The sequence below is a fragment of the Pseudalkalibacillus decolorationis genome, from assembly GCF_024609785.1.
Classification (GTDB): domain Bacteria; phylum Bacillota; class Bacilli; order Bacillales; family Fictibacillaceae; genus Pseudalkalibacillus; species Pseudalkalibacillus decolorationis.
Map to the genome: position 1 here is coordinate 1 of NZ_JANHJQ010000009.1, position 57,671 is coordinate 57,671.

The following is a 57,671-nucleotide window of genomic DNA, read 5'->3' on the forward strand; positions in this document are numbered from 1 at the left end:
TCCGTATAAGAACTTAATGGAAGAGATAGTTGTTTCCGTATCATCGTATCCACCCACTAAAATTTGATACTTAAATTATACAGTAAAAAAGGTATAATTCCCTCGATACATACAAGGAATTATACCTTTTCATCATTTATGGAACTTTTTCAGTGACCTCCATTAAATCGGAGGGGTTTTTACTTAAAATGGATAATTAAAGCTTTCTATCCCGTATTTTTCCTAGGACATGATCCACAAACACTTTTACGCCAATAGCAATCAGAATGTAAAACGGAACTGAGTAGATGTGTTTCCAGACTATCATCTTATAAATACCGATATGAACGAAGGTCTGTTCTACGATAAATGCGCCAAAAAGTGATGCTATAACAGAGACTATGAGAAAATGTTTCCACTTAGGGAAAAATTGATAAACGAGCATATACCCAACAGGTAACACGGAATGATCAATAGGGATTAACTGCGGAAAACCCGGTACTATATCCATTTTATAAACCCAAAGACCCCAGCTGATCCCGAGTGTATCTAAGAGGTTTGCAATAATACTGACCATCAAGCCCAACGTTAAAATTTTAAATAACCGAGATCTGTCTACTAAAAACCACCAAAGGATCCAAGGAAGTGTTAAAAGAACAAGTAATAACCACCAGTTTGCGGAAAATAAGCCATGTTCTGACCAATGATCAACCTTGAGATCCAACAATTTTCCTTGGATATCCGTTACGTTTTCAAGTTTTGTCCCGTCTATATCCTTCATAGCCGTTCCCCTATCCTGCCGTCAAGCGGTACGTTAAATAAGCTTAATAAAAGAATGATGATTACAACCGATATTACATAAGCCAGAAATGGTCGTTTATAGTGAAGTCGGATCATTGGGAACATAAATAATAAGAAACCGAACGACCAGCCTATATTCCATCCATTTGAATAACCAATCCGATCAAAAGATGACCCAATCCACTCCAGACATATGTAGATGAAGATCCACTTTAAATAGTGAAATAGTTTGTTTACTTGACCTTCCGGATAATTGGACAAGAAAAGAAGAACCGTTGTTGGGAAAATAATAAACGTATACAAAATCTCAATGAATGTATAGGTGAGACCAAATTCGGGTTTGATCTTCCAGAGCAAATAATCGTTACAGAAAAACAAATATAGCAGATTCATCAACGGCATATAAAGCATCGTCGTATGGTATTCTCTCCAATTATTCCAATCAGCCCATCGCCATGCTGCAAGTAAAGCCCAGATTGTATAAGCAATATGCATACTCATTTTCCTCTTTTTTATTTACTAAATGTACCATTATTCACCTTATAGTGCGTGTTCAAATGGAGGACACCGGTTAAAAGCATCACGTCCAATGACAACACCGGTACTAGCCGTCCGGACTTTTCGAACAACCTTTTATATTGTCTTACAAAGAGCTTGAAGTATACATTTCAATGCATACTAGAGAATTTCTACTTTCAATATATATTTTTACGCCCACAACATATATAGTTGTAGTGTAGAATATTCACCATGATTCAGTATCAGTAATGTTTTAATAGGAGGTTCACATGAGGAAAATCGTATTGACTGGCGGTGGAACAACAGGACATGTCGCCGTTAACCTTGCACTGATTCCTGTTCTTAAAGAAAATGGATGGCAAATCTATTATATCGGCTCACATGAAGGGATTGAGCGTGAATTAATCGAGAAAATCCCTGATGTTACCTACTTCCCTATCTCCACTGGGAAGCTCCGTCGTTATTTTGATATAAAAAATTTCAAAGACCCATTTAAAGTATTGAAGGGAATTGCACAAGCATCTAAGATATTACGAAAGATCAAACCGAACATCGTCTTTTCGAAAGGTGGCTTCGTTTCAGTCCCAGTCATTCTTTCAGCCCGAATGAAACGGATTCCGATTATTTCACATGAATCCGATATGAGTCCTGGACTTGCAAACAAAATATCGATGCCATTTGCCTCAAAGGTGTGTGTGACGTTCCCCGAGACACTCAATCATCTACCAGAGGACAAAGGGATCATGCTGGGGGCAATCATACGCAATGAATTGAAAAATGGTTCAAAGCAAGCCGGACTAGATTTTTGTCGTTTTACTAAAACAAAGCCCGTAATTCTAATCATGGGGGGAAGTCAGGGAGCAAAACAGGTAAATGAAACCGTTCGAAATCTCCTGCCGACGCTCACACAAAACTATCAAATCGTACATCTCTGTGGTAAAGGAAAAATTGACGAGTCAATCTCAATACCAGGATACCGACAATATGAATACGTGAATGAAGAACTACCTGACGTCTTAGCTATGACGGATCTGGTCATTTCTCGCGCAGGCTCCAATTCGATATATGAATTTTTGAGTCTTCATATCCCAATGATTTTAGTCCCACTCTCTCTTCAACAAAGCCGAGGGGATCAAATCCAAAATGCAAGTTCCTTTAAAAAGCAAGGGTTTGCGGAAGTGATTCAAGAGGTCGATCTGACAGAAAATAAGTTAGAAAATAAAATTAACGACATCTTTGCGAACCGAGAACAATACAAGGTAAATATGGCACGGAACGACATCGGTAATCCACTCGCTAAACTTTATGAACTCATTGAAACGTATTGTAAAAAGTAACAGGTTTGGGCATACAAACAATGTTGTTAGCGAAACCTTTACCAGAGCTTATATTTCTGGTGATCTCGTTTTAGGAACTACAAGCGTTATCGCCTAGTAAATGGTGGTGACGTTTTTTATTTTTATCAAGAGCTGGGTACACTATAAGTAATTTCTAATACTCTATTCATTGTTAAATTAATTGTTTTAAAGAAAGGAGCACTTATCAATGGCCATCAAAAAAATCGTGAAAGCTTTAATCTTAAAAAAAGGTTATAGTTTTGCTAAGAAATACATCATTCCGAGAGCTAAAGAGGAATTTAGAAAACGACGCAATAAGAAACAAAAATAAAGAAACCAAATCAAGTTTAAAACGTATGTAATGGGAAGTCTTTTGAGTTATCTAATACGAAAGGGGTAAATAAATGAAAAAGTGGATAATAGCCGTTGCGCTGGTTTCAATAGCAGTATTAAGTGGCTGTTCTTTATTACAAGGAGTAAATGATTCACTCGAATACGTGAATGACGCAACCGATTATGTAAATGAAGCAACAACCTTTGCTGAAGAAATTCCTTCTCTTGCGGAACAAGCTGTTTCCGATAAAGATGCACGCGTCCAACTAGAAGAACGGCTTAAAGAAATGAAAACAAGTATTCAGGATTTCAATGAATTAGAGCCACCAGGAGTTGCAGAAGATGTACATCAAACAATTGTCGATAACAATGCGAAACTAGAACAAGGGATCGATACTTATTTGCAAAACATTGAGAATGGTGAGGTTAATCCACAGCTACTTGAGGAATACGGTATTCTACAAACTGCTAATGAACTTTCAAAAACAATCGACCTGCTCAATCAAATTGGTTCATAGAATATTGTGATAAGCCTGAATGGAGACATTTTAGCTCTATTCAGGTTTTGTCTTTCAAAACCAAAAAAGCCTTTATACTCAGGCTTTTTTGGTTTACTCTATAATCTTTTAGGCACTTCTTCTTTTCTTAACATACCAGATAATCACCAGAACAAATAGGACAACTAGGATGGCATAAATTACGTTAGAGTATAGATCCATATAATGTGTAATATCTGTCCATGATTCACCGAGTGCGGCACCAATTCCGATAAGAATGGCATTCCAAATCAGTGTTCCTAGTGTTGTAAAAATCAAAAAGAGTACAAACCCCATATTGGTCATACCAGCTGGAATCGAAATTAAACTTCGAATTAACGGAATCATCCGCCCAAAAAATATGGTCCAAATCCCATATTTATCAAACCAGTGATCCGCACGGTGGATATCTGCCTTTTTTATACGAAGAATATGTCCCCAACGATCAATTATTTTTTCTAGTCTCTCAACATCGATTAATAGACCAACTCCATAGAGCAAAATTGCCCCGAGCAGAGAACCTCCTGTTGCTGCTAACAGAACACCGAAGTAACCTAAACCTGTTGCCGTTGTCATAAATCCGCTAAAGGGCAACACAATTTCGGATGGGATTGGAGGAAATAAGTTTTCTACTGCCATGATTATAAAAATACCCAAATAACCATATTGCTCAATAAAATCTGTAATCCAACTCTCCATATAGCTCTCCTCTGCTACTAGATTAATAAACTCCTATCCATTGTAACAAAAGTAGAGGGGTCAGGCATTAAGAAAAGCGGAAGCGCCTTGACCAGGTGCGGTAAAGAAAACTTTTCGGGGTCAAGTACTCTGAAATCTGTTGTATTACCACTGTTTCCAAATGGTTCCTGACCCCTTTCATTATTCTTTCAACAGTGTGAAGGTGAGGTCCTTGGTATTTTTGGCAATGGCCCCATTGTCGTTATTAAAAATGGTAGATTTATTCTCTTCACTCGGTTCGATATGAATATCAAACTTGTTTTCACCCACAGATGGATTCACTTCATGGCTCCAAGTCATATCATCATTAACCGGGACTCGTTCTCCATTGATTGTCAGTACCCCTTCTTTTATCGCGTTACCTGTTAATGTTACGGTATCACCTGTGGCGGTTTGTCCGTCTGTATGAGAGGTGATCACGACAGGCTGATTAATCCAGCGAAAAATTGTATCCTGCACAACCATTTTATTATTTCCTTGATTTTCTACAATCACTTTTAAATCGGTACCTGTAGCACCATAGCCATAGTAGCTAATGTCATCATCAGTTGTGTCATATGGTGTATGATCGGCTAATCCTTCCCGATCCCACGAGCCGTCCCGGACATACTTGTACGTAAGGACCTCGCCAACCTGCATCTCAACTTTGTATTCCCAATCCGTTGTCACCGCCCCGTTCCGACTCATTTCCCATGCACCTGTATTCCATCCATTCATACTGTTCGGCATCGTAATTTTAGAATCGAGCTGTGTATAGTCTGGAGCATGAACCTTAAACGTCACCTCTACCATGACAATGTCTGGCATAATGGTAACCGCATTCGAATCCACGGAGTTTCCAAACTGATCATACACCCTCACAAGATAAGAATAGGAAGTTCCATTCTCGACACTCAAATCCTGATAACTTGCTGTTTCAGGATCCCAGATCTTCTCAATCACTTCCCCATCCCGAACGATTGCAATCATATATGGATCGACAGGGTTTTCAAAGCTCCACTCCAAATTCACCTGGCCGGATTCCTGAACGGGTTGCTCTAACAATACAGCATCGACAGGCGGCGTTTCGTCCTCACCATCCGTAATTGAAGCCGTTTTCGTATCAGAGTATACCCAATTTCGTCCAAGATCCGTAGAAAACGCGTAACGGTATTCATAGTCCCCTGTTTCTAATGGTAAAAATTCTGCAGAGAATACGTTCGATTGGTCTCCCTGGCGCACATAACCCGCGTCAACCATTGACCAATCGTCTTCACCTTCTTCTCTATATTGAAGCTTCGCCTTCAGTCCTTCTGCTAAATCTTCGCTTGTATACTCTCCTATTAAAATATCAGATTCCACTATTTTAGGCTTTGATAGATCAAGGACAGATGGCTCAAATTCAGTTACGTTTTTAATCGTATAGGTACCTTCTGCCATAGGTATATGTGGAACCACTGTTTCAGTCGTAGATTTCGTTGATTCATTCCCAAGCTCATCTACAGCTGTCACCGCAAAATAGTAACCCCGACCGTTATCTAGTCCGTCGATTGTGATGAATGTATCACTTGTCGTCTTCACCTTTTTAAATAAGGCACCTTCTATCGTTGACACATACACATTGTAAGTTGTTGCGTCTCCAGACCATGAAAGCTTGACTTCCCCAACGCCTTCTTCAACATTTATTTCCTCAACTTCAGACGGCGCTTTAACTTTCACTTTATCTGTCATAAGCATACGACCACTCATTGCTGGAATGGTCAGCGTTACAACACCATCCTTGATTTCAACATTGTAACTTTTATCTAATTCATCGGTAAAAGTAACCCCATTGAATACAAAGTCAGCCACATCAAGTTGGACTGTTTTTTCTACTGTACCCCGGTTGATTGCAACTAAACCATATTGATCATCTATACTTCGACCGTAAACAAACACATCATCTTTCGCATGCAAATTCAACAAATCACCGTGCGCAAAAAGGTCTTTGTGCTGTTCACGAACTTCACCGAGCTTTCGATAATGGTCGACGAGCTGTTCGTTTTCCTCACCCCATGGGTACGTCCTTCGATCATCCGGATCCTTTGAGCCAGTCACACCTGCTTCATCACCATAATAAACAGTCGGTGCTCCTGGATAACCAAATTGGAAAATCGCTGCAAGCTTTAATCGTTTCACACCAAGCTCGTGATCGTAGTTGGCGTCGAATTCTGCACGCTCTGCACTATCGGATCCGTTTCCAAGAATAAAAACGGCACGAGCAGTATCATGCGAGCCCATCAAATTCATTAAATTATAAAACGCTTCCTTTGGATAATCTTCCTGGATCGCAGTGAGTTGATCCGCAGCACCATCGGCATCGCCATTTTTCAAGAAATCAATGACCGCTCCACGGAAACGATAATTCATAACAGAATCGTAAAGGTCACCAAGGAAGTATTTTGAAGCATCATCCCAAATTTCACCTAAAATCAATGGATCATCTTTTGTTTTCGTTTTCGTGTTTTTGATTTCATCACGGAATTCTCTCCAAAATTCGGGATCTACCTCATTGGCTACGTCTAACCGCCAACCGGAACCGCCACGCTTTAGCCACGATTTTGCAACTGAATCCTTATCGTACATAATGTAATTGGCAAACTGCTCATTGTTCAATTCAGAATCGTAGGGAACAGCTTCACCTGGTATTGATGCGATTTCAGGCAAGCTATCAAATCCCCACCAAGCCTGATACGAATAGCGTTCAGTCTCTGTACCGACATCCACTTTCTTATTTTCAATGTTAAACCAGTTGTGAAAGCCATAGTTACTGAACACCTGGCCTTCAGCAATGAACGCTTCTTCGGCTTGTGTTTTCGACTCTTCTTCAGAAAGCCCTTTTTCATTCATCAGATCGTAAATACGTGCCCAGTACTCATAAGCTCCAACGGTTTCGTACTTGCCATAACGGTCAAAATAAATCGAGTCATCCCCGACATGGTTGAATACGCCGTCTAAAATAAGGTGCATGTCCCGCTTTTTCAACTCGTGCGTAAACTTTTTGAATTCCTTCGGAGAACCGAACATCGGATCAATGCTTTTGAAATTTGTCGCGTCGTATTTATGGTTCGATGCCGCATGAGCAATAGGATTCAAATAAATTGTGTTCACACCGAGAGATTGAATATAATCAAGCTTTTCATGAACACCTTTTACATCTCCACCGAAAAAGTCATTACTCCAAATCCCATCACCATTATAGTTTCCAGAACCTTTAAGGCGTGGATTGTCAGGTAGCTCTTCCCACTCCTGATGCTCAATCGGTTCGTCCCCTCGAGCATGTTCTTTTGCATCGTCATTGTCAGGATTTCCATTGTGAAAACGATCCGGGAAAATCTGATAGACAACTGCTTCTTTCATCCAATCTGGTGTCTTATATTCTGGGTCAAACACAGTCATCTGGAACATATCGATAACTGTATTACCTGCACGACCCGTCTTTCCTTGAGACGTATCTTCACCGTATTCCTTTACCGTTTTCCCATCGTATGCAATAAATTTATAACCATAAACACCTTTTTCCTCAGGGATAAACGATGCCTCCCAATATTCGATTTCTCCTTTTTCTTCCTCTTTTATCCAACCTGCTTGATGCATTTTAAAAAGCTCTGAGTTACCAGTCGTGTAGTTTTTCAAAATTAAATTGGCGTTCGTCAAATCACCCTTCGCCGCTTCCATGCGGATCTTGACCTCTTCCCCTGCCTCAATCGCACCAAAAGGTTTACGATAAAGCTCTTCCCAGCTATTATGATAGAGTTTCTCTGTATTGATCAGTCCATCAGATCCCGATACGTTATAATCCGTACTCACTTGCTTCGTTTCATGATTGTAAAAAAACGTTATTTCCTGATCCTTTTTGACATTTAACTGAACGTTATTCAAAGGGTATTCCTCACCCCAAGTCCCCCCTAACACAACCTTAAATTCATAATTACCTTTCGGAACGTTAGCTGTATATTCATAGACATTATCATAATCTTCATCTGTAAAAATGGCCGTCGAGGTTCCCGGTGACCATTCATCACCAGCATCAATCACCGGCTGAATAGAACCTGCGAGACGCGGTAACTTGTTTTTTGTCATTGTAGTAACAATGTGAGAATGGTCATTGTAAACGAAAAGAACTTCGGTTTCAGCATCTAATGTAAACGTGATGTTTTGCCCCCCTTGTTCCCCATTTGCTCCATAGTTTTCATCCCAACTTCCATTGATTGCGATTTTATATTCGTATGTACCTGCAGAAAGATTCTTTTTCAAATAATACATCCCGTTGTCTGTCGCAGTCATTTTAAAATCATCTGACGCTGGGTTCCAGAAGGTTGGATCACCATCTACTCCAAAGCCCCCAACGACCCTAACGACTCTTTCCTCTGCCTTAACGTCGGTATGATTCGGTAGAAATCCAGCGATCATCTGAAACACCAACAAAAACGTCAGCAACCCTACAACCTCTTTTGATCTTAAAATCTTCACAATTATTACTCCTCCTCTTATTTAAACATTGCGAAAACGTTTGCACAACTCGCAAAAAGAAAGGTTGCATAAGAATCGAAATATATGCAACCGTTTTCATTAATTATACTAAATATTCTGATTGTTGACACGGGACTTTTCTCACATATAGTTCAATTTATTGGCAGCAGAAATGAATCATTATCCAACAGAAAACTTTCTTAATGTGCAAAAAAGGACTAAAAAGGAGAGTAACCCTTTCAGTCCTTTTCTCTTCATCCGACTGTTGCATCAATTTAAGGCCTTGATTACTTGTAGAATTCTGTCTCTAATGATTTTAACAGCATTCATTTTGACCGAGAAAAACCAATCCTTGTCCCTGTGAGGTAGTTTGATAATCGATCGTCGTGTCTTTCGTATAATCTACAACCCGTTCATCTATTGAAACTCGAATTCCGTTGATCTTTTCTACTACGTCTTTGTCTTGAGGCTCATCCAGAGCCAATCCCAATTTGGGACCGCCTCAGCCCATGCCAGCAAAATAAAGACGAATACCCTTTGCACCATGATGCTCAATAACCTCTTCAATGGTTTCTTTCGCTTTATTCGTAATTTGCATCCTACTCTTCCTTTCAATTGTGTATCTTCCACATTTAATAGGGCCATTTTTGTAAAATGACCCTGACTATAATAGTAGTAACTATACCATCAATGTTCAACTATTTTGTTGCGTTTACTTTTTAAATGAAGATATATCAATCTGAACTGTCTAGGGCTCGTACTTCTTCTGTATTATTTACTTGAAATCCTAAATGATTCAGAATCCCATCCTTGTTAAATGGACGTACGTTTAACGAAAAGTGCAATGCTGGTTCTTCTAATTCAAACTTCGCATAATTTTCCTTTACTTTCGTCGGTTCCTGACCAAAAAAGCTCGTATAAATTTTTAGAGATTTTTCTAAATCACTGAGTTGACTGCAACATGCATCCGATTAATCATTTTCATCGCTCTTATCTTTTAAAATAGAGTTATCTTCCCTCATCAGCAAATTTCTTGATTCGATCACTAATCTCGTCACGAACACGTTGGAAGAACGCCGGGAAAAGAAGTTCGAAACGATCATTCGCGACGCATACTCAATAAATCCGATATCAAACACATCTGCTGAAACGATATTGACAAGGTTACTTACAATCAGCGGAAGCGAGGTCGTGTCTGCGATAAATCCACTGGCCATAATAAATGGAAGAATCATTTTAAAATTTTATGGTAAAGTTAGCATAGTGAATGCTAGTAAATAGTTGAGGTGGATATATGCTAAATGTTTTATTAGTAATGGTGGGTGGATTTGTTGGAGCCATATGTCGCTTTTCAATTGGAGAATGGATTTCCGTTGTAGAGGGATTTCCGATTGGAACATTATCAGTTAATTTAGCCGGTTGCTTTGTGCTCGGTTGGTTTTTAACAATGGTTCGTCTTCGGAAACGGAAAATGGCCGGTGTTACTTTATTGATTGGAACTGGATTTATCGGATCCTTTACCACTTTTTCGACCTTTTCAGTAGAAACAATCAAACTTTTCCAGGATGGGAATTTTCTAATCGCTCTTATTTACATATTGGTCAGTGTATTCGTTGGGTTGCTGTTTACTTTCTTCGGTTATAAATTAGCTTCCACATTCGGAAAAACGGATGAGGGTGAGACAATATGATTACATTAATCGGTCTCGGAGGAGCATTTGGTGCCTATGCCAGGTATTCAACCGGTATTCTCATAAAAAAATACGGATCAGGATCTTTCCCGTATGGAACCTGGATTGTAAATATTGCTGGTTCATTGATTCTTGGAGTCCTCACAAGCCTTTTTCTTTCAGGGGAAATTTCTGATGGGACTTGGTATTTTAGTGGTGTTGGGTTCTGCGGTGCATTTACAACCTTTTCAACATTCAGCTATGAAACGATTCAACTTTTACAAGAGGAAAAGTACCGAATTGCACTAACCTATGTAATGAGCTCAGTCATCATAGGAGGGCTAGCTACAGTAGTTGGACTGTTTTTGCCAACTTGGATTTAATAATGAGTTGTGGTGGAAATTTTTTAATTGTTGTGTATAATAGACACAACTTTAGATAGAAATTAAAGAAAACTTGGCTAGCGCCAAGCTTTAGCGCAGGCGATCGCCTTAGTTGCGCTTATACTATAGAAAGTATTTTTATACTTTCTTAACGTGGAACAAAGACGGACTTTGTTAATTGTTAGTCGGTCTTTGTTCATTGTTGAGGTTGATGTGTAACTTTACCCTAATAGTGTGAATAGGATACAATTCGATAATCGATTTCAGAAAACAAATTCAATGATTTAACACACTATTTCACCTTTTTGATCTCAAATTGGTCTTCCAAAAGAGTCCAGTTCTGTGGAAACTCCTGGCCAAGAACCCAATAAGCGATGCCTCTTAGCTTATAATCCTTTGCAAGGTTAAATTTCGCTTGCATACTTTGTTCATTTTCGAACCAAACCTCATGCTCTTTCCCTTTATCATCTTTATAATTAAAGTGTGGTGCCTGTGATTTATTATCAAATTCCACTTCTACCTTTTCCTTAACAGCCAGATCAGCTGCTTCTTGCGGTGATACACGTTTAGCAAATTCTCCGCCTTTTTTATAGGGCAATGTCCAATCATAGCCATAAAGAGGTGCCCCCATCACAATTTTTTCTGAAGGGATAACGGATGTCGCATAGTCAAGCACTTCTCGAACTTCAGGAATCGGTGAAACAGCCCTAGGTGGACCTCCTGACCAGCCCCATTCATAGGTCATTAAAACAACAAAATCGGCTAGTTCTCCGTGTCGTTTATAATCATGAGCTCCGTGCCAAGGTCCAGACTGTTCGTCGCTCGTTTTTGGTGCCAGAGCTGTCGAGACTGTGTAGCCTGCATCTCGAACCTTAGGTAAAATCGTTTCCAAAAAACCATTGTAAAGCTCGCGATCCTCTGCACGGATATGTTCGAAATCTATGTTCAATGCTTTATACCCTTTTGATTTCATCGTATCCAGAACACTTTGGATTAGCTTTTTTGAAGTTGCTTTATCTGTGAAAATCTTATGGGCAATGTCTGCTGAGAAATTTCCTTCTGTGAAATTGGTAAGCACCATCATCGGAGTTGCACCAGATTTCCGTGTCTGTTCTAGAGCAGCTTCATCTTTAATAGGGTGCAAGCTTCCATCTTCCTTGACCCGGTAACTAAAAAATGCAACGTATGACAGGTGCTTCCCAACATTTTTGACCTCCTCAGCAGCCTTCTTTTCATCAATCGGCTCCAAGAATCCAATCGTTTCAATTTGGGTCTTTCCATGCTTCGTTTCAGATGGGTTCACATCTTGAATTTTTGGCTGGCCCGGCTCTGACTCTCTTTGTTCTAATCGTTGATTCGGACTCGCCTCTTCCTGTGGGGATTTCGCTTCATTTTGGTTGTTCCCACCGCAGGCTGAAAGGAAAAGCGAGAAAAAGAATACCATGATGATTATACCTTTTTTCATTCATACCACTCCTCTTTTAGTTCATGAACCTATTTTCTGTCATAAAGAGGAGAGTTATACGAAATGATATGAATACTCCCGCCACTTACTCTGCCATAGGGCTTCCTTGAAGTGGGGGTTTCTAACGTATCGACCTAAAGGGAAGCTTAACGTTAGTGGAGCTGACACATTGGCAACCTTGTTACGCCCAGCCCCTCTATGCCATTGGTCTTGCCTTTGGCACTTCTTTTTTTAGAAGACAATGGGTTGCCACACATTCACCGACCGGAGGGAAGCGGCTCGCTCTCTGAAAAACTGGAGAATCGCCTTTTTTAAAATATTGGCTGCTCCGTTGAGGTCTGCATTCACGTGTATACCCGTAGATGCTCGATACAACCCCCGTTTCACCCGTCTTCCTGAAAATACAGGTGGAGGCTTCCCTTCATCCCAAACAGGAATAGGATCATCATCTAAAAAACTGGCTTTCGACGTGTACGACTCTTCCGTTGTGATGACGTTAACCCCATACTGTTGAGCTTTGTAGGTGATCATGGTGATAAGCAAGGAATGGGGAATACTGACAAAGGCTTGATTTTGACGTTTTCCCATGTTTACTTCCTGTTTCCAATCTTTATTTTGGCCAATGATGATGGTGTCTACCTTTTCGTTGAAGGCAAGATTCACAATCGTATGGCTCGCTTTATGAAACAAATCTTTGAGTTTTCGGTATCGGATTTGGTGTAAGCGTTCCAATCGTCTTGAGGTGTGGACTCCTTCTTTCGGGGCTTTTCCATGGCGAAGAATGGCTCTGTAATGAGCTACTCGCTTATTGTAATAGTGGTTGATCGATTTGATCCGATTCCCCTTTATGAGGAATGGTGTTGCACCTGTATTGGTCACCGCGGAAACGAGATTGGTGATCCCCAGGTCAAGTGCCATGATGTTACCAGTTGGGGATTGCTTGGACTGGTTCACTTCTTCTCTTCTGAACACGAGTTCCACCACATATTGACCATACTTCGGGATCACCCGAACCTGCATCCGTTTTCCAGATCCACCTAGCTTCCCGATATTCAATCGGTCTTTGGTTTTCGGGAACTTTAAGTATTTGGACGCTTTAATGACACAATCTTGGTTGGTAAAAAGGACTTCTTTTTCTGAAGAACGACAGTAGTTGGGAATGCGTGGCCTCGCCTTGTACTTTTCAGGATGAAGTTTGTAGTCTTTCAAACTGGCATAAAAACTTTTCCAGTTTTGAAACACCGTTTTCATGACCCATTGGCTGCTTTGAGTGGGTAAGGAAACATAATCCGGCTGTTTAATGATAAGAAATAGGCTATTTAAGAAGTTATAATGGACATAGGGGCGTTCCCTAGTAGGAGCTTGAAACAGATGACAGGTTACCTTTTTTTGCTGATCAACAGGTTTTGTCTTTTCTTTTGCAAGTCTTCCCTGATAGGCCTTTCGTTGTTGGTTATTCATCTTGTTCAAATTTCGATGAATGATTTCCAGTACTTCTGTTTGGAGTGGATGCAACGCTTTTTCACTTGTTAGGCCGGTATACACTTGGCGGATAAAGAAAACTCGGCGATTGCCGAGCCTTTAGGCGAAGTCAGAGCCATAGTTGAACTTATACTATAGAAAGTATTTATACTTTCTTAACGTGTAAAAAAATGTACCACATTATGCATGTTCTTGGCGTTTTGGCAGGACGCTTGAAAGTAGCGATACAACCGATGCCTTGGCTTGATCCAGATTTGTTGCGTGGTGTATGCCACTGTGGGACATTGTATTGCCATATGATTCACCTCCTTTTCGGATAAGAACATTTGTTCCCCTCAATTGTATCACAGAATCGAGAACAGTGGAAGTCGGATTTAAGGATGGTATACACGAACTCTGGTCGAAGTCGATTCACCCCCACCCTACTCATTGGGCATTGTCTTTTCATTCCTTGAGGATGGGGTACTCTCGACTTTATTGATAGACAACTAAAATAAAGTGAGAAGATATTGATCCATAAAGAAAAGCGCAAGCGCCCTGTTCAGGTACGACAAGCGCTGGAGATTCTGCAGCACAACACGCTTTTTGTGTTTGTGGAAGAATCGAAGCGACCTCGAGTACCTGGGCGTTGGAGCTAGACATTACATCCATGCCGCGAACTTTTATACTTTCTTTACTCTCAAAAAAAAGGATCTAGTTCCTCCAAGTAGGAACAGACCCTCTTATACTTACGACATCAGCTTTTTTTACATGTTAACCGCTTATATATTTCTTTAAAGTCGCTGCAACAATTCTGGATAGAAGGTTTTGTACTTCGGTTTACTAGTTACAAACTTCCTCTTTTCACCCGAAATGGGGCGTACAATTTTTTATAAAATAATGCTACTAGTTGAATTACGTATTTAGGAATCTTCCTATTCGATAACCGTTTACCATAATAAAACTTTTGATGGGCGTCCTTTAAATCGTCCCATTGAAAGCATTGTTTTTGTTGAGTGAAACGAACAACATCAATAACCTTCACCTCACCATCAGTCGTTAAAATTAAATTTTGCAAATGAATATCTGATGGATTCAACCCTCTCGAACGTGCATGATCCAATGCTTCGTCCACTCGCTCAATCATGTCTTTTGTTATGGGGATTCCGTTAATTAAACACTCATAAAAGGTATGTCCTTCAATGTAATCCATTATAATAAAATTTGGTCCTGTTTCATATATCGTCGGGAAGTATGTTGAATTACCTAGCTGTTTATAAATCTTTGCTTCCTGGTCTGCAAGGTGTTCGAATTCAGGAAAGAAAACTTTGATGACCTTAGCTTCGGACTCTATTTTAAAAACAAACGCACTTCTCCCTTTTCCAATAAGTTTAAGCTGATGAGGTTTCTTAAGAAGATGATTGGATTGTAATGTTACCTGTTCAGCTAATTGAATAGCATTCGCCATAATAGAGCCCCCACGATCATTTATTAAAAGAGGTTTTTGAACCCAGACTAAAACTTATACCACTTCTATACTAAGTATACCATTCGTAGGCTTATTTCCTTTTTTAAACGTATTGAAGTCACACGCTTTTTGTGTTTGTGGAAGAATCAAAGTGACCTCGAACACCTGGGCGCTATAGCTATAGCTAGAGATCGTATCTATGTAATTTACCTTCAAAAATAAAAGACTAACTCTTAATAAGAATGGATTCCGTTGTTGTGAACGAAGTATCTATTCCTGAGAGCTAATCTAGCCTTTTAATATGTGCATGTAGTACATGGACTTACGGTTTTAAAACAACCTTTATACAATTATCCTTTTTGCCACTAAAAATGTCATAACCATGCTCTGCTTTTTCAATTGGTAGTTTGTGGGTTATAATTTCTTTCGGATCCAAATCATTATTCACAATCATTTGATACAATTCCGGCATGAGATGTCGTACAGGTGCTTGGCCCATTTTCAATGTAATATTACGGGTGAAAAATGCTCCAAGTGGAAACACGTTATAATTCCCACCGTATACACCCGTTAATTGCACTGTACCGTACTTCCTGACCGCTTTTGTCGCAATTTGAATTGGACCAAGTGTACCGCCTTGAAGTTTCAGGTTTTGTTCCACCTTTTCTAGCGGAGACTTCTTTCCATCCATACCAACACAGTCAATAACAATATCGGCTCCACCCTTTGTAATTCCTTTTAACGTTTCCCCCATATCTTTATCTGTTGTAAAATCAAATACTTCAACCTTATTGTTTTTCTTAGCAAAATCAAGGCGATAATTCACATAATCAACTGCAATTACTCGTTCGGCTCCCTCTAACCATGCGAATTTTTGTGCCATAAGTCCGACCGGTCCACAACCAAGGACGATGACTGTATCCCCTTTTTTTACACCTGCATGAAGAACGCTCCAATAGGCAGTCGGTAACACATCCGATAAAAATAAGAGAGCTTCATCCTCTAGTTCGCAATTTTCAGGGATAACAAAAGGGGTTGCGTTTCCAAATGGTACACGTAAATAGTCAGCTTGACCACCTGGATGATCTCCGAATTTCTCTGAGTAACCAAAGTATCCACCTGAATCATAATGAGGGTTAGCATTGTCACATTGACTCTCAAGATCATGGGTGCAATAATGACACGTTCCACAGGTTACCGTAAAAGGGATAACAACACGATCCCCTTTCTTAACCTTAGTCACACCCTTACCCACTTCTTCAATGATTCCCATCGGTTCATGGCCAATACTATAACCTTTTGGCAATGGAAAGTTCCCCTCATACAAATGAAGATCCGATCCACAAATGGCTGTTGATGTAATCCGTACAATTACATCGTCTTCGTTCTCAATGTCAGGTGTCTGCTTTTCAATTACCTGTATATTTCTCTTTCCTTGATACGTTACAGCTTTCAAATCTACGCCTCCCAATTTGAAATATTGTCTGTCCCATGTCTAACTAATTGCTTCGACCAGGCAAGTAATGTTGGGGTTCTTGTGATAAATCTTTGGAGTCACTCGTATCTACTTCGACCACTCCGTATTGATTATAAAAAGCTAATGTTACTCGTGTGTACTCATCTGGTTCTATTGAATACGACTTCAATTGGGTGTTTAACCAGGCGCGATCCTTTTGAAGAAACTTTAGATTATGATCAATAACTTGGCCATCCATAATAAGCGGAATTGGTATGAATGTAGGTGAAGGATGCAATTGTAAATCCTTCGTCTGGACTGCCCTTGAAGTCGATTTAGGAATAACACTCATTTTTCCCGCCGATTCCATCACAGCAATCTCGATATCTTTGGTATTTATAAAACCTTTTATTCTAAGCTCAGACATCAATTCTTCAGTCGTCATACGAATTTTTCTTAACCCTTTTTCATTTATGTCACCGTTCCTGATCAAAACCGTAGATGTCTCTACTAACATCCAACGAAGTTTATTGTTTAGCGTAAGGACAGTAAACAAAAAATATAATAAGACAAACGCCAATCCGAAATATAGTGTCTCAAACGTCTGATCGGAGGCAAGCGGGTCGCTGAGCACGGTACCTAGAACGAGTACAACGAGAAGATCAAAACTGTTCATTTGTGATACCGCCTTCTTCCCTGCAATTCTCAGAAAAAGGTAGCCACCAATAAAAATCAAGATTGGTGAGATGATGAATTTGAATACATCCACGGACATTCACTCCTCATGAAACAGCTTTTTCCATCGCCAAAGAAATTATTTTAAGTGCGTGTTCAAAAAGGAGGACAAAAAGAGCCGAGAAGTTCGAGGCGTGACAATCTCGAGGACCAGAACGTATGCTATTAATACGTGAGGACCGGAGAGATCAAACAACGAAGAAATTCGAGAGCTATTTTTACCGGACTTTTTGAACAACCTCTTTAAGGGTCTTCTCAATCAGGTCGTTTCAAGTCTGCCTAAAACCTCTTTCAAAAGTTAGCTACTGTATTACCCTACTTAGATTTACTTTTTGGTCGAGCTATCGTATCAAAGTTTTCTGCAAGGTTAGAAAGGTCACGTTTTAACTCTTCTCCCGACATCGGGACACCATGCCCTGTAATCGCGATCTCTGGCTCTAATCCCTTAAGTGTTCGTACCGATTCCTTGGCAGCATCCCAATCCATCGTAAAATAAGCAGGTGGGCCATGAATTTCTTGTTGCTGCGTCATAACTTTATACAGTGATTCTTGATCAACAGTTACAAACGCATCTCCGACAATTAACGCACTGTCTTTATCCCGATATAAGGAAATATGGCCAGGGGTATGTCCTGGTGTATGAATCCATCGCCACTCCGTCAAAAAAGGAATCGATCCATCGCCAGGAAGACCTCTCAATCGATTTTTAATATCAATAGAATGATTCGGAAAAAGTGGAGACATTTCACTTATTATTCCACCATCTACAGTTGGGTCACCAGGCGGATAATCCTCATTACCTGTTAAATAAGGAAATTCCAATTGATGTGCATAAACAGGAATATCCCAATGCTCAGCCAAAACTTCTACACTTCCCACATGATCGAAATGTCCATGTGTAAGAATAATGGCTTCAGGTCGACACCCTTGTCCAAATTGTTTTTCTGCACCTTTGATTATTTTTTCAGCTGATTTTGGCATACCTGCATCAATTAACACCCATTTGTTGTTTGAAGTATTAATAAAACAAATATTAACAATCTGATTTGTATAACAGTAAACATCACGGATCACGAGATTCCCTTTTCCGCTCGAAACTGAAGTTACTGGTAGAAAAGCATGTTCAACTTCACGATTCATTTCCTACACACCTCATATCTTTTCACTTTCAATCGATATTATGTTTCTCTACATGTTAAAAAATTATGTTCGAATAGGACCGGGATAAATGTTTGTTTTTCTAAAATGTACATGCTTACCCATTCATGTCAGCGGTACAAGCATAAGATGTATTATTGCTATGGAAAAAGGAGGTTAAATAAATGAGCGGATGGGATAACAGAAAAGGCTTTGCATTGATTGTTGTGCTTTTTATTCTTCTTATCATTGTAGGAGTATCCTATAATCGTGATGGCCGTCGCGGCGGTTTCGGTTGTAACGGTTTCGGTGGCGGCTATGGTGGCGGCTTCGGTTGGTAATTTAACCCGAAAATGAGGTTTGGGCGCTGAAGCTAGACAGCGGAAGTGCCCTGTTCAGGTGTGACAAACTGCAGCTGGACATTACATCTACGCGAACAAACTTTTTATTCTTTAATGAATAAGGACTGACTCGGTTCTTTCCTCTCTAAGTCAAAGAAAGAGGATCGGTAGCTGAGTCAGTCCTTTTTATATTTGTAAAGAAAACTTGGCTAGCGCCAAGCCTTAGCGCAGGCGATCGCCTTAGTTGCGCTTATACTATAGAAAGTATTTTTTATACTTTCTTAACGTGGAAAAACGGGCTTTACTTTTCAATAAACATTTGTGTCCAGTAAATCCCTTGTTCCCCGCCTTTAGCGCGTCCTACGCCAATTTGGGTCACATCTTTGTTCATAATGTTACGACGGTGCCCGGGGCTGTTCATCCAAGCTTTAACGACTTGCTCTGCTGATTGCTGTCCTGCGGCAATATTTTCACCCGCTGATTGATACGATACACCAAATTCCTGCATCATTTGGAAAGGTGAACCATAGTTAGGTGAGTTATGTGAAAAGTATCCGTTTTCCAGCATATCATTTGATTTTTCCTGAGCAACCTTTGATAATTTAACATTCGCCTTTAAAGGTGATAATCCAGCTTTTTCTCTTTCCTGATTCGTGAGTTCAATTACTTTTTTCTCGATCTCACTTATAGCTGTTGCTCCATCTTGTGGTTGAGGAGCTGTATTGGGTTGATTCCCCTGTTGTCCGTTTTGACGGAAATTTGGAGGAGCATATTGATTTGGTGGAACGTTTCGATCCGTTTGACGATATTGAGAAAATGGATCATTATTATATTGGCCATATAATCCATTGTAAGATCGATTCCTTATTCGATTCCTACCTGCATCATATGTTTCAGGGTTATTATCACCCTTGTCATCAACCGTAATTGGTTCATAATTCATTTCATCTGCACCCTGATTTTCGCCAGTATTACATGCAGACAACATGCTTATTGAAAGCACTGCTGAAAATAAGATGCTTAGCCTAAGATTTTTCATTATTCTGGTCTCCTTTAGAAAGGTCAATAAGCATTCTTAATGTATGTAAAGTAGAATATTTTACCCTTAAAAAAGGTTTCCAGTAAACGTAACGTGGCACTACATAACCTAGCAGAATTAGGTATAAAATAAGGAAAATAAAAATTAAACTTCTTCTATATTGGAAGTTGTTATGTATGAGTTCGTTATTATTACCTATCAGTAACGACAATATAGGTGGCTGTTATTGGTCCATGAACCCCAACAACTAAATTCATTTCAATGTCAGCACTATTGCTAGGGCCAGAAATAAAATTAATACATGAAGGAACATTTCCATTTTCTTGTTCCATCTTATGAATATAGTGTGTTGCCTGAGTCATTCGTGGGACAATTGTGCTTTTTGGAATAATTGCAATGTAATTTGTTGGGAGTAGACTAACGGACCTTCCTTTTCCGTTATCGCTGAATAATACAACTGTTCCTGACTCAGCTAATGTTATGTCAGCAAACGTAATTCCGACATCTGCTCTTTCAGAAATTATAATGTTTTTCTCACCAATACTTGGATCCCAAATGTGAACATCGACACCTGCCCTTCCAGCATTTTCATAATAGTCATTGATACCGTATTCTTTAAAGCGAGGGTCATCCCAACTTACGATTGATTTTGCATCAAAATGTTCTATTACTGTCGTAAGCATATTGTTCAGCTCTAAGCAAGTCGTTGTTTCAACACGTGTATGAATTCGATCACATTGGGTTCCCAAGACATCTAGCAGTTCATCTTCTGTTGCATTCTTAAGAACATTCCATTGTGGTTGGTGTTTCCATTGGGGACGAGCAACCGGAGTGGTTCGTCTTTCACGCCCTAGACTTTTAGCGATTTGATTTAGAAATTGTTCTTTATTATGGACAGCTCCATTTTTCATTACTGGTCCCCTCCTTTATCACGTTTCTTAAACCATTCTCTAAAGCTTTGTTTACTAGGTTCAGGGAAATCCCGAATATCGGTCCATGGTTTTATTGGACCAGGTCCTTTCTTAACTTTTCCATCTTTAATAAAAGGGCTCATTACTGTAGGTGCTGATTTTGAACCCATTGAGAAAATTTTCGGGGAACTTGCAGCTAAAGAAAAACCTCTCATCGCTAGTTTTTCACCAAATGTTCCCTTACCATGCTCCTCTACGATATTCCGACGATGCTTCACAAGCAAGTCGTGAAGCGGAATTTTCACTGGACAAGCTTCCGTACATGCTGCACATAAGCTTGAAGCATATGGAAGCTCCTTATAATCTTCATACCCACCTAACAATGGTGAAAGTACCGCACCGATAGGACCTGGATAAATCGATCCATATGAGTGACCACCAATATGTCGATAAATAGGACAAACATTAATGCAAGCAGCACAACGAATACAATGAAGTGCCGACTGAAACTCTGTCCCAAGAATGTTTGAACGACCATTGTCTAAAATGACGAGGTGGAATTCTTCGGGCCCATCTACGTCCCCTTTATCCTTTGGACCAATTAATCCGGTAATATAGCTTGTTAGTTTTTGCCCTACAGCACTTCGGCAAAGCATACTGACTAAAATGTCTAGTTCCTCCCACGTTGGTACGATCCGCTCCATACCCATCACAGTAATTTGAGTTTTGGGCAGGGATGTAGACAATCGAGCATTTCCTTCGTTTGTCACTAATGAAATCGCACCTGACTCGGCTACGGCGAAGTTACAGCCGGTTATTCCTATATCTGCCGATAAAAAGTCAGCACGTAATTGTTCTCTCGCAAATAAAGCAAGTTCTTCGGGTTTGGATGTTTTCTTATATCCTTTCTTTTCAGAAAAGGTTTCACGTATTTGTTCTTTATTTTTGTGTAAAGCCGGGGCAACAATATGTGATGGAGGGTCATGATCGTCTAGTTGAAGTATGTATTCCCCAAGGTCAGATTCAATGACTTCACAGCCCAGTGCTTCAAGAGCATCGTTCATGCTAATCTCTTCAGTAACCATTGATTTCGATTTTATGATTTTTTTTGCCTTCTTTTCCTTAGAAACCCTTGTGATATATTCATTTGCTTCTTCTGCTGTTTGCGCAAAGAAAACATGGCCTCCTTGCTTACAAACATTCTCAGTAAGTTCTTCTAAATAGTAATCTAAGTTTTCTAACGTATGTTGACGAATCTCCTCTGATAAATTTCGCCACTCTTCCCAATCCCCTAGCTCCTCAGCTGCATTTAATTTTGCACCCTTCAGTCTTTCTTGTGCTGACACCACTGCATTTCTCATGAATGAATTTCGAAGGCCCTTGTCCACACGACCAAAAAATTCTACGTCTCCTATTTTCATTGGCATCTATCTCACCCCCTTTATTCTATTAATGTGTGTTCAAAAGGGAGGTTTGAACAACCCATTACCCTCTGCTATTGAGTACTTGTGCAATATGCATCACTTTAATAGGTTTCCCTTGACGTTCAATACGGCCACCGATATTCATTAAGCAACCACAGTCTGCACCGATTAGAACTTCTGCATCAGTTTCCTCGATATGTTCTATTTTTTCATTTACCATTTGTTCAGAAATCGGAACCATTTTCACTGAGAACGTACCCCCAAAACCACAGCATATTTCTTTATTTGGAAGATTTGAAAGTTCTAAGCCTTTCACATTTTCTAGTAGTTTCATTGGAGCATCCTTAACACCAAGTAATCGAGACATATGACAAGACGTGTGATATGTTGCTCTCTTCGAAAAAGACGCTCCTACATTTTCAACTTTTAACACATCAACGATAAACTGAGTGAATTCAAACGTCCTATTAGCAAGTGATTGTGCTTTTTCCTGCCACTCTTTATCGTGATCAAACAAATGAACATATTCATGAAACATCGTTACACATGATCCGGACGGGGATACAATATAGTCAGATTGTTCAAATGTTTTAATCATATGTTTGGCAACATCTTTCGTTTCTTTATGATAGCCGCTGTTATAAGCTGGCTGACCACAGCAGGTTTGGTTTTTTGGGAAAACCACTTCACAATTAAGACGCTCTAAAATTTCAACTGTATCTTTCCCAACATATGGGTAAAATACATCCCCAAGGCAGGTAATAAATAAGGATACTTTCATTTCTTTCCCCTCATTCTTACGATAATTTCGTAATTTGTTCCTGGATCTGTATTTGAATCCGAACATTAAAAGTTAGTATTTTCAGAATACAAAGCGTTTTTTTGTGTTCCAATACTCATCCTGTCGAGGTTCTATTTGCTACTTAATTTCTAGTGTCTAACCTCAACTACTTGAGCCTGAATACATGTGCGATCGGAGCCTTCCCTCCCGTTTCCGTCTCGGGTAGCTTTATGGAGAGTCCTGCTTCTGTTTGTGTATAGTTAAATTTATCTTCACTACCGACCATATTAAGATTGTTGACGTTTTCTGTATATGGGATTACCACTTCCTCATCTACATGCGTATCATCACTTGGATAGAGATAAAAGCAGTAAACAATATCGTCTTTACGTGTGAAAGCGAAATTATCTTTGAAGTAAGGAGCACAGATGCGGGTACCATATATTGCCTCACCATAAACATTCATCCAGGCGCCAAGCTCTTTAATACGTGTAATTGCTCCCTCGGGCAGACGTCCATCTGGTTGTGGCCCTACATTTAGAGCCAAATTACCACCTTTAGATACTACTTCTATCAGCGTATGTACGATTTGACGCGTAGATTTGTATTTATCCTCATATCTGAAAGAAAATGAAGTACCCATTGTGATACAGCTTTCCCAGGGCACACTCAGCGGATGCTCAGGAATTGTCTGCTCCGGTGTTACATAATTTTCATATGGTCCACCAACAGTGCGATCAGCCGTAATAAGCCAAGGCTGTTCTTCTCGGGCCTTTTCTACAACTTCTCCAAGGCGAATGTCCTGCTTCCTTTTGCCAACCCATCCAGCATCGAGCCAGAGAACGTCAATACGACCGTATTTGGACATCAACTCCATAATTTGCTCATGGGTAAATGACACGAACTGATTCCATAACCATGGATACTCCGTCGGATCATAAGACGGGCCACGCCACATATCACGACCACGTTCCATTCCGGATGCCCAGTAGTAAGGAGTGTTCCAGTCTGCTTTTGAGAAATAGGTAGCAATCGCTAATCCCTTGTCACGAAAAGCATCAAAAAGATGTTTACATATATCGGCATACTTGTGCATGTGAAATGGAGTGTCTGGCCCTGTCACTCTGTAATCGGTTGTATGAGTATCCCACATACAAAAACCATCATGATGTTTTGTCGTGAAAATGAAGTACTTGAAACCACCTTCAGCAGCTAAATCAGCCCAAATCTCTGGTTGAAATCGTATCGGATTGAACGTTTTATTTAAATCAAAATATTGACGCTTTAATTCCTCTCCATCCTCTTCCCAGTCAATACCATCTCGTGACCAATCTGCATCATGATCGCTTAGCGCCCATGATTCCACCACACCGAGTTGAGAATAAGGACCCCAGTGCATCATTATTCCTAGCTTTTGATCTTGAAACCATTCAAGGCGTTCTAAGAGTAATGGATCTTCTGGTTTTACCCATTCTTTCTCAGCACTGTAATTGTGCACCCCATGATCAATCACCTGTTGCTGTTTTTCTTCCATGCCATCACTCATATTAAGTCCTCCTTTTATAGGTGAAATTACAAAAAAATTATTGTTTTACTTCCACATCCTCATCAAATTGGACTTCCGCTCCTGTTTCACTTGATTCATAAATACCACAAAGTATTTTCATCATTTCTACACCGTCTTGAACTGGGCTGATTGTCTCTCTTTCACCCAAGCAACAAGATACGAAATGGTCGATTTCACTCTGGAATCCTTTATTGAAATCAAACGACAATGAGTCAATTTGTGGTTGAGCATTTAAAATCGTGTCATTTTTTTCAGTTACAAGCAAAAGTTCGGGCTCAATTTCCGCTCCACCCTTGTCACCATATAAGCTGACTGCGAATTCCTCTTTCTTGGCATGAAGCGTAAAACTGACATCAATCATCAAGGAAGCACCATTCTCAAATCGAATGATTGCATTAGCCATATCTTCCACTGTATTGTAATCAGGGTCATAGTCTGCAGCTTTATAGAAGGATAGATTTTTAATATTTGAACGGTTTCCAAGTTTGGAATAGGTGTTGCCGCTTATGGATTTAACCTTTGGCTTTCCCATAAGATACCAGCATAAATCAATAACATGGACTCCTAAATCTATTAAAGGACCGCCTCCTGACCTTTCCTTATCTGCAAACCAGCCACCGGGATTCCCTAATGGTCTTATACAGGACGCTTTTGCATAGTATATTTCTCCAAGTTCATCTGAATCAATAAACTTTTTTAATACTTCAGTATTTGTTCCAAAACGACGGACAAAGCCTACCTGAAGCACTTTCCCACTTTCCTTTACTGCCTCTTCTATCTGGTGTGCTTCTTCTACTGTTTTACATAATGGCTTTTCAATCAAAACATGTTTACCTGCTTTTAAGGCAGCAATTGAAATTTCAGCATGGGAGTTATTCCATGTACAAATGCTTACTGCATCAACTTGTGGATCTTCTAGTAGGTTTTTATAGTGCGTATAATACTTTTCAGCACCGTACTTGTTCGTTTTTTCCTGTGCTCTTTGCTCATTCATATCACAAATGGCATAGATTTCTACCTCGTTATTCTTTTGATAGGATTGAAAGTGCATATCAGAAATAGAGCCTGCACCAATCACACCAATTTTTAATTTCCCCATATTCTTCATCCTTCCTCTCTATTAAACTTCTTCCCAAATTCTACGGACATTATCTAAACTGATTTTTGATCCTTTTTTGCATTCTTCCATACCTTCAAATTCAATCGAAATGTACCCATCATAACTAGACTGTTTAATTATTCTCATGACATCATGTAAGTTAATATCACCATGACCACAAATTGCACCTCTTAAATAGTTGCCTGAAGTTGTTTGGAACCAGCCTTCTCCTGGATTAACAGATGAAGGTCGATGGTAAAAGTCTTTAATATGAACCATTGATGACAATTGAATATTTTTCTTCACTGCAGCAACTGGATCCTCGTCAACACAGAGGAAATTCCCTGTATCAAGTGTCGTTTTAAAATTTGGTCGATCTACATAATCAATTAAACGTTGGACCCGGTCGCTTGCCTGGACATAAAAACCATGATTTTCAACACTGGTCACAATATCAAATTGTGCTGCATAATCAGCAATTCTCCGGCAAGCATCTGCGAGTTTCGGTAAATCTTGTTCAAATTGTTGAATTGATGTTTCGCTAGCAGGCTTCCAGGCAACATCATGCCTCAAAAGTTTTATGCCTAATCGTTGTGCGATGTCTACCTCTTTTTGAACACGTTCAATTTCTTTTTCATATTCCGATTTACTCGCTGTTAAAAAATTTGCACCAATTGCATAATTTGATAGTTCAATACCCACTGCTTCAGCTTTTTGACGAATAGCATTCACTAGTTCCGGATTGTCACCCAAAGTAAAGCCCATCGGGACTAGTTCAATATGTTCGCCACCTTGATCAGCTGTCCATTGAATGACATCCAAAATTGACATATTTTCTGAGTTCATTGCTCCTACTAAACTATAGGAACTCATTCCGAGTTTCATATGGTAAACCTCCATTCAATAGATCTAGAAAAGCGCAAGCGCCCGTTTAGGTGCGACAAGCGCTGGAGATTCTGCAACATAACACGCTTTTTGTGTTTGTGGAAGAATCGAAGCGACCTCGAGCACTTGGGCACTGGAGCTAGACATTACATCCATGCCGCAAACTTTTATACTTTCTTTACTCGGTACAAATAAGGGGCATTGAAGCTCGCCAACAACGTTTGACACATTATTAATCGCTGCCAATGCTCCCTCACTTCCTGAAAAACCTAATTACGCTCAAGCACAACCACTTGTTTTAATTCGTTTGACCTGTAAGCTGCTTTTACAACTTCCAATGTTCGTAACCCGTCATTTCCTGTAATAAATGGCTTTCTTCTTGTTTTAACACAGTCAATAAAGTCATTCACAAGAGCTTCATCCATATCCTCAGCCCACGGTTGTTGTTGAATTTTCCCTTCTTTATCATTGTATAGAATGGAATGTTGTTTGAATGCATCAACTGTTACTGTGCCTTCTGTTCCAACAATTTTCAGCGTAACATCACCCCATGTTGGGAATGTCTCAGGACGTGACCAGCTTGGATCAATCGATACGATCGTACCAGATTCTAACTCAAGCATTACCGAACCGCAGTCCTCAACATCAATATCATAGAATCGTGTATCAAATTCAGCGTATACATTTTTCACTTCATCCTTTAACATCCAACGAAGCAAATCCATGATATGGACGATATGATCTGTTGCTGAACCCCCACCAGACAATTCTTTTTCAACAAACCAACCACCCGGCATTTGACCGTGGTTAGTTGCATTTACAGCGATGATTTCGCCTAATTTCCCAGATTGAACAATGGCTTTCACTTTTTTAATAGCTGGAGCAAAGCGAACTGGATATGCGACTTGTAAAATCACGTCATTTTCTTCGCAAGCTTTAATCATCGCTGTTGCATCTACTACTTCAGTTGCAATCGGTTTTTCGCATAAAATTTGCTTTTTATAGCTTGCTGCTTTCAATACATGCTCTTTATGATTCGTGTTTTCAGAACAGATGATTACTGCCTCAATGTCTGTCTCTAAAAGTTCATCTAAATCCACATAGAAATTAGATTCAAATTGTTTTGCCATCTTATTTCCGCGTTGTTCATCAGCGTCCCATATTCCAGCTAATTCTGCTCCTGGGTGTTTTACTAAATATTGTGCATAAGCCAATGCGTGCATATGAGCAAAACTAATGATTCCCACTTTCATATTACAGCACCTCCTTTAACAAAACAGGCTGGCCGATTTCCACTGATTTCCTTGCAGCTTCTGCTATTCGAATCGCCTTTAAAGCATCATCTCCTGTAACCATCGTTTTATCTTGTGCTTCCACGCTTTTAACAACGTATTCCATTTGACGCTGTAGGGCTGTCTTGTCTAAAATACTTTCTTCAATTATTTCACTGGTAGCAAGTTGTACATCGATTGGATAACTTTCATTGCTATTATGAGTAAGCATTCCTTGATCCCCAGTCAGTTCAAACGATGTCTCCGTTTCTGTTGCTGCCCAAGATAATTCTATATGCGCTAACGTTTGGTCCACCATCCGAAGTGTTATCAAGGCGTATTCAATTAATGTTCCATCGTGACGCTCTTTTTTGATGTGTTTTGCCATCACTCGTTCAACGTCACCAAAAGTCCAGGTTAGCCAGTCAAATTGATGTATACCCAAATTGGAGAATATATCAAATTCCCTACCTGGATGTGCTGTTCCGCTTGCTAGCCTCATTACACCCGGTTTACCGATCTTTCCACTTTTTACCTGGTTCCTTGCATCAAGATATTCTGGTGAGAATCGAAGGTTATGCCCAATCTGAATCTGCACATTTTTTTCTTGGCATTCTTTTAAAACTGAAGATGCTTCTTCCACGTTTAATGCTAGAGGTGCTTCACATATTATATGATAACCTTCTTTTGATACCTGACGTACATAGTCAGCCCTGTCATTTGCTGGCACGCAAAGATCGACTATATCGGTATGTACTGACTTTAAATCTGCCAATCTATCAACTACTTTACTCCTAAATGCTTCAGGCAATTGTTGTTTGTTTTCTTCAGCTACATCAATAACCCCAACAATATTTACATTCGGGATACGAGACCAGGCTTCAAGATGTTTATCATTGCAACTTCCAGTTCCTACTACTGCTACATTTACCAATTTACACACCTCTCTCTTCATTACCTTTATCTAATTTCCATTATCGAACCGGTTATATTAAAGATTAAGAGCATGCTATGCAGGGCGTTTTTCACTCTTTATCCCCCGCTTTTTTCTTCAGTCGATAAAGTTCACTTTTTAATGTTTCTCAGTCCCTGTATAATCCGGATTATGATAGACATTATTCATTTCATAAGGATCCTCTTTTAAATCAAACAGTTCCCATTCTGGTGTTCTTGATTCATCAATGGTATTGGACGCTCCCAATGATTCACCATAGTAATGAATGAGCTTGTATCTTGTCGTACGTACTCCGTAATGGGCACCAACTTTATGGGGTTCACTCAAATGCTCCCAATATCGATAATAAAGGGAAGTTTGCCAATCATCATGTGTGCTGCCTTCCATAAGAGGACGTAGACTAGTACCCTGCATAAAATCTGGAACATCAATGCCTGCATAGTCAAGAAATGTTTCAGCAAAGTCTACATTTAATGCCATATCATCCGTTTCAGATCCAATCTTGATGGCACATGGATAGCGTACGATAAATGGCATTCTCAATGATTCTTCATACATAAATCGTTTATCATACCAACCATGGTCACCAAGGAAAAATCCTTGATCTGATGTGTACACGACGATTGTATTTTCCGTAAGATCTTCTTCATCGAGATAATCAAGCATTCTTCCGATATTATCATCAATGGAAGCAACAACACGTAAATAATCTTTAATATACCTTTGATACTTCCAGCTTTTTAATTCCTTTGCTGACAGGTTTTCGGGTGGATCTTCTTTTAAATCAATTTTATTAAGATCTTGATCTACCCGCATTGTTGCCTCTTTCGCAGCATTCGAACGATTACTATAATCATCATGAAATGTTTCCGGTTCTGGAATGTCAGCTGTCTCATACAGATGAGCATGCTTTTCATCAGGTTCCCATGGACGATGCGGTGCTTTGTGGTGGCACATTAGCATAAACGGCTTATCCTTTGATCTATATTTCAACCAATTTAGGGAAAGATCCGTGATAATGTCCGTTACATACCCGTTATAAACCTTCTGTTCCCCCATCTCAATCATTGTAGGATCATGATAATCACCTTGGTCAGGTAATACATTCCAATAATCAAAACCCGATGGATCATGAACCCCTCCGTGCCCTAAGTGCCACTTTCCAATAATCGCTGTTTGATATCCGTTTTCTTGCAGGAGTTTCTGAACATTTGGTTTTCTTCCGTCAAGATTGTCTCCCAGCGTTTTCACTCCATTTTCATGATTATATGTCCCTGTCAAAATAGCAGCCCTGCTGGGTGCACAAATTGAATTCGTGCAAAAACAATTGTTAAACCGTATTCCCTCATTCGCTATACGGTCAAGGTTAGGCGTTTTATTAATTTTGCTCCCATAACAACTCATTGCATGTGCTGCATGATCGTCACTCATAATAAACAAAATATTGGGTCTGTTTTTACCCGCCATAGTTCCCTCCTCAACTATTAATGCTAATAGATTCACCAATCGTTCCATTAAACCCTTGTAATAAAGCAAGATTTGTTCAAAACGAACGATTACTGTTAATAGAATAAAGATTAGCCTTTAATTCTTTAAAAACAGCTCCACAACAGGTACCATTACATCTGGTTTTTGCACTGGAAGATCTAAAACAACTGAGTTAACATCAATCTTCGTCTCCGTACTTGTAATTACTTCTTCAGGATCAAATTCTCTAAAATAAACTTCTGACGCATCATTAAGTAGCTGTGCATAGTTAACTTTTCCAGCTAATCCTTCTAAATGAATGTGTCGGAATGGCCAAGAATAAATATGAAGATACAAACGATTTCCCTTTTGGGTATAACGACAATCGATAGGAGCTTTGTAATTGCTATGTTTTGCTTCATAAATCGAACGGGAATGTAATCTCATCCATTCACCGATTGCTTCTAAACGATCAATTGAATGATAGTCAAATTCACCACGCCCGTTAGGCCCAACATTTAATAAAAAGTTACCACTTTTTGAAACCGTATCAATTAACATTTTAAGCAGCGTATCGGTAGATTTCCAATCTAGGTTATCGCGATGATAGCCCCATGTTCCATTCATTGTTTGGCATGCTTCCCATATAACTGGAAGCCCATCTTTCTCAACCGGTTCGCTTGGTTGGTACTGTTCAGGAGTTATCACACCACGATTTAAGTCGAGGCGATCATTAATAAGAATATCCGGCTGTAAATCTAGCACTATTTTCTCCAGCTGCTCAGACTGCCAATCAATAGCTCCTTTTCCTTTAGACCATCCCCAGTCTCGGTGTGGGTATGAAAAATCGAACCACATATAATCAATTTTACCGTAATCTGTTAATAATTCCCGAACTTGTCCATGCATAAATTCCAAATATTTATTCATATCCCGATCTGTATTTTCTTTTTTGAAGTCCTCGTCATCACGTTGCGGATGTAGTCCATCAATCGTAAACTCTGGGTGGTGCCAATCGATTAATGAATGATATAATCCTACTTTTAAGCCTTCTTCCCGAAAAGCATCAATTACTTCACGTAGCAAATCTCGTTTTATCGGTGTGTTTGTCACCTTATAATCACTTAACTTCGTATCCCATAATGCAAATCCCTCATGATGTTTTGTTGTTATGACGAAATATTTCATACCTGCTGCTTTGGTGGTCCTAGCCCATTCCTTTGCATCAAATAGATCTGGTTCGAAATATTCGAAATATTTTCGGTACATTTTTGGATGAATTTTCTCATGCGTCATAACCCATTCATGGCGTGCAGCTGGTGTATAAAGACCAAAATGGATAAATAGGCCAAAACGGTCATTAATAAGCCATTCAGCATTCCCATATGAGTCGGACCAATTTGCATATTTCTTCTCATTTGTACTTGTGCTCATGTTTGAATACCTCCAAAATTTGATGAATTGAAAAGATAAGTACCATCTAATTCTTATCCTTCAGCATAAAAAAATTAATTTTTATAAGTGCGTGTTCAAAAAATAGACGAATCTTGTTGTTAATGAAGTTCGACTAAATACGTTACGTCCTGTAACAACGTCGAACTGACTCACATCGTGTGAGCCCAAGGCACGATAGTTTTGAGGACCGGAACGACGAGCGGTACTTGCATAAAAGCTACGAGTTGTACCGAGGAAGCTTACTTCAAAGGTGAACTAGTAGACGCAGGTACATATGGAACTTCGACTAAGTACTTCACGTCCTGTGAATACGTCGAAGTCAGCACGTCCGTGTGCAAGTCCGGAAAAACCGAGTAACGTAGAAATTCGCCGTTTATCAACGAGCGGTACTTGCACGAAGACTGCGAGTTGCACCGAGGAAGCTTTCTTCGTTAGTCTAATCTGGTAGACACAGGTGCAGGGACTCTTGGATACTTTTTGAACAACCTCTATAAGAAGTTCCTAATGCTCTAGATGATCCTCAGGCTGTGCAGCTTTAACTGTCAAGCCACCGTCGACCATTAATAAGTGGCCATTTACCTGCATTGCTTCTTCTGATGCTAGGAAAACGACAGCATCCCCGATTTGTTTGGCGGTTCCTAATCTTTTCATCGGATTTGCCTCTACTTCTTTTTCATAAATCGCTTTATCTGCCAAGTAATCCGTACACATATCCGTCTCAATTGTGCTCGGTCCAACCGCATTAACATTTATATTATATTTTCCCAATTCAATCGCTAATGCTTTCGTAAGCTGATGTGCAGCAGCCTTTGATGATATATAATGAGGAATAACTGGGCTGGTGACCATCAAACTAGCAGTAGAAGTAATAGTAACGATCTTTCCATTACGCCTTTCGATCATCCCTTTTGCGGCAGCTTGGGAGCATAGAAAGATAGATTTGACATTTGTATTATATGTCTGATCCCATGTTTCTTCTGACAGTTCCATAAATGGTTCAAATGGCGCAATACCTGCATTGTTGACTAGAATATCAATTTCGCCTAGTTCTTTTTGTACTGATTCTATCATCTGATCAACTTGCTGTTTATTACCAACATCTGCTTGAACTATCATTGCCTGTTGACCTAGGTTTTCCACTTTTTCTTTGACACGTTCAGCCAAGTCTTTTGATCGGTCAGAAGTAAAGTTAATAGCTACATCCGCACCTTCTTTTGCTAATTGGAGAACAATAGCCTCTCCAACTCCTCTGCTACCACCTGTTACAAGGGCAGTTCTGTTCATTAGTCTTTTCATTGCTGTTCTTTCCTTTCAATGATCAGGATATTTTTATTAACCTATTTTCCATTCACTACCCCGCCATCAATCATAAATGGCGAACCCATCATAAATTTTGATTCATCAGATGCAAGATATAGTGCGGCATAGGCAACATCAATTGGTTTACCAAGGTCACCACCTAATTGTCGTCTTTTAATTGAATCGATGGCAGCTTCAGGATTCGGGTCCTTCGACAAGTAATCTTCCACAAATGGCGTGAAGATTGTACCTGGCATCAATGCATTGACACGGATATTGTCTTTTGCATAATCAACCTGCATGGATTTTGTTAAAGAAAGCACTGCTCCCTTCGTCGCTGCATAGGACGCTCGGTTTGCTAATCCAATTTCCGCAATGCATGATGACATATTGATAATAGAACCATTTTGCTGTTTGATCATGTGAGGAATGACATACTTAGAAACAAGAAAAACACCATTAATATTTACGTTTATGACATTTTTCCAATTTTCTAATTCGTTCTCGTGCAATACTCCTATACCACTAATACCTGCATTATTAAACAAAACATCAATTTTCTCATACGTAGTAAGTACTTCCTCGACCATTTTCTTAACATCTGATTCATTTGTTACGTTTGCTTGAATAAATAATGCTTCTCCACCATGGTGAATTATTTCTGTAACGGTCTGATTTCCTGCTGCTTCATTTAAGTCATTGACAATTACTTTTGCCCCTTCTTTCGCAAACAGGAGCGCTGTTTCCTTGCCGATCCCAGACCCAGCACCCGTGATTAAGGTAACCTTTTTATCTAACCGCATTTTTTCACCCCTTACTCTAATTAACGCCTGAGCTTTCTGTTTCACGAACACATGTATTTTTCAAAATGCCTAAACCTTCAATTTCTACAATCACTTCATCGCCATCCTCAAGAAATACTTGAGGGTCCCTGAAAACTCCAACTCCATGTGGCGTACCTGTTGATAATAAATCTCCAGGTTCGAATGTAAATCCTTTGGAAAGATAAGCAACAATTTCTTTTATAGTAAAAATCATTTCTTTCGTATTTGAATCTTGAAGAACATTACCATTTACTGTACAACGAACAGATAATTTTTGTGGATCACTTACCTCGTCAACAGTCACTAGATATGGGCCACAAGGCGCGAATGTATCATAAGACTTTCCGCGAGCCCACTGTCCATCAGCAAATTGGACATCTCTTGCGCTAATATCATTAACGATTACGTATCCGAATATATGGTCAAATACGTTATCCTCCGTAATGCTTTTTCCTTTCTTTCCAATAATAACTCCTAATTCAGCCTCATAATCAACTTGTGTAGACTCTATAGGCAGGATCACATTTTCTCCATGGCCAACAACACAACTTGACCACTTTGAAAAAATTAATGGTGCTTTAGGTGGTTCTACATTTTGTTCGCGACAATGATCCATATAATTTAGTCCCACACAAACAACCTTACCTGGATTCGGTAATGGCGCCTTAAAGACAATTTCATCTATGTTAAGGATAAACTCCTGACCATTATCCATATCTAAGTCTGTAAGTTTAGTTTCAATCTTTTTAATATAGCTTAGCCCGCGCTCTACAATATCCATCATTGTAAGCGACGGTTCAGCTAGTAAATGGTTTAAGTTAATCACCAGGTTATCGATTACTGTACCAACAAAGTCCTGATCATTTTTAGTAAATGTCACTAATTTCATGTAAACGTCACCTTTCTTATCCGATTCTACATTCCGTTAAAATTTTATCAGTTAACTTACACCCGAGACCTGGCTCCTCTGGTAATGAATAATAACCATTTTCGACTTTTATCGGATTTTCCCATATATCGATAATAGATTCATAGCAATATTCAACCATAGGAACATTAGGTGTGGCCGCTGCTAATTGAACATGTAGCTTTTGTTGTACGTTCGTATGAGGAATGACTTCCAAATTGTAGCATCTTGCCAATGCCGCAACATCTAACCATTCATCGATACCTGAGAGCTTTGTGGCATCTGCTTGGACAATGCTAACTCCACCCATTTCAATGTAATCGCGGAAATCATATTTTGTATATACCGTTTCTCCGATAGCAATCGGTACATCTAGTCTACGGGCGAGATCAGCATGTGCCTTTTTGTCAAATGGATTCATCGGCTCTTCAAGCCAGTAAATATCAAATTCTTCAAGCTTCCTTCCCCAAACGATTGATGTTTTCAAATCCCAAACTGTATTTGCATCGACCATCAATTTAATATCATCACCAATTGCTTTTCGGACTGCCTTCACTCGATCATAGTCTTCACGTGGATTCGGTAAACCTATCTTCATTTTAACTGCATCAAATCCACGTTCTACTAGCGCAGCCATGTCTTTAACTAACTCATCTGTCGTCACTTCAAGCCATCCGCCGTCTGTATTATAAGCTTTCACTTTATCCTTGACAGGCCCCAAATACCTCCATAAAGGCATGTTAGCAACTTTCAATTTAATATCCCACAATGCGAGCTCGATCGCGCATAACGCAACACGCGTAATACCAACTTGACCAATAAAATGGTTTGTATAATGAAGTTCACGGAGCACATTTTTATACATGAGCGGATCTTTTCCTATAAGTTTTGAGGCATATGTATCATCGATAATTGCCTGAACAGCACGGGTACCCTTTGTATAATTCCAGTTAAATCCCCAACCGCTGATTCCTTCATCTGTATCTATGCGAACAGCCACAAATTCTACAGATTCCAGCTTTGTTTGTGAATCGGTAATTGCTCTTTGCCTTAACGGTACATCGAGTAAATATGTTTCAACGTCTGTAATTTTCATCCACATCAAATCCTTCATTTATTAGTATGTATAACTTTTTAAAGTGCGTGTTCAAAAAGGAGGATCAAAAGAGCCGAGAAGTTCGAGGCACGACAGTCTCGAGGACCGGATCGTATACGTTTAATACGTGAGGACCGGAGAGACCGAGTAACGAAGAAATTCGACAGCTATTTTTACCGGACTTTTTGAACAACCTCTTATATTAATTTATCCTGATACAACAATCATATTTGCATATGGGCATGTATCACCAGTTTTAATAATCCCTTTTGAATGGCTTGAAAGTTCTTTGAATTCTTGATGAGTTATCTTTTCAAATAAAATATTAGGGTATTTCTGATGTAGAACTTTAAATCGCTCTGGACTAATATCTAGCATTTCCTCCGTAACAATAATTCTATCAATCTGTAATTCTGTTACTATTACGTTAAGCACTTGTAAAATAGTCGGCAAATCTTCCGTAATACCTAGATTAATACGTTTTGTATGGTCCGGAACAGGGAAACCTTTGTCTGCTAACACAACATAATCTGTATGTCCTAGGCTTGCCACCAAATGTGACACTTCTGGATGAAGAATTCCTACTTTTTTCATCCCGTTCCCTCCAAAAGGTCTCTATACACTGCGTCCCGTTGTTCACATGTAATACGATCTCTGAAGCTTTGTATAGGTCTTTTAAAATATAGTTTGACCTCGTTATTTTGCTGTACTACACTAACCAACTCCCATCCTTGTATACCTAACTCTGATATTTCTCCATCGTCAACAGTTATCATGTATTCCCATTTCATCCAACCACTTCCCTATCAATCAATAACTAAAGGTTTAATTTATAAAATCCGCTTGCGTTTTCACCAATTATTTTAGAGTACTTTTTTTCAGATAAATCTTGTGATAATGCGTTCTCGAATAATTCATACACGTTGTGATAGGTTCCTGACAGTAAGCAAACTGGCCAATCACTTCCAAACATGAGCTTATCGGTGCCAAACACGTTGACAAGATGCTGAATAAAGGGTTCAAAATCTTCATGCTTCCAATGTTGATGGTCCGCTTCTGTGATCAAACCTGACACTTTACACATGACATTTTCATATGATGCTATTTCATTCATGTTATCTACCCAAAATGCTGTAATTCCATTTTTTATAGTAGGCTTTGCAGCATGATTTATAACAGCCCTAAGTTGTGGAAAGTGTTCTAGAAGCTCCAAAACAACTGGCAGATGACGTGGATAGATTAATAGATCTAATGGAAAGTCATCAGAGATAAGTCGTTCGATGTTTTTCATGACTTCCTGTCGTACTATCCATCTATCATCATTTAAGTCTTGCAACATAGGTCTAATTCCAACAAATCCAACATGTTCCCTCAGACGGTGATAGTCGTTTTTGAATGTTGGAGATCCCAGGTCAAGCCAACCGACTACGCCTGCAATAAATTCATATTGACTATACAATTCCAATAAAAATTCTGTTTCTTTTATAGTGGGAGCAGCTTGAATGGCAATTGTTTTGTCAATCCCGTGTTGCCTTAAATGTGGCTCTAAATCGTGCGGCAAGTAATCCCGATATAGTATCGGTAGTTCCTCTGTTAACCAACCATAATCCAAGTGGTTCAGTTTCCAGAAATGTTGGTGAGCATCAATTTTGATAAATATAACCCCCCTTATTTTATAACTATTGTTACCGATAACATCAAAATACCACCAAAACAATTTATTGTCAATTATAAATATTTTGATAAATATACGGAAGAAACTATACTTGTGCACATGTTTGTAGCTGCAAGGTCAGAAGTTCTTTATTCACCAACGGAGAAATAGTTGGTGACTTTTTAAACTTCCTCTATAATGGAAGGTAAATATAGAAAGGAAGTTAGCTATGGTCACAATCTACGACATTGCCACAAAGGCGAATGTATCCCCTATGACTGTATCAAGGGTTATAAATAAATCAGGAAAAGTGAGTGAAGCAACAAGAACAAAAGTTGAAAATGCTATTAATGAGTTGAACTATATTCCTAATTCATCCGCACGTTCCTTAACTTCAAAGAAATCCAAAATTTTATCTCTTGTTATAACTGATATAACAAACCCTTTTTTTACAAAAGTGGCACGTGGAGCAGAAGATAAAGCAAAACAGATGGGATACAGCCTTTTATTATGTAACAGTGATGAAGATATAGACAAGGAGTCAGACTACATAAATATGCTGGTTTCAACAGGAGTAGGCGGTGTACTTATTACTCCATCTGAAGATAAATCAAGAAAGAACTTACGAACATTAAATAAATATAATATCCCGTTCATTTTACTTGATCGTAAAATTGAAGGTATCAATTGTGATGCAGTACATGGAGATAGCCAAGAAGGAACCCGTAAAATATTAGAACACCTTATTAATAAAGGGCATAGAAAAATAGCGATCATCAATGGGCCTCTTGATATTTCAACAGCTCGTGAACGTCAGAAAGCATATATTGAGACATTAAATGCATATAATTTACCGGTTCATGAAGAACTTATCCTCCAAAGTCATTATAAAAACAAGGATTCGAATTCGGACATATCAAAGTTATTATCTGTTAAATTAGAAAAACGACCAACAGCAATTTTTGCAGCTAATAACTTTATTGCAATTAATACGATCAAAGAACTTCGGAAAATTAATATTCGCGTTCCAGAGGATATCTCAGTCGTATGTTTTGACGACTTGGATCCTTCCATCGACTTAAATCCCTTTTTAACAGTTGTTGCGCAGCCCGCCTATCACTTTGGTTTCACTGGTGCACAAATGCTTATTGAAAGAATCGAAAAGACTGCTCCTCCAGAGTTTAGAAAAATTGTACTGCCATCTAAATTAATTGTAAGGAATTCTTCAGCTCATAATTAAAATGATAACATCCTTGCCAGTCTATATTAGTAAGGATGTTATCATTTTATACTTTCAAACCTGGTATTTAGGAATCAAGTCGCCAACCCGTTGCGTTATTTGGTAATGTGAAGTGTGCAAATTTCATAAGGACTGAGCTTTCTGTTTACTATCCCGTCTCTTATTGGAATTTTATTAGGAGACTGTTCTAGTAAATTGGTTTCATTGGCAGAATTCACTTGGAACTTACATTGAATTGTTGTAGTTGATTCACTTCCTTCTGATTCGTACAATCTTACAATAATACCTTCCCCGTTTTCCGCTTGTTTTACTGAATCAACTATCGCACTCTTGCTTTTCGTTTCCAGAAATGTCATAGTATTAGGCAAAATACCCGGATGGGACTCTACCTTTAAGACCGTAATTGGAGAATTTAGTTCATGACCTTTTTTAACCGTATCCCCTTTTCTCCAATCCCCTTCATGGGCGAATAAAGAGTAGGTAAATTCGTGTTCCATCATATCTGCTGAGTTATCCGGCCATTTTGGTGCTCTTAAAAGAGAAAGTCTTATTCTGTTACCCTTGATGTCATATCCATATTTACTATCATTTAAAAGGCTTACACCATAGTCACCCTGCGACAAATCCGCCCAACGTTGTCCACAGACTTCATACTGGGCTTGTTCCCAGCTTGTATTGTTGTGAGTGGGTCTTTGAACAGAACCAAATGGTATTTCGTATGTAGCATTTGGGCTATAAACATTTACGGGAAAGGCAACTTTCAAAAGTTTATGTTCTTCCTTCCAATCTACCTTAGTTTTAAAATCTATTCTTCTATTATGATGGTAAAAAATAATTTCCTGACTAATAAACGAATTATTAATTTCCCACTTAAATGATAAACTGTCCGAAACTGTGCCTTTGTGAATCACTTTTGAACTGACTAAATTAGGCTTAATAGCACGCTGTTTTTCAAACCTCGAGTCGATATCCCAAGCGTCCCAATTTGTGGGCAAATCATCAAATAGTTCAAACTCATTAGCAAATTCTCTATCTTTTATTATTTCCTTGTCGGCTTTTTTATCATATAATCGGCTTATCCACCCGTTGGTACTAAATTCCACTTGATAAAAAGATGTCTCCCAATAACCATTAAATCCATCTAAAGGAGCAATTTCTCTTTCACTTCTGTCCTGCAGCCACACCACTTTATAACCCATACCAGGAATACCATCAATGTAAGCGCTTAGCTTAACCTTTGCACCTTCATTAATAGTATCTGCCTCATAGATATTTCCTTCTTTATCCACAATTTCTTTTTCTAGTAGTTCTTTTCCACCTGTAATAGTTAACTTCTCACTTCGAAACCAATTAAGACTATTAAATAGAACTATAGGTTGGCCAAGTCCTTCCGTATCGATGGATTGGGCAATACGGTTAACTGCTACTTCTTTTAGTTCATTACCTTTTTTAAATAAAACTTTGTACTGCTGCCTTGATAATTCATATACAGATGAAATCGAAGTACCTGGAACAATATCATGGAATTGATTGAGCAATAATGTCTTCCATCCCTCTTTTATTTCGCTGGTCGGATAGTTGTTACCTAAAACCATATAAGCAAAGCTGTTCCAAATTTCTAATTCTCTATAAAGAGATTCCGCCTGTCTATTATTCTTTTTTACTTCCGCGTGAGTAGTATAGGTTCCACGATGGAGTTCTAAATATAGATCTCCATACCATTTAGGAAGATAAGGATTCTTCTTATTTATACGATCAAAAAAGCTATGCACTTTGTCAAACTTCACATCTGGAAGTGCCGGAAGTTTAGTGGAACGTTCCAACTTTTCAATCATGTCTCTTGTTACACCACCTCCACCGTCACCATAACCATACACTAACATTCTTTCCGGATACTCATTTTTTTGGTTGAAATCCATCCAGGTATTTTTTATATCAGCTGGTTCAGTATTTTGTCCAAGTATAGTGTGCAAATAAGATAATATTTTTGTGCCATCAATTCCTTCCCAATAGAAAAGGTCATATGGAAAACGATTGGTATCATTCCAGTTAAGTTTCGTTGTCATAAAATAATTTGTACCGGCCTTTTTAAGAATTTGCGGTAAGGACGCACAATAGCCAAAAGTATCTGGTAGCCATTCTACTCGAGGCTCCACATCAAATTCTTCTTTGAAAAATTTCTTGCCATATAACAATTGTCGTACAAGAGATTCCCCCGATGGTATATTCAAATCCGGTTCCACCCACATACCACCAATAATTTCAAATCGACCTTCTGCAACCTTTTGCTTAACTCGCTTATACACTTTCGGATTATGTTCTTTTAAGTATGCAAATAACTGCGGTTGACTTTGAGCATATTCAAAGTCTTTATATTCTTCTAATAAGGTACAGGCGCTAGAAAATGTACGGCTTGCCTTTCTTATTGTTTCCTTGATAGGCCACAACCAAGCGATATCAATATGTGATTGTCCAACCGCTCTAATAGTCCCCTCTCTATAACCTGTTAGTTCACTTACTTTATTTTTTAAATCTACTTCCAACGTTTTTATAAATTTTGAATCAAGTAAGGATTCCCTAGTTGGCATACCAAGCGTTTCTACAACATGTTGCAAAGCTTTGATTAATAAATGACGACGCTGATCCCCATCATCCATTAGTGTCGCATTTTTATAATATACTTCCATTGTGTATAAAAGACTTTGAACTTCCTTATTTATATAGACTAGATAGCTTTTTTCCAAATATACCGGTGGTGGTTCCGTTTCAGGTTCAGCAACCTGATTAAATCCCCTTAAACTATCTTTCGGAATTCCAACTGGGTTGAATAATTCGATTTGAATATGTAATTTATTGTTTTTAACTAGTTGAGCTGGAATTAATAAAAAATCTCGATTTCTATCAAACCCTTGTATGGGTGTTCCTTGTATTGAGATACAAGATTCACAATTAGATTCCTTTCCCTTCCCATTTGCTTTAAATACAATACCAACGTGATCTTTTGACCATTCTCTTGGTAGATCTACTTCCTTTTCCAGAAAGGTGGTAGTACCAGAGTCTGCAAGCCAATCTCCGATATTACCCTTTAGATCTTCATTATTGTTCTTATCAAATTGATATTCTTCAGGATTTAAATAAAGGGCCCTTTTTACTTTCCAGTCTTGGATTTCTCGTATCTCCACAAAGAGGTTTGCTTGTAAATTACTAATTAATCGTTGAATTCGCTGCATATCTGTTAATCCTTTCTATTGCTACATTCAAAATCGAAGTTTCAGACTTTTATCAGCAGGTCTTTCTCAATACTAGTAGCTGAAGATCCACCAACCATCAGTTTTACTGTGCCAGGTTCAATATCAAAATCCATATCTATATTCCATATAGCCAATTCCTCGAAACCAAGTGTAAATGTAATAGTCCTCGTTTCATTTTCCCTTAACCAGACCTTCTTAAATCCTTTTAGTTCTTTAATTCGTTGTGTCACACTTGCTTCCATATCTTTAATGTACAGTTGACACACTTCATAACCATCTCTATTTCCACTATTTTTCACATCCACAGAAACCTTAACTTTTTTTGAATCTTTCAATTCTCTTAAAGTTATTACTTCTTTGCTATTTATAGAAAAACAATAATCAAATGATGTATAACTTAATCCATGTCCAAAAGGATATAACGCAATTCCACTCATATCGAAATAATTTACTTTCGCACCACTATCCTTGTAATTATAGTAAACTGGTAATTGCATAGATGAATATGGAATCGAAACTGGGAGCTTGCCATTTGGATTAACATCCCCAAATAATACTTCAGCTATCGCTCTGCCTCCCTGTTGGCCTGGATACCAACCAGTAAGTATTGCATCACATTGTTGCGAAATACGTGGAATCGAATAGGGACGGCCCTGAATAAGAACAGCAACTACAGGAGTCCCTGTTGAAACAATTTCCTGTACAAGTTCTTGTTGTGCCCCACCAAGATCTAAATTTGCCACATCAACATTTTCTCCACAATCCATTTCTCTTTCACTATATTGTTTAACAGCTCCATTATTTTCAAATTCCATATTGAAGTCTCTTGCACTAGTACCACCTAAAGCCATTACTACAATATCTGCTTCGTCCGCAATTTTTTTTGCAGCTAGCAAATCTGAACTAGAATTATCTCTAAATCCACTTCCTTTTGCATAAGATACTACCGTATCTTGATTAACAATAGAGCGTATCCCATCAAGTATAGTAATGACATTTCCCTTGCGTTGCGGAGGAGTATAATCGCCTAATAAACTATATATATTGTTAGCGCTTGGACCAATTACAGCAACTTTTTTTATACGCTTATTTATTGGTAAAATATTATTCTTGTTCTTAAGTAAAACAACCGATTGACGAGCCATATTTAAATTGATTTCAGTAGATTTACGACATCCTATAACCTTCAAAGGTTCACTTTCTTCGATAAATCGTCTGTCATCAAATAGCCCCAACTTAAATTTTAAATATAAAACGCGGGATACTGATTGATCTACCAGTTCTTCTTGTACTTTTCCATTTTCAACAGCCGTTTTGATAGTAGTATATACGTTATCCCACAGGCTCAAATCCACTCCTGCTTTCAATCCATATGCTGCGGCTAGTTCTTGATCACCTGTTAGCTTCAGCAGTCTATCAAGTGCAGTACCATCTGCCATTACGATTCCTTTAAAGTTCCATTCATCACGAAGTATGCCTGTTAACAGTCGCCCGTTAGCATGACAAAGAACACCATCAATTTCATTATAGGCAGCCATACAAGCTAGAGCACCGGATTCTACACCTGCTTTCATCGGCGGTAAATACAACTCACGCAATTCTCTTTCACCGATTAATGCAGGTGCTGAATTATGCCCCCCAATTCCTGCTCCCTGGGCGGCAAAATGTTTTAAAACAGAGATTACTTTTGGGGAAACTCCCTTTTCATTAACTTCGTCTTGCATTCCACGAACCACTGCCTTCGTCATTCTAGCTGATAAATATGGATCTTCACTAAAACATTCCTCTGTTCTTCCCCACCTAGGATCGCGAACAATATCCAAGGTGGAGACTAAGCCAAGATGCGCACCTCTAACCCTTAATTCCTCAGCTACGCACTGGGAAATTTGTTGTTGTAAATCAGGATTCCAAGATGCACCTGACCCGATATGGGTAGGAAATAAGGTACTATCTAACGCCTGGTGGCCGTGAGGGCATTCTTCAGAAAATAAAACAGGTATACCTAATCTTGTGTTCTCCTTAATATACTGTTGGACCATATTAGTGACGATCGCACTATCTTTAGCTGCAATTCCATTTGAAAAATTCACATTGGACCATGGATCAGCTCTAAACAGACCATATAAAGCACCCATTCCATCAAATTTGGAGACATGTTCTTTAAAAGCATCGGTTAACTCATAACCATTATCTGTTTTTTTATAGGCATTCCAACCATACATTTTCTGGTTTAATTGACCTACTTTTTCTTTTAAAGACATATGATATATTAAATCTTTTACTCTTTCATGTATGGAAAGACTACTATCCTGATATATTTCCATATGCATTTTCCTCCAAAATATAAAAAACAGGTTTTTCCCTTAGATTTATACTTTCATTTTTCTCATGTATAAACGTGGTTGACGACCGGACGGATAATCATCAATAGTACTATGATTGACTTTTGTTTCCATCAATTAAGCCTAGGAATGTTATCTCTTTGACTCTGTTTTTACTATTTTGCTATTAAAATGAGTGGGATATACTTAAGCAAAGTTCAGATTGGATATACTCCGGTTAAATCATCATACATCACACTAACTCTTTTTTTAAAAAAGTTCCCCGCCTAATGCGGAGAACTTCTTACTATCAAATCAAAACTATTTTTAACGTTTGCATCTTGGGTTTTCCTTGTTAGTCATCCATTTTCAAAGAAGTTTAATAAATGTTCGCCATATTTATACACTCTACTTCCAAAAGAACAAATCTGCCTTTCCTCCGCCAATTGTAACATCCACTTTGTAATGATAACCTTTGACGTGTGTCAGTTTGACCTGTTCAATCTGCCCTGTATCTTTATTGACTTTAAATAGTGATTTTGGTCCCTGCCCTCTGACGTCAAGGTCAAGTGTAATGGTCTGACTAGTGTTTTCCGATGAACCTTCTTTCCCCTCTGCCGTCAACCCATTCATAATCATGAAGTATTCAGCTTTTTTCGACGGAAGTTTTTCTAGCTCTTCCTTCGGCAAACCTGGAAGCGGTTCAAAATAACCAATTAATACGTCCCCTTTCAAACCAGCATTTGCATTGCCAATATTCTCAATGTTAATATTTTGAATATGCGAATCAGTTGAATTGTCCCATAGTTCGAGTGAATCTGGTTTCCTATTAGTTACAACCTCATTATTCACTATGTGTTCGCCCGGAATAAAACGAACATCCGTACTGTCCAAGCGAACAAGTAAATCCCCCAAATTGTTTCCTTGTTCTGCCATCTCAGCATATTGATAGTATTGCGGTGTTAAATTGCCCTCTTCATCATAGAAAAGGAAGACATCCGAATTGTCCTCCCAGCGGAATAAGTTCGTCCACTTACCACCCATTGTCCAAGTCGCAAAAGAGACAATATTAATTTGTGATTCGGATACGACATATGGACCGACGACTGGCGGAGTATCCCCCGTTTTGTATCCCAGAGTATATTGTCCAAACGGAATCGGTGATTGTCCTGTTCCGTCATACCCTTCAAGAGCTATCGTTCGGTAGTAGTTTAGAGAGTTATACAAACCAGTAACACTGCCACCAGGATAATGAGAGTTTTCACTGAAATAATAGTTATCGAATGTTAATAAATCAGGTTTTGCCGCTCTCATGTATAATCGCAGCTGTTCCTGGCTCCATTGCCCTGCCCATTGATTGTTATGAACAAGAGCATTTGGATATAACTTGCGGCTTAAATCATACCAATCGTTCAAATAACCAACAATTTCTGTCGTGTAACCTTCTTCATCGCCAAAAGCCATGCTGACAAGGCTGTCGAGATGTGCTCTCTGTTCTTCATTCAAGAAATGATCATCCGATGTTGGTCCAGCGTCCAAGTGCTCAGCATAAGGAGCTTTCGCAATCGACCAGAGCGCATCAGGGACCGACTTATGAAACGTATCGTTGTAAAGCGGAGCTTCATAATAGGTTGCCGTCGTAAAATGAATTCCGTTCCACTCTTCGGCCGTCGGATAATGGCGCCCTGTTTCATCTGTTGTAATCCACGCTTGTTGCTGCATCCCGTTTTCGACCAATACTTTGCTTCCACGTGACAACCCTTTATTTGCTTTCGTATTGATCACCTCAAATTCGAAAATACTTGGTCCAAGTCCCCCAGTGGTTTTGGAAATGTTGAATTTAACTTTGCTTCCGGTTACCGGAGCAAACGTAACGTTATCTGTTGAGGTTGGATTTTTACCAACATACGCATCTTTCCAATCGGAACCATTCCAGTATTCAATCTTGTAATCTACGATTCTTTGCTCTAATTGTTTGAACACGATCTTATTAAACGTTTTTTCTTCGCCAAGATTGACGATCAAATCAGCTGTTTCAATGTTATCGTCAGTAGCCCAACGAGTACCTGGATTCGCATCAACGGCCTTATTGCCGTTATACATTGAGTTACGGTACTCTCCCGTATTTTCCTTCGTATTGAAGACTTTAAATTCCCAGATGCTTGGTTCAAACGTTGAGTCCGTAATATTTAACCTTACTTTACTTCCTGTTACAGGACTAAAAACAGCTGTTTCAGGAGTGAATTTGCCTTGATCAGCAACATTCGTATATCCTGCTTTCGCCTTTCCACCCGTGTATGCTTCAAGCCATTCTGATCCGTTCCAATACTCGATCTTGTAGCTTAGAATTCTTTCAGAAAACTGTGTGAGTTCTATCTTGTCAAACGTTAAAGTTGATCCAAAATCGACTTCCAGTGTTACAGTACTTACATCTGTAGCCCAGCGTGTTGCAGGATCACCGTCAACTGCTTTTCCACCGTTATATTCTTGGATGTCAGCATAAACATTACTTGCTTCAACCGGCTTCTTATAGGCAATATTCCCGTCTGAGGTAAAATTGCTAACTTCGACCTGCTTTCCGTATGCTAAGTTCCCAAGTGAATCGGCAATTTCCTCATAGGACTTTTCATCAGAAACTATACTGTTTGCATGTGTAGCAGGGGTACCTTTCATTAAGCTAAACCCAAGAACTAGAATCAATGAACACAAAAATAAACATCTAAAAATATAACCCTGTTTTTTTCTATTCAAGTATGACACTCCTCCTAAATAATTATTTTATATTTAAGCCAGAGTTTATTGAATAGTATTCAGTTAGCCCCCTTTCTTAAATTTGTCAATAACTCAGGCACAACATAACGTCTATTAAAGTAATAAAGAATTAGTTATGTGTATCAAGGCAGACTACCACACTTCTTTGTGGAGCGCCCATTAATTTCAATTTACTTCTACATTTCACGTCTCATGCTCTCTTAAGGAATGTCAATCAATCTATTAGGAAGCATATTTTTTAACAGTTTCATAAGGTATGTTTGATAAACTACTGTTTACATCTCTTACAGTAGTTTATATAAAATCGTACTGGCCCCATAACATCAGCATTGTAATACGTCCCAACTTAAATGCCGAACATACAAAAATTACTTATCAAGATGATAGAATGATAAATCCCGAATTTCTGGTTCTCCGACACTACTCGTGATTTCAAGAATAACACCACGGACTTTTACAGCTGGAAGTCGGATAATTGCTTTATGTCCAATATTTCTCCCTTCATGGACAGTGCATGGACGGTGGGACTTCGCACTTATAATTTTTATTTTGAAACTCCGAACCCTTTCGCCGTTCTTTAAATCTTCATGGATAACTACATGGTCGAGCAGGTGCGGATCCTGGGTTTGATATATCCATTTTCCATCTTTGGCTTCACACTGACCGAGAGATGCAATCGGATTGTCAAAACGGTTACTAATTTCTGCACCAAATTCGAGTAATCGCTTTGTATCCTTTTCTGGGAGAAGACCTTGTCGGTTAGGACCAATATTAAGCAATAAATTGGCTCCTCGTCCTACGGAATGATAATAGAGGCCCATTAATTCTTCACAGCTTTTTACTGTATGTTCGTCCCTGTCGCTAAAAAACCAATTGCACCTCAATTGCACGTCACACTCAGCTGGTAACCAAAGTGGTTCACTTAGTTGTTCCTTGTTGTCTGTAAGAATGGAAAGCTCAGTAGAATCCACAACATTCCAGCACGGAACCTGAGCAATGCCGTCTTCGTTACCAATCCAACGAAAATCAGGATCAGCCATATTGAAAATAAGAATGTTGGGTTGTAGGGTCCGGATTTCACCGATAATACGTTTCCAATCGTATTTATGTCCCTCTGACCCACATCCATCAAACCAAAGGATGTTAATTTCCCCATAATTAGTTAACAACTCGGTTATTTGATTGACAAAATAATCATCGTACGCTTGGGCATCTTGGTTATAGAAGTCAGCCGAGCCATCATACGGAGAATAGTATAGTCCCGGTTTGATATCGTATTTACGGCATGCATCAACAAATTCACGGACAACGTCGCCTTGACCATTCTTCCATGAAGAATAGGAGACAGAAAAATCCGTATATTTCGAAGGCCAATTCGAAAATCCATCATGGTGCTTCGCGGTAAGAACAGCGTATTTCATCCCAGCTTCTTTCGCCGTGCGAATCCACTGCTCGCAATCCAAATTAATTGGATTGAATGTAGAAGGTGACATCGGCCTTTCATCAAAATCAATATATCCCTCGTAAAAGGTTCGTAAACCAAAATGCAGAAACAGTCCGAATTCCCATTCTTGATATTCTAGCTGCCTTCGAGTTGGTTTAACCTGTTGAGGTGTCGTCATTTTTATTCCCCGCCCCATAAATTAATTTAATGCTGCTTTGGATCAGCCTAACCGTGTTTTGTTACAAAAGATAAAGATATCAAAACCGACGAAAGTTTCCGTTGTTTATACTACTTTTCCGGTAAAGTAAGATAAAGGGGAAGAGCGATGACTTCCCCCTTTAAACTAAATATCATAAAGCTTTTCAAGCCATTTTTTATTTGTATTTTTCATTATAAGCACTTTGATATATTTCCACATACCTTTCAATTCCCATACTCTTTAATGTTGCAATATATTCTTCCCAATCCTCCTCTAGACTAGCATCTCCTATAATAAATTTAGCTGTCATTTCGTCGACATAATCTGTAATAGTTTTTTCAATAGTCGCCATTTCTACAGATTGTTCTTCAGTAAAAAATAAAGGTGGTACGGGGTTAATAGTTTCTGAAATGTAAGGTTCATATTTTTTACTTGCATTCCACAATACTGCTTCTTGACTTCCTTCTGGAACTGCTTTTCCTGAACGGAACTCTTTTGTTCTTAATGATGGCCCAGTTTGTATCCACGCCGCATTATCCTCTTTCTCCTCAGCTGGAATTAACGTCCAAGTTGCTGGTTCTCCGTTTAAACCTATTTGTCCTTCTTCAGCCTCTTTCCATCCCTTTCCAGGTCTACCTATTACTGAACGACGTGTTATTTCTTCTTGGTACATAGCATCCGCCCATCGAAATGCAACATCAGGATGTTCGGCATTATTTGTGATTACAAACTCAGCTGGAACAGTGATTGCAGTGGGCTCATGTAAGGCTATACGTTGACCGTTCGGTCCTTCTAAAGGAGGAACGACAACAAAATCGGGTCCTCTTGCATCATCAGATGTTATATCTACATCTGAAAAGAATCCGCGGGTTGCAGCTGGAGCCGCACCTAATATTGCCTCACCTGGGTTTTCACCTAGTTTTTTGAATTGTTCAGTACCTTGTGTGAATGAACCAGAGTAAATCAAACCGTCAGAATACATTTTGTTTAAATATTCCAGACCTTCTTTCCATTCTGGTTTATTCCACGGGACAGCAATTGTATCACCTTTAACATACATATCGCTGTATATGAAAGGGTCCATAAGAAAACCTGACACTTTTTCATGCCATGCATTTTTCATCCCTGATAAAGGAATTTCATCAGCTTTACCGTTACCATTCGGATCCTCAGTTTTAAAAGCCTTCATTACATTATAAAATTCTTCAGTTGTTGTAGGTATATCCAAACCTAGTTTGTCAAGCCACGGTTTATAAATCCACATTTTTTGGGAAACAGAACAATGGAAGCATTCGTTGACTTGTGGTAATGCATAAATTTCTCCTTCTGGTGTTGTGATTCCATTTTTAACCATTGGCATATTTTGAAGCATTTTCTTTGATTCGATTCCATATTCATCAATCATATCGTTCAAGGAAAGAAATATCCCCTTTTCCCCGTATACTCTTAACTGTGCAGGGGTTAAACCCATATGCATAATAACATCTGGGTAATCACCACTTATAAGAATCAGGTTTAATTTTTCCTTTGCCCCTTCTTCCGGGATGACCTCCCAATTGATGTTTACGCCAGTTTTTTCTTCATACCACTTTGTAAATGCATTAGTTTCAAAATCTTCAACTTCGCTATTTGATGGTATAAGGACATCTAGTGTCACTTCTTCCTCTACGATTGGAAACTCACCATTTTTAGTAACAATAGGTTCTATTTCTTCATTTTTATCTTTTTCAGTTTCATCATTTGGGGAACATGCAGCCAGAGTTAACATGGTAAAAACTAATACTAACGATAGAAATAATAAAGTCTTTCGGATCATTATAATTCCTCCTCTTTTGTGGTTAGTAAACTTGGATTAAGATTAATAGTAAGGTAATTGACAATTCATCAATTGGTTATCAACCTTTTAACGAACCAATCATTACTCCTTTGACAAAGTATTTTTGAACAAATGGGTAAATAATTAATACTGGAAGTGAGGCTACAACAATTAAAGCATACTTTAAAAGTTCTCTTAAACCGACGTTTTTCTGGTAGTTACCTATATCACTTATCATAGAAGGATCGATTTCACTCTGAATCAAAATATTTCTCAAAACAAGTTGCAGCGGAAATAAATCCGTATCCCTTAAATAAATTAAAGCACTAAAATATTGGTTCCAGTGACCGACTGCATAAAATAGGGATATCACAGCAATAATAGGAGCTGAAAGCGGTAACACGATTTTCAATAAAAACTTGAAATCATTGCACCCATCAAGTTGGGCCGATTCAAGAACCTCCTTAGGTATCACCGATCTAAAATAAGTCATAGTAATGATAACGTTGAAAACCGCCATCGCATTAGGGATAATCAGTGCCCAACGCGTATTCAACATACCTAAATCTCTTACAAGAAGATATGTTGGAATTAATCCCCCGTTAAACATCATCGTGAAAACGAATAAAAACATGAAAATTCCTCTACCTCGAAAATCTCTTCTTGATAATGGATATGCCGCCAAAATAGTTAAAGCAACATTAATAGATGTTCCGACAACCATGTAAAATAATGAATTCGCATAACCTGTCCAAATCATATTATAGTCAAAAACGGCTTTATATCCTTCTAGACTAAAGTCCACTGGCCATAACCAGACTCGTCCACTTGCTACAGCATCTGCAGAACTAAAAGATGCACTAACAACATAGATGAGTGGATAAAGAACTGATAGTATCAAAAGAGACAAGAAAATATAGTTACATACTGTAAAAATACGGTCACCCTTTGATTTGGGAATCGATGATTGCATTATTTTGCTCCTTTTATGTTAATTACCATAGACCTTCTTGCCCAACTTTCTTCGCCATTCGGTTTGCTCCGACTATCAAGATTAAGCCAATTATTGATTTAAAAAGGCCGATAGCTGCAGCGTAAGAGTATTGAGGTATCGGTGAAGTAAGTCCTACTTTATAAACGTAAGTATCAATGATCTCTGAAGCCGATAAGTTTAATGGGTTCTGCATTAACAATACTTTCTCGAATCCGGTATCTAAGAAATTTCCCATATTTAAAATTAATAGAACAACAATTGTTGGGGCAATACACGGAATATCGATGTGCCAAATTCTACGTAGTATTGAAGCTCCGTCAATAATTGCTGCTTCATGAAGTGCTGGACTTACTCCCGCTAGCGCAGCCAGAAAGATAATACAGCCAAAACCAACGTTTTGCCATATGCCCGACCAGACATAGATGGACATAAATAACTCTGATTCACCCATGAAATTGATTGGACTAAAGCCAAATAACGAGATTAAGTCATTTAACGGGCCCATTGGATCCAATATAATAAAAATTATACCAACCATTACAACAACAGATATAAAGTGTGGAGCATATGTAATCATTTGAGCAGCTTTTTTGAACTTTTTCTTATAAATATAATTGAGACTTAGGGCCAATATGATTGGGAGTGGGAAACCCGCTAAGACTTCATAAAGACCTAACAACAATGTATTTTTCATTACTCCCCAAAACTCGTACGATTTTATAAATTTAATTATGTGTTCCATTCCTACCCAAGGGCTTCCCAATATACCTGCTACCGGATCGAAATCTTTAAAAGCAATGCTAGCGCCGTACATTGGATAATATTTAAAAACTAAAATGTACAAAAGAGGTAGTAAGAAAATTACATACAATTGCCAACCATTTTTTATGTCTCTAATTAAGGACTTGCTTTTTTTAGTCTTAATTTTCCTTTCTATCGTTTTTGACACTGTTTCCCTTGTAACATCCATTTAGTAACACCCCTTTTATATTAATTAGATGACAGGTTAAACCAATTGATATAGCAATGATTATATAACGTTACCGGTAACACAATAATAAACACGAAGTAGTAAAATGTCAATGAATTTTTTGAATGTTGTGAGTTATCAAATAAGTAAATAACCAATTACTCTAAGTTTGTAATTAAATCCAAACACAAATAAGGGGACAATGTCCCCTTATTTGTGTTGAAATCATTCTCCTAGAAAAACCCTTAATACAAGTTAAATTAAACTTCCTCCCAAAAGCGTTTTAAATTATCCATTCCGATTCTAGACGCTTCTCTACATTCTTCCATACCTTCAAATTCCAATGTTACGTAACCGTCATAACCTGAATCTTTAATAAGTTTTACAATCTCACGAATTTCAATATCACCTTGTCCAACAATTGCTCCTCTTAAATAGTTTCCGTTAGAGGTCCTAAACCATTTACCTGCACCTGGATCTTGGTAGTAAGGGCGGAAATAGAAATCTTTAAAATGAACAAGTGATGCGTATGGCAGGTTTTTCTTCACACCTACAATGGATTTTTCATCAACACACATAAAATTTCCTATATCTAATGTTGTTTTAAAGTTAGGTCTGTCAACTGCTTGGAGTACACGTTGGACTCGATCACTATGCTGTACAGCAACTCCATGATTTTCGATTGTTGTTATAATCCCAAACTTTGCTGCATAGTCGGCGATACGACGGCTTCCTTCAATGATTTGTGGTAAGCTATTTTCAAAGTATTCAATGGTCATTTTCTTAGGCGGTAATGTAAATGCTGTCACATCATGACGCATATGTTTAATTCCCATACGGTCCAAAAGATCAACATGTTCTTCCAATCTTGCAACTTCTGCTTCAAATTCTTCCTCTGTATCTTGTACGAAATTTGCGGGCATAGAATAGTTGGAAAGTTCAATGCCAACTTCCTCAGCCTTATTGCGTACAGCGTCTGCAAGTTCCAAATTATCTACTAAACTAAATCCATAGGGAACAATTTCCATATGCTCCCCTCCATTATCAGCAATCCATTGCACAACATCTAATACATCCATTTCTCCTGCTTTAATTGCATCCAGTAAACTATACGTACTTAATCCTATTTTCATTAAATTTCTCCTCTAGTTTTTTGTTTAAAGTGCGTGTTCAAAAAGTAGACGAATCAGAAACAAGAAGTTCAAGGCACGACAGTTTTGAGGACCGGAACGTATGATGTTAATACGCGAGGACCGAAAAAACCGAGTAACGTAGAAATTCGCCGTTTATCAGTTGGATTCTTTTTGAACAACCTCTTAAAAGTATCTTAGGCTAGCTTTCCAGTTATAACATCTAATGTTCGGTATAACTCCTCCAACTCTTCTAACTCTTCCTGACTTTCTTTTGACGGAGGGGCCATATTAACAAATTTACCAAAAGATTCTTTGGTCCAACCATTCCATGAAGTAACGATCATTCCTGGCATTTTCCCCTCAGACCGTAACTCTTCAGCTTGCCGCTTACTTTCGTCAAGTAAATCTACTGCAGCCCCTGTTTTAAACCAACAAGCAGGTATGACAGTAAACCCTTTTTCAATGAAAATTCCAATCGAAGGATAGGCATCCAATTTATCATAATGCCAGTCCATTATCACAATATCGTTGGGGATAGAATCAATCGCTCTGTGTGTACCGAATGTATCTCCTTCCCAGGGGTTATAACCTGTCTTATCACTATCATTTAAGCGGTCTCCCCACATAAACATTTCAACGCCACGTTTTTTGACTAAATGTCCATACATATCATTTACAGATTTTGCAAACAAATCAGCACGATCTTTCCCTTTACAACGAGGACACTCATCATCAGCCATGGCGTAAACTTCATCCATCCCGACATGAAAGGCGTCAGCTTCAAAGGCATCAATAAGTTCATCCATTAAATCAAAAGCAAGGGCATTAACATCTGGATGTAACGGACACCAGCTTCTACAGAAAAAGTCTGGCCATTTAGCATCCAACGGTACGTGCGGAGTTTCATCAAATTCGGGATAAGCCTTCAATATCGTATTTGGAGCCCCTCCCCAGCCTTGATGACCAAGACATTGGAACAGTGGGATAAGACGTATCCCGTTGTTTTTACAAGTCTCTGATAATTCCTTCGCATCTTCCTTAGTCAATTTTCCCTTACCAGATATTTCTGGATGGGATTCGAATACAAACGCTGTATTACATTCTAAAACCAAGTGGTTGATTCCTTTTGGTACCAATACCTTTTCAATAAATTCCTTAAACGGTTCAACCAAGTCATGTGAGCTAAATCTCAGATGGAACGCTCTTACTGGTTCTATTTTAATCACTCCTCTTGTGAATTATTAATTTATACATTATTAAACTACTATTTTTATGCGTTTTTATTCAAAAAGGCTTTCTTTTTTAATAGTCAATTGCTCTGACAAAGCGCTTCCCTTCACAAATCGGTTACATAGACTTAATAAAAATTCACTGAACATCGAATTCGCCCACGAAAACCAAGGTCTAGTAAACTTCTCTGGATTATCGGCATGAAACCCTTCGTGCATAAAATTCGTATTTGCATCTGTTCTCTTGAACAAATCAAGAATATCTTCCTTCTCAGCATTCGTTGTCGCAGTCATCCCCTGGATAGCAAGGGCGATGTGCCATATATAATGTTTAGGTGTATGTGGACTACCAATTCCTTTAGCAACCTTACCCTGGTAATAATAAGGGTTTTCTCCACTAAGGATAAAATTTCTCGTATTTTGATAAATTGGATCATCAATACTGCAATAGCCCAAATATGGTAGTGCGAGCAGGCTAGGAACATTTGCGTCATCCATTAAAATATAATTTCCAAGCCCATCTGTCTCGTAGGCATAGATCGTTCCATATGTTGGATGTTCAACCTTGCCGAATTTTTGAATACCTTGATCAATTTCATTCGCCAAATCAATCGCTGTTTTTGCTAGATTGTTGTCACCAATGATTTCATCAGCTATTTGCGCTATTTGTTTTAAGACGACTACCGCAAACATATTGGAAGGAATTAAGTAACCATATTCGCAAGCATCATCACTCGGTCGAAAACCAGACCATGTCATGCCTGTAAAGCCGACAGGTGCTCCCTTCCCATCATGTGATAATGTATCTTGAGGTGGACAGTCATCCCTTTCAAACCTGTAATTAGAATCTGCCTCATGGTTTTGCTCAATCTTCCACGTTTTGATTATTTTTGTAACAGCATCCTGGAACAGTCCGTTAAAATGAGATATCCGTCCAGTTGATTTCCAAAATAAATAGGCAAGTTGGATTGGATAACATAGCGAATCTATTTCATATTTACGTTCCCATAAGAGCGGTGTCATTTCCGTCTTATCATTATGATATCGTTTGCCGTTTGCTTCTTCATTAAACGCATTGGCATATGGATCATGCATGATGCAGGCCAATTGCTTTTTAATAACCCCTTCGATTAGATCAGCCATTTGTGTATCCTTTTCAGCTAACATTAAATATGGACGTACTTGTGCAGCAGAATCTCTTAGCCACATTGCTGGTATATCGCCTGTAATAACGAATGTTGTTTCATCATCTTGAGGTCGAATAGTTGTTTCATACGTATTCGAAAAGCAGTTCTCAAACATTTCCTGGATCTTTTGATCATCTGAGAAAGTAGACTTCACTTCATCAATTAACGTTTTCATTGATACTGGTAATTGTCCGTTCACGTAAGTCCCGCTCCCTTTTTACATATACTTTTATTCAGAATTACCTTTCGTAAAACCTATTGTCACAATTTCATGTTTACGAACTGGAACATGGACACTTTGTTTTCTGTCTGCATGTAACGGCTCCTTTATTTCTTCGATAACATTACTTTCATATGCATTATTGTAAGTTTCTGGTGTTTCCACAATAAGAGAACCGTCCTCGTCAGCCATATTGAACCAACGGATCATCACATCACCTGATTTGTCAGCTACTTTCATTGATGAAAATGCAAGATTTGAAGACTCCCATTGTATAAATGAATGCACAGGCGGGAGATCTCCATCATGAATACCTGTCTGTTTGATTGACCAGGGCACTTGATACTGGTAGGCATCTTGATATGCCTTGGACACTTCCTCTTTTCCACTATGTGGATAAATTCGGAATGAGACAGAATGCTCTCCTAGGCATTGTGCTTCAGGAGTTGGGAAGTAACCCCAATCCCCTAGTTCTCCTACAGATCGCAGCAGCGTAATTGCAATCGTATTTCTACCGTCGCGTATTATTTCATACTCGCTTAATCCAAGATTTGCAACTGTTAATCCTTCATCATCATTACTTACATCGACAAATGCTTGTTGATGTTGTGAATGATCTGGATTCGTCCATTCTTCTGTTGGTTTATTGAACCGTTTTACTACTTCAAAAATGGAATCTACATAATGTGTATCTGTTTTGATATCTGTAGGAAATAACACCCGCAGACGGTGATCTTTTGCTTGGTTATCAAAAGATGTTTTTACATTGATACCTTTACTATTTCTTTCTAACGTAACGAGCGTTTTGATCGTAAATGGAATCTTCTCCTCCACGCGTGTAGACTTTCTACCTGTAAACCAAACAAGTTCTCTTTGCTCTATATCTAGTAAATCTGATGCACATGCAGGAATTTCCCATTCATGAACAATTTGAAAAGTAGCTTGGAACGGTGTATCTTCCGTTATCGTCACCTTTCCTTGTAGGTCTTTCGTTGTTATGACTTGTTCACCATTCGGTTGTTTATACATATACTCGTTTCCGATGTCGCCAGTGTCTTCATACACACATAGTTCTTCAAACGTACGTCCATTCGTTTTATCAGTCACGGTCAAGGAACCATTCTTCGCGATTTTCACCTTCAAATAGTCATTTTCCATTTGATTTTCATCAGTGATCAGAGAAACATCATTTTTGGATATTTCCTGTTGTGAAACAGTACGGACCCAAGCAAATGTCTTAAAGCCTAATGCAGGAACCCGTTCCGCTTCAAATGTTAGGTGAACTCTCCGTGCCATATACGGCTGACGGAACTTTTCTTCTGGCAGATCATAATCGAACGCGATTCCTAGATCTTCTACTTTACAGTTGAACTCATTACCTTCTGCATCAATTAAAAGTCTGTCTCCTAATG

Annotated in this window: 48 protein-coding genes and 2 pseudogenes (1 of these 50 running past the window's edge); 7 read left to right on the forward strand and 43 right to left on the reverse strand. The window is 38.7% G+C overall.

Annotated elements, in window-relative coordinates:
• Positions 1-196 precede the first annotated feature (196 nt).
• Positions 197-760 carry a CBO0543 family protein gene (locus tag NON16_RS10145; protein WP_257348859.1) on the reverse strand — a complete coding sequence of 188 codons (564 nt, stop codon included), beginning with the start codon at positions 758-760 and terminating at the stop codon, positions 197-199.
• Positions 757-1,275, reverse strand: a complete 519-nt coding sequence (locus NON16_RS10150; RefSeq protein WP_257348861.1) for a CBO0543 family protein — start codon at positions 1,273-1,275, stop codon at positions 757-759. The genes NON16_RS10145 and NON16_RS10150 overlap by 4 nt, the downstream gene beginning before the upstream one ends.
• A gap of 293 nt (positions 1,276-1,568) precedes the next feature.
• Between NON16_RS10150 and NON16_RS10155 the strand changes: the two genes are divergently transcribed.
• From NON16_RS10155 to NON16_RS10165, 3 genes are all read left to right on the forward strand, one after another.
• On the forward strand, positions 1,569-2,636 hold the full coding sequence (locus NON16_RS10155) for an undecaprenyldiphospho-muramoylpentapeptide beta-N-acetylglucosaminyltransferase (RefSeq protein ID WP_257348862.1): 1,068 nt from the start codon (positions 1,569-1,571) through the stop codon (positions 2,634-2,636).
• 208 nt (positions 2,637-2,844) lie between these two features.
• The gene (locus NON16_RS10160; protein WP_257348863.1) at positions 2,845-2,967 is read left to right on the forward strand and encodes a hypothetical protein; all 123 of its coding nucleotides are present in this window, start codon (positions 2,845-2,847) and stop codon (positions 2,965-2,967) included.
• Between the two features lie 73 nt (positions 2,968-3,040).
• Complete coding sequence (locus tag NON16_RS10165; RefSeq protein WP_257348864.1) at positions 3,041-3,487, forward strand: DUF6376 family protein; 447 nt, start codon at positions 3,041-3,043, stop codon at positions 3,485-3,487.
• A gap of 108 nt (positions 3,488-3,595) precedes the next feature.
• Here the strand turns inward: NON16_RS10165 and NON16_RS10170 are convergent, their stop codons facing one another.
• The 5 genes and pseudogenes from NON16_RS10170 to NON16_RS10185 all read right to left on the reverse strand — a co-directional run.
• Positions 3,596-4,204 (reverse strand): DedA family protein, encoded by a 609-nt coding sequence (locus tag NON16_RS10170; protein ID WP_257348866.1) that lies wholly within the window; start codon positions 4,202-4,204, stop codon positions 3,596-3,598.
• 180 nt (positions 4,205-4,384) lie between these two features.
• Positions 4,385-8,734 carry an alpha-amylase family glycosyl hydrolase gene (locus NON16_RS10175; RefSeq protein WP_257348867.1) on the reverse strand — a complete coding sequence of 1,450 codons (4,350 nt, stop codon included), beginning with the start codon at positions 8,732-8,734 and terminating at the stop codon, positions 4,385-4,387.
• Between the two features lie 316 nt (positions 8,735-9,050).
• Positions 9,051-9,332: a HesB/IscA family protein gene (locus tag NON16_RS25645; protein ID WP_372508782.1), complete on the reverse strand. Its 282-nt coding sequence runs from the start codon at positions 9,330-9,332 to the stop codon at positions 9,051-9,053.
• Between the two features lie 136 nt (positions 9,333-9,468).
• Positions 9,469-9,657 carry a VOC family protein gene (locus NON16_RS25650; RefSeq protein WP_372508788.1) on the reverse strand — a complete coding sequence of 63 codons (189 nt, stop codon included), beginning with the start codon at positions 9,655-9,657 and terminating at the stop codon, positions 9,469-9,471.
• A 149-nt stretch (positions 9,658-9,806) separates the two neighbouring features.
• A pseudogene (locus NON16_RS10185) lies at positions 9,807-9,972 on the reverse strand (ArsB/NhaD family transporter); the annotation flags it as partial.
• 56 nt (positions 9,973-10,028) lie between these two features.
• Between NON16_RS10185 and crcB (NON16_RS10190) the strand changes: the two are divergent.
• Together crcB (NON16_RS10190) and crcB (NON16_RS10195) are read left to right on the forward strand one after the other, a co-directional pair.
• On the forward strand, positions 10,029-10,424 hold the full coding sequence (gene crcB / locus NON16_RS10190; protein WP_257348869.1) for a fluoride efflux transporter CrcB: 396 nt from the start codon (positions 10,029-10,031) through the stop codon (positions 10,422-10,424).
• Positions 10,421-10,786, forward strand: coding sequence for a fluoride efflux transporter CrcB (crcB, locus tag NON16_RS10195; protein ID WP_257348871.1), 366 nt, complete (start codon positions 10,421-10,423; stop codon positions 10,784-10,786). The genes crcB (NON16_RS10190) and crcB (NON16_RS10195) overlap by 4 nt, the downstream gene beginning before the upstream one ends.
• Positions 10,787-11,078: 292 nt before the next feature.
• Here the strand turns inward: crcB (NON16_RS10195) and NON16_RS10200 are convergent, their stop codons facing one another.
• The 6 genes and pseudogenes from NON16_RS10200 to NON16_RS10225 all read right to left on the reverse strand — a co-directional run bounded on the left by NON16_RS10200 (position 11,079) and on the right by NON16_RS10225 (position 18,511).
• Entirely contained in the window at positions 11,079-12,251 is a 1,173-nt protein-coding gene (locus NON16_RS10200; protein WP_257348872.1) for a glycosyl hydrolase family 18 protein, read from the reverse strand.
• A 231-nt stretch (positions 12,252-12,482) separates the two neighbouring features.
• A pseudogene (locus NON16_RS10205) lies at positions 12,483-14,029 on the reverse strand (RNA-guided endonuclease InsQ/TnpB family protein).
• A gap of 530 nt (positions 14,030-14,559) precedes the next feature.
• The gene (locus NON16_RS10210; RefSeq protein WP_257348874.1) at positions 14,560-15,180 is read right to left on the reverse strand and encodes a protein kinase family protein; all 621 of its coding nucleotides are present in this window, start codon (positions 15,178-15,180) and stop codon (positions 14,560-14,562) included.
• 322 nt (positions 15,181-15,502) lie between these two features.
• Positions 15,503-16,636: a zinc-dependent alcohol dehydrogenase gene (locus tag NON16_RS10215; protein WP_257348875.1), complete on the reverse strand. Its 1,134-nt coding sequence runs from the start codon at positions 16,634-16,636 to the stop codon at positions 15,503-15,505.
• A 43-nt stretch (positions 16,637-16,679) separates the two neighbouring features.
• Positions 16,680-17,405, reverse strand: coding sequence for a DUF421 domain-containing protein (locus tag NON16_RS10220; protein WP_257348876.1), 726 nt, complete (start codon positions 17,403-17,405; stop codon positions 16,680-16,682).
• 281 nt (positions 17,406-17,686) lie between these two features.
• Complete coding sequence (locus NON16_RS10225) at positions 17,687-18,511, reverse strand: MBL fold metallo-hydrolase (RefSeq protein WP_257348877.1); 825 nt, start codon at positions 18,509-18,511, stop codon at positions 17,687-17,689.
• Positions 18,512-18,693: 182 nt separating this feature from the next.
• Here NON16_RS10225 and NON16_RS10230 point away from each other — a divergent pair, with 182 nt between their 5' ends.
• On the forward strand, positions 18,694-18,849 hold the full coding sequence (locus NON16_RS10230) for a YjcZ family sporulation protein (RefSeq protein WP_257348878.1): 156 nt from the start codon (positions 18,694-18,696) through the stop codon (positions 18,847-18,849).
• A 301-nt stretch (positions 18,850-19,150) separates the two neighbouring features.
• Here the strand turns inward: NON16_RS10230 and NON16_RS10235 are convergent, their stop codons facing one another.
• The 19 genes from NON16_RS10235 to NON16_RS10325 all read right to left on the reverse strand — a co-directional run bounded on the left by NON16_RS10235 (position 19,151) and on the right by NON16_RS10325 (position 37,603).
• Positions 19,151-19,888, reverse strand: coding sequence for a CAP domain-containing protein (locus NON16_RS10235; RefSeq protein ID WP_257348879.1), 738 nt, complete (start codon positions 19,886-19,888; stop codon positions 19,151-19,153).
• A 191-nt stretch (positions 19,889-20,079) separates the two neighbouring features.
• The gene (locus NON16_RS10240) at positions 20,080-20,799 is read right to left on the reverse strand and encodes a LutC/YkgG family protein (protein WP_257348880.1); all 720 of its coding nucleotides are present in this window, start codon (positions 20,797-20,799) and stop codon (positions 20,080-20,082) included.
• Positions 20,799-22,226 (reverse strand): LutB/LldF family L-lactate oxidation iron-sulfur protein, encoded by a 1,428-nt coding sequence (locus tag NON16_RS10245; protein WP_257348881.1) that lies wholly within the window; start codon positions 22,224-22,226, stop codon positions 20,799-20,801. Before NON16_RS10245 ends, NON16_RS10240 begins: the two co-directional genes overlap by 1 nt.
• Before the next feature lie 58 nt (positions 22,227-22,284).
• A complete protein-coding gene (locus NON16_RS10250; RefSeq protein ID WP_257348883.1) occupies positions 22,285-23,004 on the reverse strand; it encodes a (Fe-S)-binding protein in 720 nt (239 codons plus the stop codon).
• Between the two features lie 166 nt (positions 23,005-23,170).
• Entirely contained in the window at positions 23,171-24,550 is a 1,380-nt protein-coding gene (locus tag NON16_RS10255) for an alpha-L-fucosidase (RefSeq protein WP_257348884.1), read from the reverse strand.
• Positions 24,551-24,587: 37 nt separating this feature from the next.
• Positions 24,588-25,670 carry a Gfo/Idh/MocA family protein gene (locus NON16_RS10260; protein WP_257348885.1) on the reverse strand — a complete coding sequence of 361 codons (1,083 nt, stop codon included), beginning with the start codon at positions 25,668-25,670 and terminating at the stop codon, positions 24,588-24,590.
• A gap of 21 nt (positions 25,671-25,691) precedes the next feature.
• Positions 25,692-26,555: a sugar phosphate isomerase/epimerase family protein gene (locus NON16_RS10265; RefSeq protein ID WP_257348886.1), complete on the reverse strand. Its 864-nt coding sequence runs from the start codon at positions 26,553-26,555 to the stop codon at positions 25,692-25,694.
• 24 nt (positions 26,556-26,579) lie between these two features.
• Positions 26,580-26,801: a hypothetical protein gene (locus tag NON16_RS10270; protein ID WP_257348887.1), complete on the reverse strand. Its 222-nt coding sequence runs from the start codon at positions 26,799-26,801 to the stop codon at positions 26,580-26,582.
• A gap of 23 nt (positions 26,802-26,824) precedes the next feature.
• Positions 26,825-27,808 (reverse strand): Gfo/Idh/MocA family protein, encoded by a 984-nt coding sequence (locus NON16_RS10275; RefSeq protein WP_257348888.1) that lies wholly within the window; start codon positions 27,806-27,808, stop codon positions 26,825-26,827.
• A 1-nt stretch (position 27,809) separates the two neighbouring features.
• On the reverse strand, positions 27,810-28,760 hold the full coding sequence (locus NON16_RS10280; protein WP_257348889.1) for a Gfo/Idh/MocA family protein: 951 nt from the start codon (positions 28,758-28,760) through the stop codon (positions 27,810-27,812).
• Positions 28,761-28,898: 138 nt separating this feature from the next.
• Complete coding sequence (locus NON16_RS10285; protein ID WP_257348890.1) at positions 28,899-30,248, reverse strand: sulfatase family protein; 1,350 nt, start codon at positions 30,246-30,248, stop codon at positions 28,899-28,901.
• Between the two features lie 117 nt (positions 30,249-30,365).
• Positions 30,366-31,682, reverse strand: a complete 1,317-nt coding sequence (locus NON16_RS10290; protein WP_257348891.1) for an alpha-L-fucosidase — start codon at positions 31,680-31,682, stop codon at positions 30,366-30,368.
• Between the two features lie 522 nt (positions 31,683-32,204).
• Positions 32,205-32,999, reverse strand: a complete 795-nt coding sequence (locus NON16_RS10295; RefSeq protein ID WP_257348892.1) for an SDR family NAD(P)-dependent oxidoreductase — start codon at positions 32,997-32,999, stop codon at positions 32,205-32,207.
• 41 nt (positions 33,000-33,040) lie between these two features.
• The gene (locus NON16_RS10300; protein ID WP_257348894.1) at positions 33,041-33,805 is read right to left on the reverse strand and encodes an SDR family NAD(P)-dependent oxidoreductase; all 765 of its coding nucleotides are present in this window, start codon (positions 33,803-33,805) and stop codon (positions 33,041-33,043) included.
• A 16-nt stretch (positions 33,806-33,821) separates the two neighbouring features.
• Positions 33,822-34,715 carry a fumarylacetoacetate hydrolase family protein gene (locus tag NON16_RS10305; protein ID WP_257348895.1) on the reverse strand — a complete coding sequence of 298 codons (894 nt, stop codon included), beginning with the start codon at positions 34,713-34,715 and terminating at the stop codon, positions 33,822-33,824.
• A 16-nt stretch (positions 34,716-34,731) separates the two neighbouring features.
• On the reverse strand, positions 34,732-35,829 hold the full coding sequence (locus NON16_RS10310; RefSeq protein WP_257348897.1) for a mandelate racemase/muconate lactonizing enzyme family protein: 1,098 nt from the start codon (positions 35,827-35,829) through the stop codon (positions 34,732-34,734).
• A gap of 207 nt (positions 35,830-36,036) precedes the next feature.
• Positions 36,037-36,423, reverse strand: coding sequence for a D-ribose pyranase (gene rbsD / locus NON16_RS10315; protein ID WP_257348899.1), 387 nt, complete (start codon positions 36,421-36,423; stop codon positions 36,037-36,039).
• On the reverse strand, positions 36,420-36,620 hold the full coding sequence (locus NON16_RS10320) for a hypothetical protein (RefSeq protein ID WP_257348901.1): 201 nt from the start codon (positions 36,618-36,620) through the stop codon (positions 36,420-36,422). Before NON16_RS10320 ends, rbsD begins: the two co-directional genes overlap by 4 nt.
• A gap of 26 nt (positions 36,621-36,646) precedes the next feature.
• Positions 36,647-37,603 (reverse strand): amidohydrolase family protein, encoded by a 957-nt coding sequence (locus tag NON16_RS10325; RefSeq protein ID WP_257348902.1) that lies wholly within the window; start codon positions 37,601-37,603, stop codon positions 36,647-36,649.
• A gap of 109 nt (positions 37,604-37,712) precedes the next feature.
• Here NON16_RS10325 and NON16_RS10330 point away from each other — a divergent pair, with 109 nt between their 5' ends.
• Positions 37,713-38,723, forward strand: coding sequence for a LacI family DNA-binding transcriptional regulator (locus NON16_RS10330; protein ID WP_257348903.1), 1,011 nt, complete (start codon positions 37,713-37,715; stop codon positions 38,721-38,723).
• Positions 38,724-38,818: 95 nt separating this feature from the next.
• On the opposite strand, the gene NON16_RS10335 is transcribed toward NON16_RS10330, so the two are convergent.
• From NON16_RS10335 to NON16_RS10385, 11 genes are all read right to left on the reverse strand, one after another.
• Entirely contained in the window at positions 38,819-41,953 is a 3,135-nt protein-coding gene (locus NON16_RS10335; RefSeq protein ID WP_257348904.1) for an alpha-mannosidase, read from the reverse strand.
• 41 nt (positions 41,954-41,994) lie between these two features.
• Positions 41,995-44,298, reverse strand: a complete 2,304-nt coding sequence (locus NON16_RS10340; RefSeq protein ID WP_257348905.1) for a glycoside hydrolase family 3 N-terminal domain-containing protein — start codon at positions 44,296-44,298, stop codon at positions 41,995-41,997.
• 405 nt (positions 44,299-44,703) lie between these two features.
• Positions 44,704-47,046, reverse strand: a complete 2,343-nt coding sequence (locus tag NON16_RS10345; RefSeq protein ID WP_257348907.1) for a discoidin domain-containing protein — start codon at positions 47,044-47,046, stop codon at positions 44,704-44,706.
• Positions 47,047-47,435: 389 nt separating this feature from the next.
• Positions 47,436-48,689, reverse strand: coding sequence for an alpha-L-fucosidase (locus NON16_RS10350; protein WP_257348908.1), 1,254 nt, complete (start codon positions 48,687-48,689; stop codon positions 47,436-47,438).
• Positions 48,690-48,885: 196 nt separating this feature from the next.
• Entirely contained in the window at positions 48,886-50,526 is a 1,641-nt protein-coding gene (locus NON16_RS10355; RefSeq protein ID WP_257348909.1) for an extracellular solute-binding protein, read from the reverse strand.
• Between the two features lie 79 nt (positions 50,527-50,605).
• The gene (locus tag NON16_RS10360; protein WP_257348911.1) at positions 50,606-51,499 is read right to left on the reverse strand and encodes a carbohydrate ABC transporter permease; all 894 of its coding nucleotides are present in this window, start codon (positions 51,497-51,499) and stop codon (positions 50,606-50,608) included.
• A 22-nt stretch (positions 51,500-51,521) separates the two neighbouring features.
• Entirely contained in the window at positions 51,522-52,490 is a 969-nt protein-coding gene (locus NON16_RS10365) for an ABC transporter permease (protein ID WP_257348912.1), read from the reverse strand.
• A gap of 260 nt (positions 52,491-52,750) precedes the next feature.
• Positions 52,751-53,623 (reverse strand): sugar phosphate isomerase/epimerase family protein, encoded by an 873-nt coding sequence (locus NON16_RS10370; protein ID WP_257348913.1) that lies wholly within the window; start codon positions 53,621-53,623, stop codon positions 52,751-52,753.
• 194 nt (positions 53,624-53,817) lie between these two features.
• Complete coding sequence (locus NON16_RS10375; protein ID WP_257348914.1) at positions 53,818-54,849, reverse strand: family 20 glycosylhydrolase; 1,032 nt, start codon at positions 54,847-54,849, stop codon at positions 53,818-53,820.
• A gap of 54 nt (positions 54,850-54,903) precedes the next feature.
• Positions 54,904-56,238: a glycoside hydrolase family 125 protein gene (locus tag NON16_RS10380; protein ID WP_372508783.1), complete on the reverse strand. Its 1,335-nt coding sequence runs from the start codon at positions 56,236-56,238 to the stop codon at positions 54,904-54,906.
• Positions 56,239-56,268: 30 nt separating this feature from the next.
• Positions 56,269-57,671, reverse strand: partial view of an alpha-mannosidase gene (locus tag NON16_RS10385; protein ID WP_257348915.1) — the 3' portion only. It continues 1,336 nt past the right edge of the window; the window shows 1,403 of its 2,739 coding nt (coding positions 1,337-2,739); its start codon lies beyond the right edge, outside the window — the gene reads right to left on this strand; it ends in the stop codon at positions 56,269-56,271.

What these genes read in the sequence shown, in the direction of transcription:
- NON16_RS10145 (WP_257348859.1), bottom strand. Translation starts at nt 760, where the DNA reads ATGAAGGATATAGACGGGACAAAACTTGAAAACGTAACGGATATCCAA.
- NON16_RS10150 (WP_257348861.1), bottom strand. Translation starts at nt 1,275, where the DNA reads ATGCATATTGCTTATACAATCTGGGCTTTACTTGCAGCATGGCGATGG.
- NON16_RS10155 (WP_257348862.1), top strand. Translation starts at nt 1,569, where the DNA reads ATGAGGAAAATCGTATTGACTGGCGGTGGAACAACAGGACATGTCGCC.
- NON16_RS10160 (WP_257348863.1), top strand. Translation starts at nt 2,845, where the DNA reads ATGGCCATCAAAAAAATCGTGAAAGCTTTAATCTTAAAAAAAGGTTAT.
- NON16_RS10165 (WP_257348864.1), top strand. Translation starts at nt 3,041, where the DNA reads ATGAAAAAGTGGATAATAGCCGTTGCGCTGGTTTCAATAGCAGTATTA.
- NON16_RS10170 (WP_257348866.1), bottom strand. Translation starts at nt 4,204, where the DNA reads ATGGAGAGTTGGATTACAGATTTTATTGAGCAATATGGTTATTTGGGT.
- crcB (WP_257348869.1), top strand. Translation starts at nt 10,029, where the DNA reads ATGCTAAATGTTTTATTAGTAATGGTGGGTGGATTTGTTGGAGCCATA.
- crcB (WP_257348871.1), top strand. Translation starts at nt 10,421, where the DNA reads ATGATTACATTAATCGGTCTCGGAGGAGCATTTGGTGCCTATGCCAGG.
- NON16_RS10200 (WP_257348872.1), bottom strand. Translation starts at nt 12,251, where the DNA reads ATGAAAAAAGGTATAATCATCATGGTATTCTTTTTCTCGCTTTTCCTT.
- NON16_RS10210 (WP_257348874.1), bottom strand. Translation starts at nt 15,180, where the DNA reads ATGGCGAATGCTATTCAATTAGCTGAACAGGTAACATTACAATCCAAT.
- NON16_RS10225 (WP_257348877.1), bottom strand. Translation starts at nt 18,511, where the DNA reads ATGAATCGTGAAGTTGAACATGCTTTTCTACCAGTAACTTCAGTTTCG.
- NON16_RS10230 (WP_257348878.1), top strand. Translation starts at nt 18,694, where the DNA reads ATGAGCGGATGGGATAACAGAAAAGGCTTTGCATTGATTGTTGTGCTT.
- NON16_RS10235 (WP_257348879.1), bottom strand. Translation starts at nt 19,888, where the DNA reads ATGAAAAATCTTAGGCTAAGCATCTTATTTTCAGCAGTGCTTTCAATA.
- NON16_RS10240 (WP_257348880.1), bottom strand. Translation starts at nt 20,799, where the DNA reads ATGAAAAATGGAGCTGTCCATAATAAAGAACAATTTCTAAATCAAATC.
- NON16_RS10245 (WP_257348881.1), bottom strand. Translation starts at nt 22,226, where the DNA reads ATGCCAATGAAAATAGGAGACGTAGAATTTTTTGGTCGTGTGGACAAG.
- NON16_RS10250 (WP_257348883.1), bottom strand. Translation starts at nt 23,004, where the DNA reads ATGAAAGTATCCTTATTTATTACCTGCCTTGGGGATGTATTTTACCCA.
- NON16_RS10255 (WP_257348884.1), bottom strand. Translation starts at nt 24,550, where the DNA reads ATGAGTGATGGCATGGAAGAAAAACAGCAACAGGTGATTGATCATGGG.
- NON16_RS10260 (WP_257348885.1), bottom strand. Translation starts at nt 25,670, where the DNA reads ATGGGGAAATTAAAAATTGGTGTGATTGGTGCAGGCTCTATTTCTGAT.
- NON16_RS10265 (WP_257348886.1), bottom strand. Translation starts at nt 26,555, where the DNA reads ATGAAACTCGGAATGAGTTCCTATAGTTTAGTAGGAGCAATGAACTCA.
- NON16_RS10275 (WP_257348888.1), bottom strand. Translation starts at nt 27,808, where the DNA reads ATGAAAGTGGGAATCATTAGTTTTGCTCATATGCACGCATTGGCTTAT.
- NON16_RS10285 (WP_257348890.1), bottom strand. Translation starts at nt 30,248, where the DNA reads ATGGCGGGTAAAAACAGACCCAATATTTTGTTTATTATGAGTGACGAT.
- NON16_RS10290 (WP_257348891.1), bottom strand. Translation starts at nt 31,682, where the DNA reads ATGAGCACAAGTACAAATGAGAAGAAATATGCAAATTGGTCCGACTCA.
- NON16_RS10295 (WP_257348892.1), bottom strand. Translation starts at nt 32,999, where the DNA reads ATGAAAAGACTAATGAACAGAACTGCCCTTGTAACAGGTGGTAGCAGA.
- NON16_RS10300 (WP_257348894.1), bottom strand. Translation starts at nt 33,805, where the DNA reads ATGCGGTTAGATAAAAAGGTTACCTTAATCACGGGTGCTGGGTCTGGG.
- NON16_RS10305 (WP_257348895.1), bottom strand. Translation starts at nt 34,715, where the DNA reads ATGAAATTAGTGACATTTACTAAAAATGATCAGGACTTTGTTGGTACA.
- NON16_RS10310 (WP_257348897.1), bottom strand. Translation starts at nt 35,829, where the DNA reads ATGAAAATTACAGACGTTGAAACATATTTACTCGATGTACCGTTAAGG.
- rbsD (WP_257348899.1), bottom strand. Translation starts at nt 36,423, where the DNA reads ATGAAAAAAGTAGGAATTCTTCATCCAGAAGTGTCACATTTGGTGGCA.
- NON16_RS10320 (WP_257348901.1), bottom strand. Translation starts at nt 36,620, where the DNA reads ATGAAATGGGAATACATGATAACTGTTGACGATGGAGAAATATCAGAG.
- NON16_RS10330 (WP_257348903.1), top strand. Translation starts at nt 37,713, where the DNA reads ATGGTCACAATCTACGACATTGCCACAAAGGCGAATGTATCCCCTATG.
- NON16_RS10335 (WP_257348904.1), bottom strand. Translation starts at nt 41,953, where the DNA reads ATGCAGCGAATTCAACGATTAATTAGTAATTTACAAGCAAACCTCTTT.
- NON16_RS10340 (WP_257348905.1), bottom strand. Translation starts at nt 44,298, where the DNA reads ATGGAAATATATCAGGATAGTAGTCTTTCCATACATGAAAGAGTAAAA.
- NON16_RS10350 (WP_257348908.1), bottom strand. Translation starts at nt 48,689, where the DNA reads ATGACGACACCTCAACAGGTTAAACCAACTCGAAGGCAGCTAGAATAT.
- NON16_RS10355 (WP_257348909.1), bottom strand. Translation starts at nt 50,526, where the DNA reads ATGATCCGAAAGACTTTATTATTTCTATCGTTAGTATTAGTTTTTACC.
- NON16_RS10360 (WP_257348911.1), bottom strand. Translation starts at nt 51,499, where the DNA reads ATGCAATCATCGATTCCCAAATCAAAGGGTGACCGTATTTTTACAGTA.
- NON16_RS10365 (WP_257348912.1), bottom strand. Translation starts at nt 52,490, where the DNA reads ATGGATGTTACAAGGGAAACAGTGTCAAAAACGATAGAAAGGAAAATT.
- NON16_RS10370 (WP_257348913.1), bottom strand. Translation starts at nt 53,623, where the DNA reads ATGAAAATAGGATTAAGTACGTATAGTTTACTGGATGCAATTAAAGCA.